Source organism: Psychrobacter sp. P2G3, assembly GCF_001593285.1.
In the GTDB taxonomy this organism is placed as follows: Bacteria; Pseudomonadota; Gammaproteobacteria; order Pseudomonadales; family Moraxellaceae; genus Psychrobacter.
In genome coordinates, this window is record NZ_CP012529.1 from 1 (window position 1) to 57671 (window position 57671).

49 protein-coding genes (1 of these 49 running past the window's edge) are annotated in these 57671 nt (G+C 42.0%); 19 read left to right on the forward strand and 30 right to left on the reverse strand.

Translation table 11 applies throughout. From position 1 onward, the window contains the following. The first annotated feature begins 18 nt into the window (after positions 1-18). The 5 genes from dnaA (at position 19) to AK823_RS00025 (ending at position 8292) form a co-directional block, all read left to right on the forward strand. Positions 19-1464: a chromosomal replication initiator protein DnaA gene (gene dnaA / locus AK823_RS00005; RefSeq protein WP_068329983.1), complete on the forward strand. Its 1446-nt coding sequence runs from the start codon at positions 19-21 to the stop codon at positions 1462-1464. 149 nt (positions 1465-1613) lie between these two features. Further along, on the forward strand, positions 1614-2789 hold the full coding sequence (dnaN, locus tag AK823_RS00010) for a DNA polymerase III subunit beta (RefSeq protein ID WP_068033534.1): 1176 nt from the start codon (positions 1614-1616) through the stop codon (positions 2787-2789). A 172-nt stretch (positions 2790-2961) separates the two neighbouring features. Further along, entirely contained in the window at positions 2962-4188 is a 1227-nt protein-coding gene (gene recF / locus AK823_RS00015) for a DNA replication and repair protein RecF (RefSeq protein WP_068325268.1), read from the forward strand. Between the two features lie 571 nt (positions 4189-4759). Beyond that, positions 4760-7387: a DNA topoisomerase (ATP-hydrolyzing) subunit B gene (gene gyrB / locus AK823_RS00020; protein WP_082785580.1), complete on the forward strand. Its 2628-nt coding sequence runs from the start codon at positions 4760-4762 to the stop codon at positions 7385-7387. Positions 7388-7665: 278 nt separating this feature from the next. After that, entirely contained in the window at positions 7666-8292 is a 627-nt protein-coding gene (locus AK823_RS00025) for a manganese efflux pump (RefSeq protein WP_068325270.1), read from the forward strand. 97 nt (positions 8293-8389) lie between these two features. Here AK823_RS00025 and rlmF read toward each other — a convergent pair whose 3' ends face one another. Beyond that, positions 8390-9448, reverse strand: a complete 1059-nt coding sequence (rlmF, locus tag AK823_RS00030; RefSeq protein ID WP_068325272.1) for a 23S rRNA (adenine(1618)-N(6))-methyltransferase RlmF — start codon at positions 9446-9448, stop codon at positions 8390-8392. Between the two features lie 29 nt (positions 9449-9477). Continuing rightward, a complete protein-coding gene (locus AK823_RS00035; protein WP_068325275.1) occupies positions 9478-10251 on the reverse strand; it encodes a LysE family transporter in 774 nt (257 codons plus the stop codon). 340 nt (positions 10252-10591) lie between these two features. Between AK823_RS00035 and AK823_RS00040 the strand changes: the two genes are divergently transcribed. Both AK823_RS00040 and AK823_RS00045 read left to right on the forward strand, forming a co-directional pair. Further along, on the forward strand, positions 10592-11395 hold the full coding sequence (locus AK823_RS00040; RefSeq protein ID WP_068325277.1) for a crotonase/enoyl-CoA hydratase family protein: 804 nt from the start codon (positions 10592-10594) through the stop codon (positions 11393-11395). Between the two features lie 96 nt (positions 11396-11491). Then, on the forward strand, positions 11492-12439 hold the full coding sequence (locus AK823_RS00045; protein WP_068325279.1) for an AEC family transporter: 948 nt from the start codon (positions 11492-11494) through the stop codon (positions 12437-12439). 227 nt (positions 12440-12666) lie between these two features. On the opposite strand, the gene AK823_RS00050 is transcribed toward AK823_RS00045, so the two are convergent. Further along, entirely contained in the window at positions 12667-14079 is a 1413-nt protein-coding gene (locus AK823_RS00050) for a YadA-like family protein (RefSeq protein WP_068325281.1), read from the reverse strand. Positions 14080-14653: 574 nt separating this feature from the next. Continuing rightward, the gene (locus AK823_RS00055) at positions 14654-15478 is read right to left on the reverse strand and encodes a hypothetical protein (protein WP_228138878.1); all 825 of its coding nucleotides are present in this window, start codon (positions 15476-15478) and stop codon (positions 14654-14656) included. Between the two features lie 519 nt (positions 15479-15997). On the opposite strand from AK823_RS00055, the gene AK823_RS00060 reads away from it, so the two are divergent. Beyond that, positions 15998-17170 (forward strand): MalY/PatB family protein, encoded by a 1173-nt coding sequence (locus AK823_RS00060; protein WP_068325283.1) that lies wholly within the window; start codon positions 15998-16000, stop codon positions 17168-17170. 190 nt (positions 17171-17360) lie between these two features. Here AK823_RS00060 and AK823_RS00065 read toward each other — a convergent pair whose 3' ends face one another. Beyond that, positions 17361-19250 (reverse strand): BCCT family transporter, encoded by a 1890-nt coding sequence (locus AK823_RS00065; RefSeq protein ID WP_228138879.1) that lies wholly within the window; start codon positions 19248-19250, stop codon positions 17361-17363. A 31-nt stretch (positions 19251-19281) separates the two neighbouring features. Then, complete coding sequence (locus tag AK823_RS00070; RefSeq protein WP_082785581.1) at positions 19282-19815, reverse strand: cupin domain-containing protein; 534 nt, start codon at positions 19813-19815, stop codon at positions 19282-19284. A gap of 281 nt (positions 19816-20096) precedes the next feature. Between AK823_RS00070 and guaA the strand changes: the two genes are divergently transcribed. After that, a complete protein-coding gene (guaA, locus tag AK823_RS00075) occupies positions 20097-21716 on the forward strand; it encodes a glutamine-hydrolyzing GMP synthase (RefSeq protein ID WP_068325287.1) in 1620 nt (539 codons plus the stop codon). 628 nt (positions 21717-22344) lie between these two features. Next, positions 22345-22995 (forward strand): IS1595 family transposase, encoded by a 651-nt coding sequence (locus tag AK823_RS00080; RefSeq protein ID WP_068325289.1) that lies wholly within the window; start codon positions 22345-22347, stop codon positions 22993-22995. Positions 22996-22999: 4 nt separating this feature from the next. Here the strand turns inward: AK823_RS00080 and AK823_RS00085 are convergent, their stop codons facing one another. From AK823_RS00085 to AK823_RS00120, 8 genes are all read right to left on the reverse strand, one after another. Continuing rightward, positions 23000-23362 (reverse strand): hypothetical protein, encoded by a 363-nt coding sequence (locus AK823_RS00085; protein ID WP_068325291.1) that lies wholly within the window; start codon positions 23360-23362, stop codon positions 23000-23002. A 95-nt stretch (positions 23363-23457) separates the two neighbouring features. Beyond that, positions 23458-23988: a hypothetical protein gene (locus AK823_RS00090; RefSeq protein WP_149031828.1), complete on the reverse strand. Its 531-nt coding sequence runs from the start codon at positions 23986-23988 to the stop codon at positions 23458-23460. Positions 23989-24173: 185 nt separating this feature from the next. Then, positions 24174-25175: a YhdH/YhfP family quinone oxidoreductase gene (locus AK823_RS00095; protein ID WP_068325295.1), complete on the reverse strand. Its 1002-nt coding sequence runs from the start codon at positions 25173-25175 to the stop codon at positions 24174-24176. A gap of 226 nt (positions 25176-25401) precedes the next feature. Next, the gene (locus AK823_RS00100) at positions 25402-26379 is read right to left on the reverse strand and encodes a zinc-binding dehydrogenase (protein ID WP_068325297.1); all 978 of its coding nucleotides are present in this window, start codon (positions 26377-26379) and stop codon (positions 25402-25404) included. 171 nt (positions 26380-26550) lie between these two features. Further along, entirely contained in the window at positions 26551-27186 is a 636-nt protein-coding gene (locus AK823_RS00105) for a GDYXXLXY domain-containing protein (protein ID WP_068325299.1), read from the reverse strand. Further along, positions 27183-28298, reverse strand: coding sequence for a DUF4401 domain-containing protein (locus AK823_RS00110; protein ID WP_068325301.1), 1116 nt, complete (start codon positions 28296-28298; stop codon positions 27183-27185). The genes AK823_RS00105 and AK823_RS00110 overlap by 4 nt, the downstream gene beginning before the upstream one ends. Further along, a complete protein-coding gene (locus tag AK823_RS00115) occupies positions 28291-29430 on the reverse strand; it encodes a DUF2157 domain-containing protein (RefSeq protein ID WP_068325303.1) in 1140 nt (379 codons plus the stop codon). Before AK823_RS00115 ends, AK823_RS00110 begins: the two co-directional genes overlap by 8 nt. Before the next feature lie 91 nt (positions 29431-29521). Continuing rightward, positions 29522-29776, reverse strand: a complete 255-nt coding sequence (locus tag AK823_RS00120) for a DUF2798 domain-containing protein (protein WP_068033581.1) — start codon at positions 29774-29776, stop codon at positions 29522-29524. Between the two features lie 282 nt (positions 29777-30058). Between AK823_RS00120 and AK823_RS00125 the strand changes: the two genes are divergently transcribed. Then, a complete protein-coding gene (locus AK823_RS00125) occupies positions 30059-30799 on the forward strand; it encodes an aspartate/glutamate racemase family protein (RefSeq protein ID WP_068325305.1) in 741 nt (246 codons plus the stop codon). Positions 30800-30910: 111 nt separating this feature from the next. On the opposite strand, the gene AK823_RS00130 is transcribed toward AK823_RS00125, so the two are convergent. Next, complete coding sequence (locus AK823_RS00130; protein ID WP_068325307.1) at positions 30911-32479, reverse strand: MATE family efflux transporter; 1569 nt, start codon at positions 32477-32479, stop codon at positions 30911-30913. Positions 32480-32738: 259 nt separating this feature from the next. On the opposite strand from AK823_RS00130, the gene AK823_RS00135 reads away from it, so the two are divergent. Then, entirely contained in the window at positions 32739-33686 is a 948-nt protein-coding gene (locus AK823_RS00135; RefSeq protein WP_068033589.1) for an alpha/beta hydrolase, read from the forward strand. An 80-nt stretch (positions 33687-33766) separates the two neighbouring features. Here the strand turns inward: AK823_RS00135 and AK823_RS00140 are convergent, their stop codons facing one another. Next, positions 33767-34810, reverse strand: coding sequence for a nitronate monooxygenase (locus AK823_RS00140; RefSeq protein ID WP_068033591.1), 1044 nt, complete (start codon positions 34808-34810; stop codon positions 33767-33769). Between the two features lie 202 nt (positions 34811-35012). On the opposite strand from AK823_RS00140, the gene AK823_RS00145 reads away from it, so the two are divergent. Next, on the forward strand, positions 35013-36203 hold the full coding sequence (locus AK823_RS00145) for a hypothetical protein (RefSeq protein ID WP_068325309.1): 1191 nt from the start codon (positions 35013-35015) through the stop codon (positions 36201-36203). Further along, entirely contained in the window at positions 36193-38271 is a 2079-nt protein-coding gene (locus AK823_RS00150; RefSeq protein WP_068325311.1) for a helix-turn-helix domain-containing protein, read from the forward strand. The genes AK823_RS00145 and AK823_RS00150 overlap by 11 nt, the downstream gene beginning before the upstream one ends. Before the next feature lie 69 nt (positions 38272-38340). On the opposite strand, the gene AK823_RS00155 is transcribed toward AK823_RS00150, so the two are convergent. The 4 genes from AK823_RS00155 to AK823_RS00170 form a co-directional block, all read right to left on the reverse strand. After that, the gene (locus AK823_RS00155) at positions 38341-38718 is read right to left on the reverse strand and encodes a DsrE family protein (RefSeq protein ID WP_068325313.1); all 378 of its coding nucleotides are present in this window, start codon (positions 38716-38718) and stop codon (positions 38341-38343) included. A gap of 168 nt (positions 38719-38886) precedes the next feature. Next, positions 38887-39429 (reverse strand): acyl-CoA thioesterase, encoded by a 543-nt coding sequence (locus AK823_RS00160; protein WP_068325316.1) that lies wholly within the window; start codon positions 39427-39429, stop codon positions 38887-38889. A 48-nt stretch (positions 39430-39477) separates the two neighbouring features. Next, entirely contained in the window at positions 39478-40647 is a 1170-nt protein-coding gene (locus AK823_RS00165; protein WP_068325317.1) for an alpha/beta fold hydrolase, read from the reverse strand. 111 nt (positions 40648-40758) lie between these two features. Beyond that, positions 40759-41355 carry a YigZ family protein gene (locus tag AK823_RS00170; protein WP_068325319.1) on the reverse strand — a complete coding sequence of 199 codons (597 nt, stop codon included), beginning with the start codon at positions 41353-41355 and terminating at the stop codon, positions 40759-40761. A 281-nt stretch (positions 41356-41636) separates the two neighbouring features. Between AK823_RS00170 and AK823_RS00175 the strand changes: the two genes are divergently transcribed. Further along, positions 41637-42341 (forward strand): 16S rRNA pseudouridine(516) synthase, encoded by a 705-nt coding sequence (locus AK823_RS00175; RefSeq protein WP_068033601.1) that lies wholly within the window; start codon positions 41637-41639, stop codon positions 42339-42341. A 453-nt stretch (positions 42342-42794) separates the two neighbouring features. Continuing rightward, positions 42795-43871 carry a thioredoxin fold domain-containing protein gene (locus AK823_RS00180; protein ID WP_068325321.1) on the forward strand — a complete coding sequence of 359 codons (1077 nt, stop codon included), beginning with the start codon at positions 42795-42797 and terminating at the stop codon, positions 43869-43871. A gap of 167 nt (positions 43872-44038) precedes the next feature. Here the strand turns inward: AK823_RS00180 and AK823_RS00185 are convergent, their stop codons facing one another. Then, on the reverse strand, positions 44039-44698 hold the full coding sequence (locus AK823_RS00185) for a DUF2939 domain-containing protein (protein WP_068325323.1): 660 nt from the start codon (positions 44696-44698) through the stop codon (positions 44039-44041). Between the two features lie 502 nt (positions 44699-45200). Between AK823_RS00185 and dnaJ the strand changes: the two genes are divergently transcribed. The 3 genes from dnaJ to AK823_RS00200 all read left to right on the forward strand — a co-directional run bounded on the left by dnaJ (position 45201) and on the right by AK823_RS00200 (position 48335). Then, a complete protein-coding gene (gene dnaJ, locus AK823_RS00190; RefSeq protein ID WP_068325325.1) occupies positions 45201-46337 on the forward strand; it encodes a molecular chaperone DnaJ in 1137 nt (378 codons plus the stop codon). A gap of 183 nt (positions 46338-46520) precedes the next feature. Continuing rightward, on the forward strand, positions 46521-47351 hold the full coding sequence (gene dapB / locus AK823_RS00195; protein ID WP_068033609.1) for a 4-hydroxy-tetrahydrodipicolinate reductase: 831 nt from the start codon (positions 46521-46523) through the stop codon (positions 47349-47351). A 72-nt stretch (positions 47352-47423) separates the two neighbouring features. Next, positions 47424-48335, forward strand: coding sequence for a type II and III secretion system protein (locus tag AK823_RS00200; protein WP_228138880.1), 912 nt, complete (start codon positions 47424-47426; stop codon positions 48333-48335). Positions 48336-48464: 129 nt separating this feature from the next. Here AK823_RS00200 and AK823_RS00205 read toward each other — a convergent pair whose 3' ends face one another. The 9 genes from AK823_RS00205 to erpA all read right to left on the reverse strand — a co-directional run. After that, positions 48465-49640, reverse strand: a complete 1176-nt coding sequence (locus tag AK823_RS00205; protein WP_068329996.1) for a type III PLP-dependent enzyme — start codon at positions 49638-49640, stop codon at positions 48465-48467. Between the two features lie 94 nt (positions 49641-49734). Further along, positions 49735-50289: a peptide deformylase gene (gene def / locus AK823_RS00210; RefSeq protein ID WP_068033610.1), complete on the reverse strand. Its 555-nt coding sequence runs from the start codon at positions 50287-50289 to the stop codon at positions 49735-49737. 220 nt (positions 50290-50509) lie between these two features. Beyond that, positions 50510-50764, reverse strand: a complete 255-nt coding sequence (locus AK823_RS00215) for a GlsB/YeaQ/YmgE family stress response membrane protein (RefSeq protein ID WP_068033613.1) — start codon at positions 50762-50764, stop codon at positions 50510-50512. Between the two features lie 411 nt (positions 50765-51175). Further along, positions 51176-52708 carry a UDP-N-acetylmuramate:L-alanyl-gamma-D-glutamyl-meso-diaminopimelate ligase gene (mpl, locus tag AK823_RS00220; RefSeq protein ID WP_068325327.1) on the reverse strand — a complete coding sequence of 511 codons (1533 nt, stop codon included), beginning with the start codon at positions 52706-52708 and terminating at the stop codon, positions 51176-51178. Between the two features lie 268 nt (positions 52709-52976). Then, complete coding sequence (locus tag AK823_RS00225) at positions 52977-53612, reverse strand: copper resistance protein NlpE N-terminal domain-containing protein (protein ID WP_227514088.1); 636 nt, start codon at positions 53610-53612, stop codon at positions 52977-52979. Between the two features lie 611 nt (positions 53613-54223). Then, positions 54224-54745, reverse strand: a complete 522-nt coding sequence (locus tag AK823_RS00230; protein WP_068325329.1) for a disulfide bond formation protein B — start codon at positions 54743-54745, stop codon at positions 54224-54226. Between the two features lie 66 nt (positions 54746-54811). Further along, positions 54812-56374 carry a glutamate--cysteine ligase gene (gshA, locus tag AK823_RS00235; protein ID WP_068325332.1) on the reverse strand — a complete coding sequence of 521 codons (1563 nt, stop codon included), beginning with the start codon at positions 56372-56374 and terminating at the stop codon, positions 54812-54814. A gap of 388 nt (positions 56375-56762) precedes the next feature. Beyond that, complete coding sequence (locus AK823_RS00240) at positions 56763-57119, reverse strand: hypothetical protein (protein ID WP_068325334.1); 357 nt, start codon at positions 57117-57119, stop codon at positions 56763-56765. 409 nt (positions 57120-57528) lie between these two features. Then, positions 57529-57671, reverse strand: partial view of an iron-sulfur cluster insertion protein ErpA gene (erpA, locus tag AK823_RS00245; protein ID WP_021813277.1) — the 3' portion only. It continues 238 nt past the right edge of the window; 143 of the gene's 381 nt are visible here — the last part of the coding sequence; its start codon lies off the right edge, out of view — the gene reads right to left on this strand; its stop codon occupies positions 57529-57531.

Below are 57671 nucleotides of genomic sequence, written 5' to 3' on the forward strand. Positions count from 1 at the left end.
ATGGGGTTCGTACTTTTCATGATAGATACAGCAGCTATTTGGGATAAATGCCTAAACGATTTACGTTATCACGTTAAAGATAATGTATTTACTATGTGGTTAAGACCACTATCAGCACATCAAGAAGCGCAGACACTTATTATTCTTGCCCCTAATGATTACTTTGTAACGTATATCAAAAAAAACCATTTGCATGATATTCAGCAGCTGGTAGCTAAGCATAGCCAAGGCAGTATTGAAGAAGTTATTGTGCGTGTTGATAACGCTGGCCGTGACATTGAAGATAATAATCAGCTTGAGTCAGGTTCCTTATTTGCAGAAGATAAGCCCTCCCCTACCCTTGCAGATCACAATTTTGAAACGACGCATAATAATATTGCTAGAGCAGATATTGATGCCAACACGCGTCATGCAGAATTGGTCGACTCAGCCGATGCTAAGTCATTAAGTTATCTTAACCCTGATTTTACCTTCGAAACCTTTGTCACCGGTAAGTCTAATAATTTAGCTTACAAGGCATGTTATGAGCTTAGTAAGCGCCAATCAAAGAATCGTCACAATCCTTTATTTATATACGGTCCTTCAGGATTGGGAAAAACGCATTTAATGCATTCTGTAGCACATCGCTATTTAAAAAATAATAGAAGTTTTTATTATTTCACTTCTGAAAAATTTATTAATCAATTAGTTTATTCATTAAGAAATAATAAAATAGAAGATTTTAAAAAGAAAATAAAAAAAGTAGATTTATTAATTGTAGATGATATTCACGTATTAGCTGGAAAGACTAAAAGCAGCAATGAGTTTTTGACTTTATTTGCTGATTTTACTAGTGGTGATAAGCAGTTAATTTTGGCTTCTGATCGTCACCCATCACAGATGACTGAATTCGACGAACGTTTTAGATCACGTTTTTCTTGGGGATTAACGGTAGCTGTTGATCCTCCAGAAATCGACACTCGCATGCAAATCTTACAAAAGAAAGCGGCATCTTATGGAATGGCACTTCCTAAAGAATGCGCGTTATTTATTGCTCAAAATGTCGTTTCAAATGTTAGGCGTTTGGAAGGTGCATTGAATCAGGTGTTTGCAAACGCTAATTTGACTGGAGCGCCGATTACTCTTGAGATGGTGCAATATGCGCTAAAAGATATCGTCGCTATGCGCGTACAAGCGGTCAATATGGACAATATTCGTAAAGTTGTCGCTGAGTACTATGATGTAACAGTTAAAGATATCATGGGGCGTAAACGTACTCGTAGTATTGCAAGACCCCGTCAAATAGCGATGGCATTAGCACGTGAGTTAACAGGTGATAGCTTTCCAGAGATTGGACAGTCATTTGGTGGGCGTGACCATACAACGGTGATGCATGCTTGTGATAAAGTTAATCAACTACGAGCAGCGGATCCTGCATTCGATAAGGACTATAAGACGCTAGCGCTGATGTTACAAGCGGCTTAGAGGAGCCTAGGATCACTATGTTTTAGTAGGGTGATATGGTTTATAATAGTCTCAGCATCTATCTACTATATGGATTATATTAGGTGGACAGTATCGAACCATTATCTATATCATTATAAAAAGAATCATTCAAATAAGAGTAACTAAGCATGCAATTATCGATTAATCGAGAGTCGTTACTAAAAGCTATTAACTTGATCGCCAAGGCTGCTGACAAGCGCCATAATATGGTTATCTTGGGTAATATTAAGCTGCAGTTGTCTGAATCTGAGCTTATTTTAACCGCCTCTGATTTAGAAGTAGAGCTGACATCGACATTGAAATTGCCGGTTGGTGCTTGTGTTGAAGCAGGTACAACGACTTTACCAGCTACTAAGTTAAGAGATATCTGTAAATCACTACCTAACCAAGCACAAGTTAACCTTGCCACTCAAGAAAACGAGCGCTGCTTGCTGACTAGTGGTAAGAGTCGCTTTACTTTAGGTACGTTGCCTAGCGAAGATTATCCAAGCTTGGGTAATCCAGAAAATATTACACCGTTGACCATCAGCCGTAGTCGTCTTACTGATCTGATTCATAAAACCCAGTTTGCGATGGCAATTCAGGATGTACGCTATTATCTAACGGGTATGCTATTTGATGTTTCACAGCAGCAACTAACTACGGTTGCTACCGATGGGCACAGACTAGCGTTGGCGCGTAGTGTCATCGATGTAAGTGCTGATCTTAATATGCAGGCTATCTTGCCACGTAAAGCAGTGATTGAGCTTGAGCGTTTGGCGTCTGAGCTTGGTAAGATGCTTGGCGATCAAGATAATCCGGTTACTTTAAGCTTCGGTCGTGAATTCTTGCAAGTTAGCCTACCATTTGGTGAAGTTGATAGTGCAGGACAGGTGAGTCAAAACTTAATGGTTACTTTTACCGCGCGTTTGATTGATGGCAAGTTCCCTGATTATCGCCGCGTTATGCCAAGTAATACCGATAAGCTGGCCTTATTCAATCAAGAAAAAATGACTGATGTGCTACGCCGTGTCGCGATTTTAAGTAACGAAAAATCACGTGGTGTAGTCTTTAATTTTGCCAGCGACGGTATGGTAGAAGTCCGTGCTAATAACGCTGAGCAAGATGAAGCCGTCGAGATGATACAAGCTAAGTATCAAGGTGAGCCGATGGAGCTGTCATTTAATGCAGCTTATCTACAAGATGTTTTAGGCGTGATCCAAGGTGATCTACAAATGCATATGAGCCAATCAAATGCCTCAGTGCTGGTCAATCAGCTTAATGATGAGTTCCATCAATATGTCATCATGCCAATGCGTATATAGCATTTTTGGTTTTTAAAAAGACGGTGAGTTAGGCTATAAAACTTTCTTCGCATAACGGTTTTTAGCAAGTTTCTACGTTTAAAGTCTAACTCTAAATCACTAAGAAAATTACTATTGAATTAAACTTTTGCCTGCTATTAAGCAAGTTATAAAATAGGCGGCTGTCGGTACTATGATTGAACGTCTACAAGTTTCACATCTGCGTAATTTAACTCAGGTCGATCTAGAGTGTGCTGCTTGCAACGTCATCATCGGTGCAAATGGTAGTGGCAAAACATCATTACTTGAAGCTATATTTTTACTTTCAAGAGGTAAAAGCTTTCGCCACCATCAGCCTAAACGTTATATTCAGCACCATCAGAATACTACCATCGTACATTCTAAGCTCAACGATAACAGTACATTAGCTATCCAGAAACAAGCCGATGCTACAACACTTCTACGTCTTAATCAAAACACCGTTTATAATCAAAGTATCTTAACTGAACAGCTACCAACGTTACTGATAGATCCATCCACGATGGATATGTTAGAGCAGGGTAGTGCTAGCCGTCGACAATTATTAGACTGGCTAGTGTTTCACATGAAACAGGGCTTTCATCCACAATGGGTTGCTTATCAACGACTATTAAAACAGCGCAATAGTTTGCTAAAAAAGACGCGTCATTTGACTCAAGTACAGCTTGCTGAGCTAAAGTCATGGGACAAAGGTCTTAGTAATCATGCCGCACTTATCCATCATTATCGTGAACGGATATTTACTGAATGGCAGCCTTATTTTGCTCAAAGTATCGCTCAGTTATTGCCTGCTTATGCTGATCAATTGAGCCTGAGTTATAACGCTGGCTATGATACTAATGTTGGGCTAGACGTACAGCTCAATGAGCGGCTAGAGCAGGATTTACAGTTAGGATATACTCGTATTGGTAACCACCGTGCCGATATTCACGTGCATTGGCGTTCTATCGATTCAGTAGAAAAGACAAGTTTCAGTGAAGATGAAGATGAAAATATAGGTAAAGTATCAAAAGTTGAAGCGAATCCTAAACTGCCTGTCTTAAAAGAGCAGGCAGCTAATGTGTTATCTCGCGGTGAAAAAAAGCTGTTGATTACTGCTTTGCGTTTGTCTCAGTTACCACTGTTGCTCGAAACTGAAAAAGGCGTCTCTTCATCTAACAGCGATTTTCAATCAAGAGTGACACCAGTAGTACTGCTAGATGATATTACTGCAGAGCTAGATAGCAGAGCAATAGAGATATTACTGTTGACTTTAGCGCAGCTACCATGTCAGGTGTTTATGACCAGTTTGATGGATGATATTTTACCCTTAGTGCATCAGTACTGGTCAGAACCTAAAGTGTTTCATGTGAAACAGGGTGAAATTACTCGTTTTAGGTAATGTCTTATTTTTTGAGTAGCGTATTATCTTTTTTAACCTGATTTTCGATAAACATCTTCACTTATCTATTTATTTTTCACTCACAATTATCTTCTTTTAAACCCTATCTACCTCCCAAACTGTTCGTTATTTATCCTACCGTCTTCTTATAATCATTATTATCTTCAGAGACCAAGTAGTAGTGATAAAACTCTCAGTAAACAGTGACTTAGAAGCAAAAAAATGCTAAAATGGGGCTTTATTTTTGTCCTATTCTCAGCAAGTTATTTTGTGAATTTATATAGATGTTTTTTATTATCTATAAGCTTTTAAGTGTTTGATAACTATACGTTTCGTTTTTTATCGAGCTTCAATAATGTTTAAAACAAAACGGAAGCTTTGACTTAAAACTGAGGTACTAGTTTTAAGTCTATATTACATGTTACAAAGCTTTAGCTAACAGTGTTTTAGCTAATAATATGCATTAAAGATTTCGACCGTAAAACGTTAAGTCTAAGATAACGTCATAAGGTGTCACCGTAGTGGTGAGCTGATGATATATGGCTGATTATGGCTAGATTAAGGAATGCACATGAGTGATTCATTACCTACCGATTACGAACAACTGACGTCAGATACTATGGTGTCAGATATTGTCATTGAGACTGTTGCCTCCGCTGTTGTTCCTGAAGGACTTCCATCTGATTATAGCTCCAAAGATATTCGTGTATTGCGCGGGTTAGAAGCGGTGCGCGTGCGTCCTGGTATGTATATCGGTGATACCGATGATGGCACAGGCTTGCATCATATGGTCTTTGAGGTAGTGGATAACTCTATCGATGAGGCACTTGCTGGTCATTGTGATCAGATTGATATTATCATTCATGAAGATGAGTCAGTGAGTGTTAGCGATAATGGTCGCGGCGTCCCTGTCGATATCCATCCAGAAGAAGGCGTATCGGCAGCACAGGTTATTATGACAGTACTGCATGCTGGCGGTAAGTTCGATGATAACAGCTATAAAGTCTCAGGCGGTCTACACGGTGTAGGTGTCTCCGTGGTTAACGCTTTGTCTAAAAAGCTTGAAATGAATATTTGGCGTGAAGGTTATCACTATCATCAGACTTATACCGATGGCGTGCCTGATGCTGACATTCAACAAATGGAAGCAACTGATAGAACGGGTACTCAGATCCGCTTTTATCCTAGTACCGATGTATTTACCGGTACCATCTTTGAATATGACATCTTAGCTAAGCGTTTACGTGAATTATCTTTTCTTAATTCGGGCGTGCGCATCGTCTTAACGGATGAGCGTATTGATAAGCGTCATGAGTTTGAACACAAAGGCGGATTGTCGGAGTTTGTCAGCTATATCAATGCGGGCAAAGACAGCGTCAATGAGATATTTCACTTTAACAGTGAGCAGGCCGACGGTATCAGTGTCGAAGTCGCGCTACAGTGGACAGATACTTATAACGAAAAAGTGCTTTGCTTTACTAACAACATTCCACAGCGTGATGGTGGTACCCATTTATCTGGTTTCCGCTCAGCGCTGACTCGTTGTTTGAACACTTATATGGATCGCGAAAACTTATTCAAAAAAGAAAAAGTGGTCGCGACCGGTGATGATGCACGTGAAGGTTTGACGGCAATTGTATCGGTTAAAGTGCCTGATCCCAAGTTCTCAAGTCAGACCAAAGATAAGCTGGTATCGAGCGAAGTTAAATCTGCTGTTGAATCAGCGATGCATGATAAGTTCAATGACTATCTGCAAGAGAACCCAAGTGCTGGTAAAGCGATTGCTGGTAAGATCATCGATGCAGCTCGTGCACGTGATGCAGCTCGTAAAGCACGTGAAATGACGCGTCGTAAGACTACTTTGGATATCGCAGGTCTGCCTGGTAAATTGGCTGACTGCCAAGAAAAAGATCCAGCCTTATCAGAACTTTATATTGTGGAGGGTGACTCTGCAGGTGGTTCAGCTAAGCAAGGTCGTAGCCGTAAGACCCAAGCAATTTTGCCATTAAAAGGTAAAATTTTAAACGTTGAGCGTGCACGTTTTGACAAGATGTTATCATCTGCTGAAGTAGGCAACCTAATCACTGCGCTTGGTTGCGGTATTGGCCCTGATGAGTATAACCCTGATAAAGTACGTTATCATAAAATTATCATCATGACCGATGCGGACGTCGATGGGTCGCACATTCGTACGTTGCTGTTGACCTTCTTCTTCCGTCAAACGCCTGAGCTGATTGAGCGTGGTTATATTTATATTGCTCAACCACCGTTATATAAAGTGAAAAAAGGTCGTCAAGAGTTATATCTCAAAGATGACGAAGCCTTAAAAGCCTATCTATTGTCATCGACGATTGATAATACTAAGCTACATATCAGTGCTGATGCGCCTGCCATTACTGGTCAAGCGTTAGAGACGCTACTGAATGACTATAACCAAACGCAGCTGATCAAAGCACGTTTGCAGATTCGTTTTCCAGCAGTGATTTTGGACGCCTTGACGCATACGCCAAAGCTTAGCACCGATATGACTTATGATAAGTCTGCTATGCAAACATGGAAAGAAGCCATGCAAACTCAGCTTGATCACTTCGGTAGTGATTTGAGCCCTGAGATTGAGTTGGTCAATATTCATGCACCGCAACCGAAAAATATGGATGCAGCGGCAGCAGATTTATTGGGTATGAAGCCAGTAGTAGAAGCTGAAGCAGGCGAAGCGTCTAATAATGAGGCGTTATCTACTAAAGCACAATGGTTGCCACGGATAACCGTCTATGTGCATCAGTTGGCACATCATTATCTGCTCGACTCTAGCTTTATTAACTCGGGCGAATATAGCAAGCTGCTACGCTTATCAAGCGAGTGGAATACTTTGTTAGAGGACAGCGCATTTATCCGTCGCGATAGTACTAGCGCTAGTAAGGACATTCCAATACGTGACTTTGATTATCTGTGGCAACAGATGATGTTAGATGCGCGTCGTGGTCTATCGGTTCAGCGCTATAAAGGGCTAGGTGAGATGAACGCCGATCAGCTTTGGGACACTACGATGGATCCTGAAAACCGTCGTATGCTACGTGTCACGATTGAAGATGCTATCGCTGCCGACCATATGTTCACTTGTTTAATGGGTGATCATGTTGAGCCGCGTCGTATCTTCATTGAAGAGAATGCGTTGACAGTCTCTAATTTAGATATTTAAATTGGCTATGAAAGTTGCTTAATAACTGTTAAATAATAAAAACCACCGCTTTGACACTCAAGGCGGTGGTTTTTTAATATTAGAGTTGTTTCACGTGAAACTTAATTAAGAATTGCGTTCTGCTGGAATAAATTTTTCTTGCTTGCTGTGCGCTTCGCACTCCAGAGGCTTCGCAAAATTTATTCCAGCAGCGCTGAATTCTTTTTAAATTTAATCGACTATAGACACTTTCCTAAAGTGTCCCAGTTATAAATTATTAGTATAAGCGAAAAAATAAAATGATCGAAGTCGTGTTACTTGCCGTTGCTCTAGCAATGGACGCATTCGCCGTCGCGATTGGGCTGGGTGCCAAGTCGCAAAAACAGAGTAAGCAATATTTATGGCGTTTAGCTATTTATGCTGCGTTATATTTTGGGATTGCGCAGGGAGTGATGCCACTTATCGGCTATTTATTAGGCGCGGCCCTCTTAGGTTGGCTGGCTGCTGCTGCACCTTGGATAGGAGGCATTATACTTATCGGTCTCGGTGGTAAAATGCTTTATGAGGTTTTTGCTGGCGATGGGGAAGATGCGGTAGATAGTGCGCTTCATCTAAAAGCCGATGCTAATAATGCAGTTACGACTATTGAGGCTATTAATAAGGGTCATCAAACTATCAATCAACGCACCATGTTTACGCTCGCGATTGCGACTAGCATTGATGCGATGGCAGCAGGCTTTACCCTTAATTTATTGGCGCTTAATGCGTGGTTAGCTTGTTTGATTATTGCGGTAGTAACCGCTGGATTTGGGTTGTTTGGTGTTTATCTGGGTTGGCGCTCAGGTACATGGCTAGAGGATAAAGCGGAAGCGTTGGGCGGCTTGGTGCTTATCGCAATTGGGCTAAAAGTTATGTTTTTCGCCTAAAAAAACATTTTATTTTCTCAATAAAAAGCACCTTTCTAGACTCCAGAGCGGTGCTTTTTTGGTTTCACGTGAAACTTTTCATTTATATGACCAGCGATTATTCTTCGTCAGTGTTAAAACGCCATGCTAATACACGGGTGTTTTTTTGCCCTTGACTCATCTCAATAATGCGCATTTGGGCGACATCGAGTTGTTTTAACAGTAGTTGCAAAGGTTTTACGTTTTCCGACTTGGAGACGAGGGTAGTAAACCAGCCAACATGCTCGGCGAAGTCTTGACTCTCTTTTGCCATCTTGGTCAAAAAGGCAATCTCACCGCCCTCACTCCACAGCTCTTTGTGCTGACCACCGAAGTTTAGGTTTTGCGCGGCATTACCAGTCTTCGTTGAGTGTCGGCTTATTTGCTCATTTTCATTCTTACCGCGATGTCTTTGTAAATTGTGCTGCTTGCGGGTATTGGCTTCCATCGCTTCCTCTAATGAGGCATGGAATGGGGGATTGCAAACGACCACATCAAAGTAATCTTGGCGACCGATAATATTCTTAAAAATACGTTTAGGCTCAGGTTGTAGTTTTACTTTAACCGCACCTTTTAACTTCGCATTGGCTTCGCAAATAAGCGCTGCGGTATTGACCGAAATAGGGTCGATATCGCTAGCCGTAAAACGCCAACCGTAGCTTTGGCTACCAATAATTGGATAAATGGCACTGGCACCCGTACCAATATCGAGGGCGTGGATTTCTTTACCAGTAGGTGGTGTATTGTCGTCATTAATGTGCGTGGTTTGAGCCAATAAGTCAGCGATGTAATGAATATAGTCGGCACGACCAGGAATAGGCGGACAGAGATAGCCTTCTGGAATGTCCCAAAACTTGACGCCATAATAATGAGCTAATAGCGCTTGGTTGAGCACACGTACAGCCTGATGGTCGGAAAAGTTAATCGTCGGCTCGCCATTAGGGTTGGTAATAGTATGCTTGGCAAGCTCTGGTAAAGCGCGGGTCAATACCGCAAAGTCATAACGACCTTGGTGCGGATTACGCGGGTGTAGCTTACCGAGTTTTTTCGCGGTCGCTGGAGATCTATTTCTGTGTTTACTGTTTGAAGGGGTGCTGGTCATAGTGTGGGGCTTTGATGTTTGAATATAACCGACCATTTTAGCAGATTTCGCGGGTAACTAATGTGTTATCGGCTGCGTAAAATAAGGTTTAATCCCAATACTATCATCGCTGTACCCAATATGCGGTCTATCCAATGCTCAAAACGCTGAAAGCGACGATGAATTGCAGGGATGGAGAGTAACATTACCACGGTGCTAAACCATGCCATCTGCAATACCATCATCCATACGCCATAAATGGCTAACTGCCATAGCGGTATGTCAGGTGATAATACAAGGGTAAATATCGCTACGAAATATACTGGTGCTTTTGGATTGAACACATTACAAAAAAAGCCACGACGCAAAATAGCGAAAGTTGAGTCGGTATTGGTAGAAGGTTCTTTCTTAGACAGGTTCTTAGACAAGTTTTTAGCAGTAGGGCTTTGTGTTAATAATTTTTCATTAGCATGTGGTTGTTCTTGCTCGGCAGACGCAGTGCGTGAAACGTCAATGCCTGCATTTTCTGAGTTTGCCGCATTTGTTGAGGCTGCTAAATCTGATGGCTTCTTAGGTTTGGCTTGAATACCTTGCCAACCAAGATAAATAAGATAACTACCACCCAACCATTTAATAGCGGTGAGTAATGGCTGCGAATGGGCGATTACTGTCGCTAGTCCTAGCACCGAATAGATAATATGTACGGCGAGACCTAAGGTAATACCCAAACTACAAATCAAACCAGTGCGGCGACCTTTTGCTAATGTCTGCTGTGAAACCAAAACAAAATCAGGGCCAGGGGAGGCAGCAGCGAGTAGATGGACGCTGGTGATAAGCAAAAAACCGTGCCAAAATTCCATAAAATGCTCTGAGTGAAGTCTTAATTTGGATAATAGTTGCACTTATCGCAAATCAGGTCAACTGATATTGATGGCAGCTATGAATAGCAATGCTAAAACGGTGCTTGCGTTGCAAGGGGTGTATGTCTATATTGAAAGTGAACGATGTTAAAAACACTCTACATAGATACAATCCAAAATGAATGTCTATATCTCCGTATAGCTGGAAGAAATTTTTTTGCTTGCTGTGCGCTTTGCCAGACAGAGGCTGCAAAAATTTCTTCCAGCCATACTTTATCTATTGTGGGTTAGTCTAACTATGTCACTGACCTTACAAGAGTAAACTTTAAAAGGAAATACCATGACTACGGAAAGTAATAACAGTACAGACAATCGCATCACTTATGAAACGGACGGCTATATCTGCTTAATCGGACTAAATCGTGCCGATAAGCGCAACGCCTTTGACAGTCATATGATTCAGCAATTATCTGAAGCACTTACCCATTACGATAATGACGATAACCTACGTTGTGCGCTGATATTCGCCCATGGTGAGCATTTTACCGCTGGTCTGGATCTGATGGAGTTACAAGATAAATGGGACAAAGGCGCGTTTGAATTTAGCGATGACGAGATTGACCCGTGGGGTATCACTGGTAAATTACGTACTAAGCCTGTCGTCGTCGCGGTACAAGGTACCTGCTTTACCGCTGGGATTGAGCTGATGCTAAACAGTGATGTGGTCATCGCTAGTGATAACTGCAACTTTGCACAGATGGAAGTGCAGCGCGGTATCATGCCATTTGGTGGGGCAACGGTACGTTTCATACAGGCAGCAGGCTGGCAAAAAGCCATGCCGTATCTACTCACAGGTAAGGCGTTCGACGCGCAAACCGCAGATAGACTTAATCTAGTCAGTGAAGTGGTGCCAAATGGCGAAGAATACGAGCGTGCAATGACTATCGCACAAGAGATTTGCAAAGCTGCACCACTGGGCGTACAAGGTCTACTGTCCTCAGCACAAGATGTTAGTCGTAGTGGAACTGCAGCCGCATTGGCTAATATTCATAGCTATTTGCCGCATTTATTCCACTCAGAAGATGCCCGTGAGGGTGCGATGGCGATGGTTGAGAGAAGGGATGCTGAGTTTAAAGGTCGCTAAAGAAGGACGTTAGATTTTGGGTTTGTATTCATTCTAAAATCGATTGTTTATAACAGTGCTCATCTGTATCAATGCCTACAAGGGGCAATCACTACTATGTTAGATATTATTAACATCACTGCCCCTATTTTTATCATCATCGCGCTTGGCTACTTATGTGTACGCTTCAAAGTCATTGACCCCAAGCATGCGAAAGGCATGGGTAGTCTGGTGATGAATATTGCGCTGCCAGCACTGATGTTTAACGCTATCGCTGGCACGCCTTTTCAAAAAGTTATCCTACCGCATTATCTGTTTACCTATGCTTTGGGCTCAGTCATGGCTTTTATGGTTGGCATAATGCTCACCAAAGCAGTCTGGCGACAAGACAACATTTCCGCCGCTTTAAACTCTGCTGCGCTCTCGTTTTCTAACAGTGCCTTTATCGGCTTTGCTGTCATCTCTATGGTTATTGGGTCTAGCAAGGCTGCCGCTTACTTGTCGATGAACGTTCTTATCGAAAGCCTATTAATCCTGCCGATGCTGTTTGTAATGGCTGAAATGAATCCTGCTTCAACTAAGTCTCTGGCAAGTGTCCTTTTAGGTATTGGCAAAAATTTCACTCATAATCCGCTTATCATCGCCATCGTGGTCAGTGTGATTTTCTCTATCTTTAGTATCCCTGTACCACAAGTTGTCGCCCAAACCACGCAAATGCTCACTGGCGCTGCGGCACCACTTGCCTTGTTTGTTATCGGTATGAGCCTTTATGGGCTGGAGCTGCAAGGAGATTTACCAAAAATCACCACTATCGGTTTAGGTAAGCTTATCCTACATCCACTGCTTGTGCTGCTGGCCATAACATTAATATCTGGCGGCTCGATACAAGATAAATATGTCGCTATGCTATTTGCCTCAGCACCGGTGTTTTCTACCATTGCTATCATTGGTCAGCATTATGGCTTGGTTGATCGCATGTCTGCTATCGTCATCGTCTCTACCGTGGGCTCATTCTTTAGTATGAGTGCGGTGCTTATTTATTGGCAGGTGACTGTCGGATTTTAGAGTCTAGGGCGTGATAGCGATAACTAAGAGGAGAGAACTGAATTTAAGGTGTTGAAGCTCTATACTTACAGCAGTAACTAAGTATTATTTAAAGAGTTTAAAGCTATAAGGTATACAGCTAATCCTAAATGAACCTGAGTACTAATTGAGCTTTTTTAGTTATCAAAAAACCCCGCAATAGCGAGGCCTTCTTAATTTTAGTTAATTTAACTAAGGTTAATCATATCCTACCAAGCAAAGGTAACCCCGCCACGTGCGCCGACTTTGCCCGTATCTAGCCCAACCCCAGCACCTGCTGAGATGGTCATGCTGTCACTGAGTCTTCCTGCGAAAGACGTACTTAGTGCTGAGCTGCTGTTATAATAACCCGTGCCAAACGACATAGCGTAGCGCTTACCTGAAGGAATGACTGGGGTTTCTAGAGACAGGGCCATAGCGATACCGTCTTCTGCCTCATCCAAACGATCTTCTTGACGATCGTATTGGCGGCGTAAATCGTTAAATTGTCTAGATGTTGCTAATGAGTCCACACTGACGCTAGTACCCAAAGTGCCGTTGGCATCGGTGGTGACGATATTGGTATTGCCTGATTGTGAGGTTGTACTTGCTTGCAGCTGACCTGCGCCGCCCAGCGCTATCTGGTTATCGCTTGCCGCGGAGGCTTGGTTACCGATAGCGATACTGTTTAAGCCGCCTGCGGTAGCTGCTTCACCGACTGCCGTAGAACGCACACCACTAGCATTGGCTAAATGACCAAAGGCCTGAGCTCGCTCGGCGCTAGCAGTTGATTGCCAACCTATCGCGGTAGCACCCGCTTGAGTTGCTTGGGCTTGCGCACCGACAGCCGTTGATGACGTGCCAGAGGCTGTTGTTTGCCGGACACCACTTCTGTCTCCGCCTATCGCAACGCCATCAAGACCTGAGGCTACTGAGTTGTTACCGATGGCAATCGCGTTGTCTGACTCGGCGCTGGCTGCTTCACCAACCGCAGTTGAGCGCAAACCAGTTGCTGATGCTAAGTGACCAAAGGCCTGAGCACGTTCAGCTGTTGCGCTTGATTGCCAGCCGATAGACGTTGCGCCAGGACCAGTAGCAACTGATTCACCACCAACTGCTGTGGTTGAGTTGCCCTGAGCACTGGCGCCAGCACCAATTGCCACAGCGTCATTACCATTGGCATTTGAACCGACACCGTCTTCGTCCAAAATTCCGTCATCATTTACGTCGTTGTTACCGCCAATAGCGATTGCACCATTGCCTGTGGCAGTTGCATCTTCACCGACGGCGACTGATTGAACACCGATTGCGGAGGTCTGGTGTCCTAGCGCTGTTGAGCGATTTCCTTGAGTGACAGCCTGCCAACCGATGGCAGTTGCACCAGGACCAGTAGCAGCTGATTCACCGCCCACAGCAGTGGTGGAATTGCCGGTTGCAGCCGAGTCTGTACCAACAGCAAGAGCATCTACGCCCGTTGCAGTAGCATTAACACCGCACTCTAGAGCAGTTGGATCGCCAGCATTTGCATTACAGTCTGCAGTTCCGTCAGCTGAGGCAGAAAATGATCCCAGTGTTGCCGCGGCAATTGCTAAGGCAAGGGTGCTGATTTTTAGCGTTGAGCATGGTAGAAAATCCGTTTTCATAATGCTATATCCTTTTAGAGAAGCCATCTTGGCTTAGTAGGTGGTTTGGGTAGGTAGTAACAGAAGTTGTACTACTCGCAGTATTGAATCACTCCGATAATAAAGATAAGAAGGTATATTCATATTTTTCCATATAGATTTATTGTTAATTTATAGCAATAACTCAACTAATGCTAGTTTTATATTTCAAAAAATATCTAAGTTAATCAATAGTTAACCAACGCTAAATAGTTTATGAAAATTTGGTTTCTATGTATAAGTAGAATGGCGATACTGTTAACTTGAATATAGGTAATAATGACATGATGACTATGAGGCAATGACAAAAATCTGTAGTCTGAAGTTATTTAATTAGAGTCTGTTGAACATTCATGGCTATTTTCTATCTTTGTTTTATTTATGAGTTGTTGAGAGGTCTACAGTTGAAAGATATAGTATTAAGTTTAGAAAGAAGTGTTTTTTGAAGGAAGTTCGTAATCAATTATTTCATGTTAAAAAACCCCGCAATAGCGAGGTCTAATTATTTTGTCTAGGGTTATTGGCTATAGCTTTGCCAATGTTAGCGATTAAAAGGTTAGCGAGCTGATTTATAGTAATCAACGAGCATAGTGCCTAAAGTGCCGTTATCATCGATAGTGACTATTCTGACGGTACCTGACTGTGACGCAGTACTTGATTGAACTTGTCCGGCATTGCCTAAGACGACTTGGTTGTTTTTAGTCGCCTTTGCTTCGTTACCGATAGCGATGCTGTTCATGCCGCCTGCCATAGATTCATTACCTATAGCGACCGAATTTGCACCTTGTGCTGCTGCGGCTTCACCGACTGCAGTAGAGCGTACACCACTAGCATTGGCTAGATGACCAAAAGCTTGCGCGCGTTCAGCGGTGGCTTTGGATTGCCAGCCAATAGACGTTGAGCCTAGACCTGCGGCGTTGGCTTCACCACCGACGGCAGTTGCTGAGTTCAGACCTGCATTGGCTTTATTACCGACAGCGACCGTGTCATTTGTGCCACCAGCCATGGCCGCTTCACCCACTGCGGTAGAACGTACACCACTAGCATTGGCTAGATGACCAAAAGCTTGCGCACGTTCAGCGGTGGCTTTGGATTGCCAACCGATAGACGTTGATCCTAGACCTGCAGCGTTGGCTTGACCACCAACAGCGGTTGCTGAATTAAGTCCTGCATTGGCTTGATTACCGATAGCAACGGTATCATTCGTACCGCCAGCAGTTGCGGTATTTCCAAGAGCGAGGGCAGTACTGCTAGTAGCATTTGCATTCATTGGTTGAGGCTCAGTGCTTGTTGCCATAGTCGTGCATGAAGCGACGCCTACGATTGCTAAAGTAAGGGCACTAATTTTGAGTGCTAAGTTTGGTAAAAAGTCCATTTTCATAATGCTAAATCCTTTTAGAAAAGCCATCTTGGCTTAGTAGGTGGTTTGGGTGGATGCTTATAGAGCATAATCCATGCAATATCAGCGCACTCTGGCATAAATAACTCAATTATATGTAGAATTCGCAATATTAATGTAACACTAATTTTTAACCATTATTCAAATAATGATAGTGTTATATTTTTAAAGGTTATTTAAGCTGATGAATGAACAGTTATAGTCTATAAACACGCTAGCTTATTAACTTATTAAATTAAGCAGCAAAAATATACTTATTGCGCAGTGATATTGTGAGTCAGGTATTGGTAGATGCTATGACCAGTGCCACCAATAAGCAGTAGCGTTACTTAAGAAAAATTGATTTTTCTTTACTCTACTAAAGATTGAAGTAACAGTAGTCGCAGTAATGATAAATCCTTGTATATATTACCTCTCGAATCATTATGCTATGAGTGGCTTAGAGCATAAAAACCACTGTAATATTTGGACTATAATAAATTAAAGCTACCGTAAAGGAGAATGCTGGTGTTATACAACTTTGATGAGATAATTGATAGGCGTGATACGGGGTCACTCAAATGGCATTATAGCGATGACACAATTCCGCTGTGGGTGGCGGATATGGACTTTAAAGCCGCCCAGCCTATCTTGGACACGATTGAACAAGTAGCGCAGCACGGCGTATTGGGTTATACCAAACCTACTGCGGCTTTGTATGAGTCAATTATTGAGTGGCATGGCAGTCGTTATGATTTGCGGCTGGATAAGCAAAATATTTTGTTTTCTCCGGGTGTTGTGCCAAGCTTGGCACTAATGATGAATATATTTACCGAAGTAGGTGCGGCGGTACTGGTCAATGATCCTATTTATACGCCTTTTATGACCAAGGTTGAGCAAAATAGTCGTAAGCTTGTGACCTCTGCACTAAAGGAAGTCGAAGGACAGTATCATTTAGATTTGGCTGATATCGAAGCTAAGATAGTCGAGCATGAGGTAAAGCTTTATTTGTTATGCAATCCGCACAATCCTGGCGGACGCGTGTGGACGAGGGATGAGCTTGAGGCGTTGCTGTCGATTTGTAAAAAGCACAATGTAGCGATTGTCAGTGATGAGATTCATCAAGATTTGACCTTGAGCGGTCATACGTTTACGCCTTTTTTAACGCTAGCAGAAGGTTACGCGCATAAAGTAGTCAGCCTGACCTCGATGACGAAAACATTTAACATCGCAGGTATTAAAGGCTCGATGATATTTGCTAAGGATGAAGCATTAATCAAAAAAATCAGTCAGCAGCAGCACTTAAATGACGAGTACGAGCTGAATTTGTTTGCCTATACCGTGATGCAAAGTGCTTATGAAGAGGGTGGTGAATGGTTGGAGCAGGCGTTTGCTTATATTGAAACCAATATTGACTTAACTCTGCGCTTTTTAGAGGAGCATCTTCCTGACATCAAGGTCATGCGCCCAGAAGCCTCGTATTTGATATGGCTAGATTGCTCGGCGTACGCGCAAGATGATCAAACGCTTTATGATACCTTGAGAGACGCTGAGGTTGAGCTGAGTGCAGGGATTAAATATGGCGCGGAAGGGCATCTTAAAATGCGCCTCAATGTGGCGTGCCCTAAAGCGCTGCTAATTGAGGGGTTGAATCGTATTCATGCGGCTTTTAGTGATGTCGTTAAAGAGTCATAAAGCTAGCAAAAAATTCGTTCCACTGGCACTATTTCTGTTTTTGCCTTTGTTTCCAGCTCCGTTTCTAGCTCCTTTTTAAAGTAGATTTACTATTACAGATAGAAACAGTAAAAAGGCTGGACTACGTTGGTAGCCCAGCCTTTTAATTTGATATTTTAGAAAAAGCTCAAATACAGTCAATTTTCATAAGCTACTTCTCACTTCCATTGTTTTCAGTATCCTCGCGCATTTGCTCCCATTCCTCATGCTGATGCATGATTGAGCCTTCAAGTGATACTGAGGTTTCGCCTACTTCCCACGGCGCATTATCGGGCAGCTCTTCGATATGAATGGTTTTTATATTGTAATCAGGCTGATAAGCGAGATCATAACGCGCAGCTTTAATTACCGAGACCATCATCATGGAGAGAATGATAATGAGCGGCGCACCAGCGATGATAGAAGCGGTCTGCAAGGTTTGCAGGTCTCCTAAGAACATCAAAATAGCGGGCAACAAACACAACGTGAATGCCCAAAATAGGCGATTCCAACGGTGCGGCTCATCGTCTACTTCTACTTGCACGACGGACGCCAAGATATAAGAGATGGAGTCAAAAGTCGTGGCGGTAAAGATAGTGGCTAAAAAGGTAAAGACGGCGATGACTACATAAGACATCGGTAGGCTATTCAAGATAGCAAAGATGGCCGCAGTGGGCGACTCATTGTTTAGGACAGCAACCACATCTACTGTGCCAGTCAGTTGTAGATAGAGACCATAATTACCTAAGATAATCATAAACATCGCACAGCCAAGCGAGCCATAGAACATCGACCCCAAGACCATATTACGTATCGTACGGCCTCTAGAGATTTTGGCAATGAACAGGCCGATAGTTGGTGCAAATACCAACCACCACGCCCAATAGAAAACGGTCCAGTCTTGCGGGAAGGTGGTGTGCTCAAAGCCGAACTGTTGGAAGTCTTTAAAGGGTTCTATATAAGTCATCATACGCGGCATTTCGGTGAGAGAACGCCCGATGGCTTCTAAACCAGTATTTAAAATAAAGACGGTCGGCCCGACAATCAGAATGAATAATAAGAAGACGACGGCCAAATAAAAGTTGATATTGGAGAGTTTTTGAATCCCGCCTTTTAACCCCTGATACGCACTATAAGCAAAAATCATAGTGGTAATTAACAACACTACAATCTGCATAGTGATGTTACGTGGTAAGCCAAATAAATTGTAGAGGCCTTCGTTGATAAGCGGAGAGGCAAGACCTAGCGTCGTCGCACCACCGCCAACCATACCAAAGACAAATAATACATCGAGCATTTTAGCCCAATTGCTGCCAGCTAGCTTTTCGCCTAATAACGGCATAAGCGTTTGGCTAACTTTAAGTACCGGCGTCTGACGCACATAATAAAAGTAAGCGATAGGAACGGCAGGTACTAAATAGATGGCCCAAGCGACAGGCCCCCAGTGAAAGATACCGTAGGTGGTCGCCCAGCGAATGGCATCCGGCGTGCCGCCTGCTATATTAAAAGGAGGGCTTTGATAATAATACGCCCACTCAATCAGACCCCAGTACAGAATACTGGCCCCAATACCACCGCAGAACAACATCGACGCCCAAGAGGCATCGGAGAACTCAGCGGTTTCTTCTGGACGACCTAGTTTGATCTTACCGATATCAGAAATCACAATATAAATGACGAATAACATGGCAAGGACGCCAAAGGCTAGGTAGGCAAAACCAAAGTTATCAGTTACAAAAGTTCGAGCGATGCCCACCCAAGCTTTGCCTTGCTCGGGAAAAAGTATTAAGGGTATGGCGATACCAAAGAGTATCGCTAACACCATAAAAAAAGTGAATTTATCGATACGAGTATCTGGTACATGGTCGGGTCGCCATTGCGGAATGGACATACCCACATCAAAGGTACCTAGATGAGGAGGTTTATGATGTTTTGATCGCGCTCTGACATAGTCTGGAAGATACTCTTTTGAAAGATTGCTCGTGCTTTTATCAGATTTTCGACTATGTTTTTTACTACCAGCCTGCGTACTATCAGGCTGTTTACTACCAGAGTTACTCATTGTGTTTTCTCTTTATATTGGATGTTAAATTTTATACCTCACCTAGATTTTCTAAGTCCACAAATTCCTTTTTACCGTGGATAGTATACATTTTGCGATTGATGTCTGGATAATTGCAAATATCAATCGGCGGTCTGTTGCCACCCATAAGATAGACTGCGTCTGTATCGCTATCATTAAGCATAGAATGCGCGTCGCCATGCGCTGGGAAACCTACGAAATCGCCGGCAGTTAACTGATAACTGTCATCTCCATAACGCAGTGAAAGCTGGCCAGATAGCACATAAACGAACTCGTCTGACTCTTCATGATAGTGATGCTGCGTGGTCTCATCACCCGGCTCAACGCGTACAAGGTGTAAGCCAAATTTGGTCAGACCAGTGATGTCGCTCAATGAAACCGTATGCCGAATGGCCTGCTCATTGAACTGGTGAATATGCTTGGTCTCAGGTGTATTTTCGATATCAGACTTGCTTAGGACATAGTTTTGAGTGTCTTTCGGCAGCTCGTGGGATTGCTCTTTGGTTGGCCTTTTCAATGGCCCTTTCAATGACTTAGTCATCATCTATCTCCGTTACTTTTATTTTGCGCTAGGCCTATATTAGCTATAAATGCATGGTTTTATTTACTTAATTATGTATAAAAGATGATTAGCGGGCTTTTATTCTTCTAATTATTGACCTTACCGCGTCTTCTTTTGTCGCTTTTACTCTCGTCAAATTCGAATAACTGGCAATAACTACTAATAATCGTCAATAACTGCGAATAATTAATCATCTAATAGCCATTAATGTGCTCAAACTTGTTAAAATAGGCCACTAATTTTTTCTTGATGGACATTGATTTATGACCACTGCCGCTGCCACTCCTGCACTACCTACTATCAAAGAAGACCGCATCCTCATTCTCGATTTTGGCTCACAGTACAGCCAGCTTATCGCTCGCCGTGTGCGCGATTCTGGGGTATTTTGTGAGATGTTCCCTTACGATATCGACGCTCAGCGCATCCATGACTTTGGCGCAAAAGGTATTATCTTATCGGGTGGCCCTGAGAGCGTACATGCTGAGAACAGCCCGCGTATCAATGATGCGGTGTTTGATTTAGGCGTGCCAGTACTAGGCATTTGCTACGGTATGCAAGCGATGGCAGATCGTTTCGGCGGGCAGGTCCATGCCAGTGATATCCATGAGTTTGGCGCGGCAACGATTGACGTTAATGGGCATTCGCAGCTGACTGAAGGCATTGAAGACAGCAGCACGGAAGGGAAGTCAGCCAAGCTGAATGTATGGATGAGTCATGGCGATAAAGTGATTGAAGCGCCAGCAGGCTTCGATATTGTTGCTAGCACCCCAAGCTGTCCGATTGCGATTATGGCTGATGATACGCGCCATTATTATGGTCTCCAGTTCCATCCTGAAGTGACTCATACCTTACAAGGTGAGGCATTACTTGGTCGTTTTGTACATCAGATTTGTGATTGTGCTGGTGACTGGACACCCGATAATATTATCGATATGCGTATTGAGCAATTGCAAAAGCAAATCGGTGATAAGCAAGTATTGCTTGGTCTATCAGGCGGCGTAGATAGTTCAGTCGTAGCAGCGCTATTGCATAAAGCCATCGGTGATCAGCTGACTTGTGTGTTTGTCGATACCGGTCTCTTGCGTCTGCACGAAGGCGATCAAGTGATGCAAATTTTCGCGGAAAACATGGGTGTCAAAGTCATCCGTGTCGATGCCGAAGATTTATTCTTAAATGCGCTGGCAGGCGAGTCTGACCCAGAAGCCAAGCGTAAAATCATTGGCAAGACCTTTATCGATGTCTTCGCTGATAGCGCCCGTCAAGTGAGCGAGCAAAGCGATGGTAAAGTCATCGAATTCTTAGCGCAAGGCACGATTTATCCAGACGTGATTGAATCTGCTAAGTCGCATCAAGGCAAAGCACACGTCATTAAGAGTCATCATAATGTTGGCGGTTTGCCGGATGACTTGGCGTTTGAATTGGTTGAGCCATTACGTGACTTGTTTAAAGATGAAGTCCGTAAACTGGGTATTACCCTTGGTCTACCTGCCAAAATGATTAATCGTCATCCGTTCCCAGGACCGGGTTTGGGCGTGCGTATCTTAGGCGAAGTCACTAAAGAATTTGCTGATATCTTACGTCAAGCTGATGCAATATTTATGCAAGAGCTCGAGCGTTCAGGCTGGTATGAGAAGACCGCGCAAGCATTTGCGGTATTCCAACCGATTAAATCGGTCGGCGTGGTCGGTGATGGCCGCCGCTATGCATGGGTGATTGCGCTACGTGCGGTTGAGACGGTAGACTTCATGACGGCACGCTTTGCCCATCTGCCGTATGATTTGATTGAGACCGTATCGAATCGCATCATGAATGAGATCGCCGAAGTCTCACGCGTGACTTATGATGTGTCGAGTAAGCCGCCTGCTACTATTGAGTGGGAGTAGGTTTTAGCTTAATCTCTAACATTAGATAGCAGAAAGCACTCAACTTGGTTGGGTGTTTTTTTGTCTTAATGTTTTTCCCTTTTAGAACGGAGATTTATTATTATTTCGTTGTATTGAATCCTGTATATATCTAAATATAGTATACATAGCATTAACTGTAGCTGTTGCTTCAGGTGTTTCTAGTAGTTCGTTTACATAAGCAAGACTAGCCTTGTTTCTTAAGGTAGAAAAAGCATCAATTGAACTAGCAAAGGAATGTAAAACTCTAGTAACTTCATCAGATCTATTACCCGAAGGTTGTAAAGCAGGATGAAGTTACTAGAGTTCTTTAAATGCTTTAGATACTGTAGGATCATTCGGTAGAGTAATATTATTATCTGTACAAAGTTGTACTAAGTAACCGTGAAGCGCAGTATGAGCACGGTCTATTGCACTCGATGAGTCTACATTACCTATTAAAGCCTTTGCATTACCTAAAGCTTTCATTACTGTAGTCGAGACGGATTCACTCAATTCTGGAGTAGCAACACTCCCTGCATTCTGAATTAATTGATCTCCAACAATTTCATATTGGACATTATTGTTTTTGGGGCTGTCCTAGATAAGTAAAATAATCTAGGATAGTCATATGAGAAAGAGTAGATTAAGTTGGTACAAACAAACTAAGCTTATCGAACTATTTGTTGCCGGTTCTACCGCAAGAACAGCAGCAAGCTTAGTGGGTGTTAATAAAACAACAGCCAGCTATTACTTTCACAGGCTAAGACTACTGATTTATGAAAATAGTCAGGAACCTGGCCTTCTAGAAGGCGAAATAGAAGTTGATGAGAGCTACTTTGGCGGCAGACGCAAAGGCAAACGTGGTCGCGGTGCTGGTAACAAAGTTCCTGTTTTTGGACTGCTTAAGCGCAATGGTAGCGTCTATGCTTGTATCATCCCTAATGCCAGAGCTGATACCTTAATCCCTATTATAAGAGAGAAAGTAAAGCCTGATAGTATCGTTTACACAGACTCCTTTAGAAGTTACAACGCACTTGATGTCAGTGAGTTTACCCATTACCGCATTAACCATTCAAAAGAGTTTGTACAAGACAGTAATCATATTAACGGAATAGAGAACTTTTGGAGTCAAGCAAAGCGTCATATGCGTAAATATAATGGCATCCCAAAAGAGCATTTCCATCTGTTTTTAAAGGAATGTGAGTGGCGTTTTAACTACAGTGATCCGAAACGTCAATTACGTCAGCTAAAACAATGGGTTAAAAAGGAACTGAACTAGTTATCTAGGACAGCCCCTTGTTTTTTAATATCTGATTGATATATTGTACTGTTGGTACATTAGCATTTTTATGTTTGAGTTCTTCTAAAGCCTCATACATAGCGGCTATAAAGTTAGGTGCATCTTTAGCTGCATTGTAAGCTTGAGTAGACATATCGGATTCTGCCCAGTCTAAAGAAGAACTTGGTGCATAATAATCGTTAGAAACTTTGCAAAAATGTCGTTTAAAAATTTCCATTATCTGGTGTTGCCCTATCGGACCTGATACTTTCCTAATCAACGAGACAAAGTCATCTACAGTATTGCTGTTTAAAGACTCAGTTGTGCCCATAGAAAATCTAAGCTCACTCAACATTTGAAGTGGCATGAAATACTCCAGTTTTTTAATAAGTTCGAATTAAGAGAAAATATTATACTGTCAAATATTCTAGTAATTATAATTATATCGCTGATATTCTTTAGTTAAATGAAAATACCTAATAATCCAATCAATAACGAAACAGCTATAGCTACTATCGCCAAAATCATCGTCTGACGGTGGCGTATTTCTTCCGAATTTTTAAAGTTATTATTTACTAATTCTTTTAATTCTTCACTAGGGAGAATAAAATTACCTAGCTTTTCAAGTAAAAAGCTTGATATGGGTTGATCTATTTTAACTAAAGCATTGTTATACTGCTGACCACTACATTTTTCTATTTCGTTTTGCTTACCAATAAAAGAAATTATTCCTAAATCCATGAGATTCATTAGTAAATTAACCAGTACTATTACGCGAACAGTTTCCTTTCTACGTTCTACGATATTATCTGACTTTATAGACAAAAATACTTCCTGAGTACCACTATTAACATAAATATTGCTATAATGCTCATCTCCAAAAAAGTAATTTTCAAGAAAAACGTCAAACAAAATCATACCTTCAAGTTTTAGTGTGTTCGAGCTAATTAACTGGTTCAAAATATTTTCTTCTTCCTTACTAAAGTTTCTCATATTGATGTTAAGCCTAAAGTTGAAGTATTGTTCAAAGCTAATTTCTGAAGATAATAGCATTATCTGGAAAGGACTAACCTTAAAGAATTTTAGTGACATTTATGATGTTGAGTTCTAAAAAAAAGCAGCACCCCAAAAGAAGCACTGCCGTTGATATACTAAACTTGAGTTTCCAAACTAAAAACCTAACCCTTCACATTCACCACATAACGCCCAACCGTCTTACTCGCCATAAAGCGATCTAAGTACTCAGGTGTTTGCTCTAACGTAATCTCTTCAGCATAACTCTCAAGGTCAGGCAGTTTCATATCGGTTGAAACACGCTCCCAAATGGCCTTTTTATCGTCCAGTGGAATATAGACCGAATCGATACCGAGTAGGGACACTGCTCTGGTGATAAAAGGTATGACCGTCATAGAAAACTCAGGTGACGCCGCCAAACCACAAGAAGTAACCGCGCCGCCAGCTTTGGTTTGTTTGAGTAAATTGGCTAGATAATCACCGCCTATCGTATCGATGGCGTTTGCCCACAGCTCGCGACCGGCAGGTTTGTTACCGACTTCATTGATGGTGTCACGATGACGTACTTCACTTGCGCCAAGCTCTTTTAAATAATCGCTTTGCTCAGGCTTACCAGAGAAGGCAATGACCTCATAGCCCAATTGACTCAAAATCGCGATACTGATACTACCGACACCGCCGGTTGCCCCAGTGACGGCGACTGGGCCATCACTTGGTTTTGCGCCCATTTTCTCTAACTTTTGAATACTCAAAGCAGCCGTTAAGCCGCCCGTACCGTAAATCATGGCTTCTTTTAGCGTTAAAGATTCTGGACAGGCTACCGCCCAATCGGCAGGGATAGAGATCATTTGGCTTAAGCCGCCATCCGTATCCATGCCCAAATCATAACCGAATACGACGACCTCTTGCCCTTCTTTAAAAGTGCCAGACTTGTCGCTAACCACGACGCCTGCCGCATCAATACCAGGAGTATGCGGATAGTTTCTAGTGATTCTCTTATTGCCCGAGGCTGACATCGCATCTTTGAAATTTAATGATGAATAATGCACTTCGATTAACAAATCATTCTCAGGTAAATCACTGACGTTGCGTTGTTGAATACTTTTTTTAAATTCACCGTTGCTGGTTTCTTCGACGACTAAGGCTTTAAAAGTTTGGTTAGACATGGTGAAATTCCTTATGGATTGCTAGTGAGGTTTATCTTTATAGTCGCTTTTATATGGGCATAGATGTCTATATCTAATCTATAGTCAATACTAAATAAAGTAGATACGTTATATTTTGACGCGAGAATGGTATAAATTTTTCTTGCTTGCTGTGCCTACGCAGACAGAGGCTGCAAAAAATAAATACCAGTCTCACTGTATCTTTTTTTATATCGGACTCCCTTGATTAAGGCTTCAAAAGTACCTTGCCTTTTTTGCCTGACTGCAACTTACCATCGACCGCTTTAACAATGTCAGCCAGATCAAAAGTTGCTTCAACCGGTAGTTTTAACTTGCCATCAACCGCGCGTTCTATTAACTCATCAACCAAACGCTGCTTGTTTTCCACGCTCATTTCTTGACTAATCTTACTACCCCAAAAGCCTTTGATAGTGGCTTGTTTGAAGATAATATGCGTCGGGTTAAGCGTCATTGGCTGACCTGACATGATACCGAACGATGCTAAGGTGCCATAATGACCTAACAATGATAGTAAATCACCACTGGCCTCACCACCGACAGAGTCCACTGCAGCGCTGATGCTGTCATCGCCTACGATATTGCGGACTTGATCTTTCCAGTCTTCGTCTGAGTTATTGATATTATTTTTAATGCCGAGTGCTTCTAATTCTTCTAACGCATCGCTACTGCGTACGACGTTGATTGTATTGACACCGCGCGCAGCAGCCAGCATAGCGAGTGACTTACCAACTGCACCGTTGGCAGCATTATGGATAATCCATTGACCGCTCTCTACTTCTAAGAATTCAAGCAACATCAAGGCACTAAGCGGCATGGCAATCAATTGTGCAGCCAACTCATCTTCTAAGCTGTCCGGTACTGGGAATATCATGCTGGCAGGCGCGGTAAAGTATTCAGCCCACGTCGCTTGGACGCTAGCTGCCGCAACACGCTGACCGACTTTTAGGTCTTTGACGTCACTACCAACGGCATCGATGATACCCAAGGCCTCAGAACCACCGATCGCTGGCAGTTCAGGTTTAAAGCCGTATTTGCCGCGAATGGTTAATAGATCATGGTTATGAATGGAGGCGAGTATGGTTTTGACTCGCACTTCATCTGCTTTTGGCTCTGGAATAGGGTTATCACCTAAGCTAAGTACTTCAGTCGGTTTGCCAAAAGTGTCATAAGTTGCGCTACGCATAATAAATCCTTTATTTGTTTTTGATTAATTAAGTATGATTAAGTGTAATAGGTGCTCTTAATAGAAAGAGCTTAATCAGCCATCAACAGTAACAAGTCTGGCTCATAAATCGCAATATTACTTTCGTTAAGTAACGTTGTCGCTTGCTCGCCATAGTGAAATCCTAACCATCTAGTTTGGTGTCTCATTAACCTGCGCTTTATCAACTTCTGTGTTCTTTATTTCAATTGCCTTAAATTTCGCATCCACCATATTTGTTAATAGCGGCTCACCTTTGTCATTGATGCGGAACAGTCCATACTCTGCTGCTTCATAAGCCTCAGCATGACCTTCTTGAAAGAAAAAAGCATTGGTCGCAAGCTTTAGTGAACCATGGCGAATGCGGTAATGAATTGCCATTTCATTAGGCGTTAAATTGCTAGGTTTAGCGTCAGCTAAACGGATAAATTCACCAACTCTATTATCGTCTAAAGCCACGATGACATAGCCGTCACGTGAGGCAGTACCATATAAGTCTTCTTCTGTATGATTCTCTAACGCATTGAATACTTTACGCTCGATAGTATAGCTTAAGGTCATATAATCACCTTGCATAAAACCGCGTGGATCGACAGGGGCAAGCTCAAGTAAAACGGTGTCACCCGTGGCAAGATGGGTTTCGTATTTCGCTACATTAATAGTCATCATGAAGATAATAAAGAGCAATCCTAATAACGCAACGCTAATGCTAAAGGGGCGTTTTTGCCACCACGGCAAGGATTTTTCCAAAGGTTTTTGTACTACCAAATTATCGTTTATGTCATTCATAACCCCCGCTCCTTACTACCAGAAAAGTAGCGCTTAACCAGCAGCCAACGCATCATTAGCATACCGATTCCAATAATAAGCATAGAGACAGATTTGACCAGCAACGAAGTATCGAGCTGATAGTAATACCAAAATATATAACCCACCAATGCGCAGATACCAAGACCTAATAACACACGCTGACTATTGGCAGTCGCGATAATGATGATAAGGCTAGTCGCTAATAAGCCTGATACATAGACTGACATGATGCCTAAACTGATAATAGCGCTGGCGATCATAAGGCCTGCTGCTGATAGTAGTTTGATCTGATAGCGTCTAAGGATAAGGTGGGCCGCATAGAGACTGGCAAGTGTGAGCAGCCCTTGCGCTAGGAAGTAGTTATAGCTGGAGGTTTCATTACTATTTAGAAAACTATTGCCGTATTCAGCGGCGATAAAATAGATTGATATGCTGAGCAACATAATAGCGCTGGCATAGGCGACAGCTTTAGTAATAGAAAAAGCACTGGAGCGCCACTTAGTAGGTATGCGCTGCAACAAACTATAGCGTTGTAAATGATTGACGACAGTAATAAGTGCTAAGAGTCCTAAGCTAACTTCAGATATGGAATAAAAATTAAGTAGATAGACCATGCAGCCCAATGCTACGGTAGCGCTTAACAAGCGATAGAGAAAGTTTGGCATGACAATGGTCATTATTAGCTGAATCAATAAAAACAACCAAACACTGAATGGTTGCTCAAGCTCGTTACTGAGTAAAGCAAACATGATATATATCTGACCGACGATACTAATGGCAAACGCTAAACTGTTCATAAAAGTACTACGATAGCTATGTTTGCTTTTAAATAATGCCAGCCCCGCCGCACTTAATAATGTACCGATGATAAAAAGCGCAATAGCGCTATCTAACACCCCTGTTTGTTCCAATATTAAGGTTAAAAATCCAATGAAGAACAGACTGGCAAGTAAACCACTCAAACCAAAAAACAGATGGATAAACCATGGTGTATCATCGTAAGGTTCAGTTTTATTCTCAACAGAAGTGGCATTAATTAACCCACGTTGTTGCAATTGTACAAAGATAGCGTTCGAGTGATTGCTATTCATGACCGCCTCCTTTTAATGAGTGAGGCGCAGGATTTTTGCTGCCTAAATTTGCCACCTTACGCAGCCACATTATCGTCATAGAACTCATCCCGATTAGCAATAACGCTAAAACTAAAAAGCCACCAGCATCAAAATCATCTAGCACCAGCTTAGCTGTCCAAAACATCACTACAACGATGATAGAAAAACAAAGATAAGTCAGCATCAGCAAGTCAGTACGACGCTTACAAAACCGCCAATAGATAAATCCGCACCAGCTTGCCCATAACAGTAAAGATATGAGCGTGGTCAGAATACGAGTACTTTTAACATAACCATCGTCAAAGACCGTAACAATCGCTAGATGGGTTATAAAATAAGTATTGAGAAAACCGACAATATAGGTGCTCCAATGCAGCTTAGATTGGGTTTCGGTGTTGTCTCTAGAGTTGGCGAGTTCTAAGTCGTTTGTGCTAACAATGGCAGCGTGAGTAGCGGATTTATTAATAGAGATTTTATTAACAGGGAGTTTGTTTTTAGCATAGATTAGCCATAAGTTAAATGCTATAAAATTCACTAGCGCTAATATTGCTAACTGAAAAATACTTTGATAGGTGTAGTCGATAAATAGGAAATCTGCGATATCTAAATAGAGGATTAGAGAGGCATTAATTAACCCTAGCCATAATAGCCACAGCGCAGGCAAGCGTGCGATAAGAACCCACGGAATAATCAATAATGCCCAGCTAAAAAATAGCTGCCACGTATCTGCGCCCGTTTGATACACCTGTCCAAATAGTGCCAGCAGACTGCCTGTAATCACGCTAGCAATAAGCAGTAATAACTGTCTGATAAACGTAAACCTGCGCCTAAAAGAGAGTAGGACGTAGAGCGTGATGGTGATAACCAATGCGCCTTCGACTAGGGCAAATTTACCCATCTTGCCCATATGCAGCCAGTTATAGGCGATAAAAAACACTAGTGACAATACGAGTGCCACGACGCCGATAACTAATAGAGTCTTATCAAAAAAAGCCAGCCACGAGCGTTTGGTTGGAAATATTTCTAGATGAGTCGCTGCTGTATCTGCATGCTCTAGGGGAAGACTACCTTGGGTTAGCAAGTGCTCGATGGTACGCCGCGATTGAGTCATAGCGCTCTCTACATAAAAACAGTATGTAGTCTATCTTAGCTGTTTTTATCAGGTGAGAGTACGTTTAGTAGAGTTAAGAATGGGAGATAGCTCAATAAAACTCAATCCGACTAAGTACATGCTCCTGCACAAAGTATGCGCAGACGTACGCACTGGGCCACGCAAATACAAAGGCCAATCCCCACGAGTGCATTAGCTCTGTAAAGAAACCATCTATAAAGCCTACTTTGACCAATATCAACGCAGTCGAGATAATGAGCGACATCATCAGTGCCATAAGACCAGTAAAGATTAGCCGATAGTATTTGCGGCGAGTACGTATTCTAATAGTAGGTAGTTTTGCCATAATATTATCTAGTCCTACATGAAAAAGTCACGCTTGAATAATAATATCAGCATGACTTTGTCATTCAGTAAATGGTTGAGTAAAGCATTATTGTGAATTCTATTAGCGACATTTTATTAGCGGCTATAATATAGCGTGTAAAGCTATTGATAAAACAATTATTATCAATAATAAGCTTTGCTGTATCTTAACGATAATGACCACATACTTAAAAACACCTTATTTGAGGTGGTCAGTTTTGCTACGATAAACAAGCTCATAACAAACAACTAAGGCAATGACATGGCAGCTCAACAGCAACGTGATTCTCTACAAAAAACATTAGGCATCATTGGCGGTATGAGCTGGGAGAGTACCGAAAGCTATTATCGCTTGATTAATGAAGGTATAAAAGCTGAGTTGGGTAACCTGCATTCAGCGGATTTACTGATACATAGCGTCGACTTTGCGCCAATTAATAAGTTGCAAGCGCAAGGTGATTGGGATGAAATGGGCGCGATAATGGCAAGTAGTGCTAAGCGCTTGCAAGCAGCTGGCGCACAAGGGTTGCTTATCGCCACTAACACTATGCATAAGGTTGTCGATGACGTCCAAGCCGCGACTAATCTGCCGATTATCCATATCGCTGATGTCACGGCTGCTGCGATTAAGCAAAAAGGTCTGACCAAGATAGCGCTACTCGGTACGCAGTTTACGATGACGCAGGACTTTTACAAGCAGCGCCTTATTGATGCTGGCTTGCAAGTTTTGATACCAGATAAAGATGCGCAGCAAGAGATTCACAGAGTCATCAATGAGGAGCTATGCCAAGGGCAATTTCTTGATAGCTCACGTCAGTATTATAGCCAAGTGATTCAAGACTTAGCGAATGAAGGAGCAGAGGGTGTGATATTAGGCTGTACCGAAATTGGGCTACTTATCAAGCAAGAAGACAGCTCAATTCCGGTATTTGATACTACAGCGATTCATGCAGCGGCGGCGGTAGAATTTTTATTGGATAATGCAAAGTCGAGTCCAAGATAGAACTAGGTTAGGTATTCGTAGTAATAGGTAAATATTGTGAAAAAATTACTCGCCATACCAATGAGCAAAAGCCGCCAAGCCAAGTTAAGTTAAGATTGTATATAAACCAAGCTATGATCGTTTATTCTTTCTTATCATACGGTGTCTATGAAGTCGCCTCTGCAATCGTCGATGCAACCTTGCGATACGGCGTAAAGGTGACAGTTTCCACACAGTCGTTGGTACAATATCACGAAACGACGCACTGGTGCTCGAATGCGCGCGAAACTCCTCAGACCTTTGCGCGGCCTCTTCTGCGGTCAAGTGTTTACCTTTGCGCCATCCGCCATACAGATATAGTCCTGCGCCCATCACAGCAGTGGCTACCATGCCCGCTGGAAACGATAACCAAAGTGCATCGGTTCCGAGTAGGGGATAAAGCCCGAAAGCAAATCCAAGACGCACTGGGTACATGGAAATCACCATGACGATCAGCGGCCAAATTACATAGCCGTTAGCACGCATGGTGCCGAACAGCACTTGCGCGATCCCAAAAAACACAAAACCCCATGTCGCCATTAACTGAATATGCCGCCCAATCGGCACCGCTTCACTGTCACTACCAAGGAAAAGACTCAAAATAGTTTCATCAAAAATGCTCAGCACCCCGATGATCGCTCCCGTCAGTATCACGTTAAAAATAAGCCCCCAGCGTGTGATTCCTGCGACTCTACTCCATTGGTTAGCACCGATGTTCTGTGCAACCATCGCACTGGCCGCGGCACTTAACGCCATTGCAGGCATCTGCACGTAGGTCCAAAGCTGCTGAGTCGCGCTATAAGCCGCCGTCGTTTGTACCCCCTCGCGGTTGATCAGCGACAACATCGTCAATGCCGCCGAGGAGATGACGATCATCTGAGTGCCCATCGGCAACCCCTTCGAGAACATCGACTTCAAGATTTCTCGGTCTGCGCGCAAAAAGCGTAGCTCTGGCAACCTAAGTGTCAGCACAGAGCCACGCCAGTACAGGGTTACGACCATGCCAATAAGCGCTAGTGTGTTTGCGACGGCGGTTGCGAATGCCGAGCCAAATATACCCCATTCGGGAAAGGGTCCTAGACCCAAAATCAGCGTCGGCGTCAAAATCAGGTCAATAACGACTGATATAATGATAAACCAAAGCGGCGTCGTAGAATCGCCCGTTCCGCGCAGTGCCATCATCATTAGCGTAAAGGTCAGTGTGACGGGCATCGCAATGAAAATCATCCGCAGATAAGTCAGGGCAAGGCTCACCGCACTTGATGGCGTACCCAGCAGTTCAAGTAGCATTGGGGCAAATATCCACCCTATTGCCGATACCAATATACTTATCGGAATAATGCTACCCAGCGCCGTTCCCATGGTTTTCTTGACCATGGTGTCGTCACGGCGGCCCATTGCCTGACCAATCAAGATAGTAGAAGCCATGCCAAAACCGAAAACGAAGGATATCAGGATAAACATCAAGATGTTGCCGTTCGCCGTCGCTGCCAACGCCTCTTCACCTAAAAACCGACCCACCCAGACGGCATTGATCGATCCGTTTAACGACTGTAGGGCCGATGATCCAAGTGTTGGTAATGCAAACAGGAGCATCGTTTTGGCAATCGACCCTTCGGTGAGGTCGCGTTGTTTACCAATGGCGGTATTTGTTTTACTCAATGTTTATCCTTTTGCGCTAGACCTTTAATTTGGGGCTGATTAAACGAAAGCGCTTATCATAAACCAGAAAGCTTGTGCCGTCTTTATTAGAGCTGTAAACCCTTAACGAGCTTTATGATTATTTGACTATCATTTTTTATGTGATTGTCATACCGTTTAGACGGGAAAATAATTGCTATGATTGCTTAAACTTAAAATAAGCTTATCCTAGAATTATGCTTTTTAATTCATTCTGCCAGCTGCTAACAAGGAAGTCTCGATGCTATTAAAACACCTAAGCCTTGCCGTACTGTTCAGTCTTTCAGTCGTCGGTTGTACTACTGCGCCCAACACCTTGGCCGTAAATACCACGCAAAAGCTTATCCAGTATGAACGCTCAAAATCAGACCTAACGACTAAATCATTTATGCTATCCTCAGGCGATAAAATGGTCTATGCAGAAAACGGTAACGTCGCTGGCGAGCCTTTATTGCTGATTCATGGTTTTGGCGGTAATAAAGACAACTTTACCCGCATCGCTGATGAGTTAAGCGGCTATCATCTACTTATCCCAGACTTGCTAGGTTTTGGCGACTCTAGCAAACCAATGACGGCTGATTACCGCGCAGACACACAAGCCGCGCGCTTACATGAGCTCATGCAAGCCAAAGGTGTGGCTTCGAATATTCATGTCGGCGGTAATTCGATGGGCGGCGCTATCAGTGTCGCTTACGCCGCGAAGTATCCTAATGAGGTCAAAAGCTTATGGTTGGTCGATAGTGCAGGGTTTTGGTCAGCAGGCGTGCCTAAATCGCTTGAAAGCGCTACTCTTGAGAACAACCCTTTGCTGATTAATAGCAAAGAAGATTTTTACAATATGTATAACTTTGTCATGTACAAGCCGCCTTATATTCCAAAATCAGTCAAAGCGGTCTTTGCACAAGAGCGCCTTGCTAATAAAGCGTTAGAATCCAAAATACTAGAGCAAATCGTCACCGACAATGTCGAAGAACGCGCCAAAGTCATCGCTGAATATAACATTCCGACCTTGATCGTTTGGGGCGAAGAGGACAATGTTATTAAGCCTGAAACTGCCGAAATAATGATTGATATCATGCCACATGCGCAGGTTATCATGATGCCAGAAGTCGGTCATGTACCGATGATCGAAGCGGTAAAAGAAACGGCGAAGGATTATAAGGCGTTTAGGGAAAGGTTGAAGAAATAATTATTTGAGTTAAAAGGTTTGTTTAAAACTAAAAAAGAAACATCAGCTGGTCTGGTGTTTCTTTTTTTTGGCTATAGCAATTACAAATCCTTTACCAGTCGCTCTAGCAATTCAATCGTGCCTTCTTGTCTGACCAAGGCTACTCCTTGTCCTGCCCATAAAGACTGGTGTTCTGCATCAAGGTTCTTTTTCGCATGCGCACGTAAGTCTTTGGTCATGGCATTTAATTGTGGGTAGGGTGGTAGCTCATGTGCACTCTCAAATTGGCCAAAATTACGCAGATAATCATTTAATAAACCACGAGCCTGCTTACCTGAAAACAGTCTTGTTAAGCGTGTCTCAGTACTGCGCTTATCTTGACTGGCATCGAGTAGCGCCTGTTTATAAATGTCATTAATACTGCATTTATCTGTAGTCAAAAATGCAGTCCCTATTTGCGCCAGCTCAGCACCTGCTGTTTGAATTGCTTTGATGGCTTGCCCAGTCATAATCCCACCCGCAGCGATTAACGGAATATCGGTACAAGCGCGCGTTTGGCTAATCAAGGTCAATAATCCCATTGGATCGCTTGCGCTTTGTGGCAACCAACCACCGCGATGGCCACCAGCTTCTACCCCTTGTACGCATACTGCATCTGCGCCAATCTCTGCCCATGCTTTCGCTTCCAATGGATGATTGGCAGTACCGATGACGCGTGTACCTAGACTCTGTAAATGCTGAACTTGCTCAGCGCTAATAATGCCAAAGGTAAAACTAGCGACAGGGACAGGATTGTCATAGAGTACTTGTAGCTGATCTGCAAAACTTAGCGCTGGTCGTTCAGGTAACTCTATTTCAATATTTTGCTGTTGATAATACTGGCTTAGCCAAGAAGGCATCTCGCTGTCCAACGTACTAGAATCATGCTCAGACAATACCATCAGATTGATCATAAAAGGGCGGTCGGTGAGCGATTTAATAGTGTCAATTTGCTTATCCAAAACATCTGGCGCCGTCGTGCCAGACCCCAATGATCCCAATCCACCGAAGTTACTGACCGTCACCGCCAGCTCAGGTGTGGTCGCTCCTGCCATCGGTGCTTGCACGATAGGGTAGGTTAAATTAAGGGTATTCAGTAAGGTCATGACGGGCTTCCTTTTTATTTTATTAGGCGTTTTACATGACTTACTTTAACAAAGCTGGACGGCTTGCATGTTAGATAATGTGTATTTAGTTGCTGAATGGAAAAGGTGAGTTTTGACTACAAGGTTGTAGCTAAGATATTTGACTACAGTTTTGTAGTTAAGTATTATGACTATAAATTTGTAGTCAACTAAGGATAAAAAGATGAGCACAGGGAATATAGTGACAGGTGATAATTATTTTCCAAGACCTACCGATGAAAAAAAGCTATGGAGACATCTGTCAGATGGTGCTCATGTTCTATTGCTTGCACCTAGACGAGTAGGAAAATCTTCAATGATTACTCATATTAAAGATCAACCTAAATCAGGTTATGCAGTTATATATGTTTTCGTACAAGCTTGTGATAATGAGCAGAGCTTTTATCAAAAAATGCTACGTGAAATCTATCGTTCCGACCATATTAAAAAATCCGAAAAGATAAAGAGTAAGCTCTCAGAGTGGGCAAAAGGTATTAATTTTAGCTTGTCAGTTAGTCCAACGAACATCGAAGCTGGGTTAGGTAAAGAAAAGGGTGAGACCAAAATAATTACTCATGAAATGATTCGAGATGTACTGTATGAGAGCCTGAAATTGAGTGAAGAGACCATCATTATTGCAATTGATGAATTCCCTGATGTACTTGAGAAAATATCTGATGAACATGGCAAAAGAGGTGTAGAGCAGTTTTTATCTGGTATTCGCGCACTGTGTCAAGACCCTGAGTTCAATGAAAAAGTTCAGTTTATCTTAACAGGCTCGATAGGTTTAGATACATTAGCAGAAAAATTGGCAGTTACTGACTTAATTAACATGTTGGTTAATATGAGTATTCGCCCTTTTAAAGACGATCGAGCAGTAGAATTTATAGACTTTTACATTAATAAGCATTGTTCAGAAGTTATTCTAGATATGGAGACTAAGCAAGCAATCATTGATGAGGTAGGTTGGAATATGCCCTACTATTTAGGGTTGGTATGTGAGCAGCTTATTGAAATATTTGATGAAGAAGAACGTCGAATCGAGCATAGCGATGTAAAGGTAGCTATCAACAGTTTGTTTAGTCCAGCAATGAAAACCGTCTTTTCTCATTGGCGTGATAGATTAAACCGTCTAGAAAAAATTGAACGCCATTATGCTCAACAAGTTTTAGATTTGGTAAGCAAAACAGATACTAGCGTGGTTCATGGAGAGTTATTTAACCTGTCGCAACATATTGACTTTAAAGATCAAGTGAATAGCAGATATGTCATTAACTGCCTTTTACACGATGGTTATCTTTATCAACCAGAAGACAGTACTTATCAATTTACTTCTCCTTTACTAAAACGTTGGTGGACTCGTTATGGAAAATAATAATATAAAAAGCCATTCAGTCTTACTTTATAACACGCAAAATATAGATGTTCAGCTATTAAAAGCAGGCTTTAGTATTCGCAAAAAAGAATACCAACGCATCTGGAAGGATATTCAAACGAGTAAAATGACTCATCCAGAGACCCATTATCTTATTCAAGGCGTAAGAGGCGCAGGTAAAACTACTTTATTATCTCGTCTTTCCTATGAAGTTGCAGAAGACAAGAAATTAAGCGAATGGTTGATACCTATTTTATTGAATGAAGAAGAGTACGGTATATTATCGCTATTTACTTTTTGGCTACGTATTGCTGAAAAGCTAGCAGAATATGATGCTCAGTTATATTCAGAGCTGTTTCAACAAGTCTTGCGCTTAGACGATGATGCGGTAGTTGCTTGGGAGCTTATACAACATTACTTAGATAAAAATAAGCAAAAAATTATCGTTTTTGTCGATAATCTAGGAGAGCTATTTAAGGATTTTGATAAAGTTGAGCATGCTCAACTGCGTGAAGTGTTGAGTCTTCATCCGCATATTCGTCTTATCGGTGGTTCAAGTCAATCACTAGAAGCACACTTCGATGTATCAGCCCCCTTCTATCAGTTCTTTAAACTAGTCAATTTGAAGTCGATCAACGAAACAGAAATGCACGAGCTGCTGCGCTCTTTGGCGACACAAACTGGTGAAGAAGCAGTCAAAACAATCGAAGAAATTATTACTGAGTACCCTGAACGTATTGAAGCGGTAAGGCGGTTAACTGACGGTGTACCTCGTACTATTGTATTGCTATTTCAAATTATTATGGAAGGAGCGAAAGAGAGTAGTTATGCTTATTTAGAGGAAACCATAGATAAGACTACACCTTTATATAAGCATCGAATGGATGACTTATCAAGACAGCAGAAGGCTATCGTACATGTAATAGCGATGAATTGGGATGCGATGAGTACTAAAGAGATTGCAGAACAAACACGTCTACCAAGTAAGACAGTATCAGCCCAATTGGTTAAGCTACAGCAGCAATGGATAGTCGATAAAATAGAAACTGACACCAAAAATCACTTATATATCGTAAAAGAGCGGTTTTTTAATATTTGGTATTTGATGCGTTATGGTAGTCAGACAGATAAGCGCCGTGTTTTATGGCTTACTAGATTTTTAGAGAGTTGGTATGATAAGAATGAGTTGAATATAAAGCTGGTTGAAATAGCTATACCTTATATAGATTTAAATGGTGCTGACGGTTTTAAGTTGCAAAGAACTAAAGAGGTATATATAAACGCTTTGCTAGCCAGTGAGCATATAGACGAAACTCTAAAGGCGGGCGTAAATATTTTCTTAAAACCATACTACAGCAACTTAATTAGATCTGAAGAATGGGAGGTTTATAAAGTTAATCTTGAAAACTGTTTTTTAAATATAGAACTTAAAAGATATAAGGATGCAAAACGTAATATTGAAGAAGTACTAAAATTAGATATTGGTTCTGCTCAAAATTTAATAATATTAGAAGTTGTTTATGAGTTTTTTAATGAAGATGAAGAGTTAAAGAACAAAGTAATTTCTAATATTCTTCAAGAATCAGCAAAGTCTTCAATGAGTCGTTTAATGCTATTAGTAAACATAGTTGATATGGATTATGAGAGTTCTAAGAATGTTGGTCGGATAATAGTTAATGAAACAACGTCAGAAGCAAAGCTTGATAGTGCTATATTTATGGCTTTTCAAGCATATATACAATTATGGTTCGACGAATTCAAAGATTTAGAAAGTAGTTTAGAGACACTAAGAAATAATAATCTTGTCTTTGAGGAAGGTGGAATGTTCCTAACTTTATTTGAAAATTTCCTAGTTCTTCTAATTCAGAAGAATCAGTTAGAAATAGCTTATGGACTTATGGACGAATTTATCCATCTAAAAGAGCAGTTTAAACCTATCTACTACGCCCTAGTGTCTCTACTCAAAGATGAACGCCGACAAGAATATCTGCGTATGGGTCCAGAGCTACAAGGAACAGTAGATGAGATATTACAAAAGGTCGAAGAGTATCGTGTTAAGTACGCTTAGATAAAATAAAGGTCATAACTTAGTCTCTAAAACTAAGTTATGACCTTTTTAGTTATTGAGATTTAAGCATCAATTCAACTGCAATGAACCTTTCGCATTCATCAGCAGCTCAACCACGTCATCACCACTGATGACGGTAAAGCGCTTATCAATGGCTGACTCTTCCACACCGCTGTGCTTCATACATGCACTGCAGACCAATACTTGTCCACCTTTTTCAATGAAGGCTTCTAGTAACTCGCCAGCAGGTTCAAATGGCGCGCCAATATCGACGTTATCTAATGCGTTCGGCAATGCCAAATGTACCGCGTCTACCATCAATATAACTGATGCAGAGTGGCCTTTTTTAAGCGCGACACCTGCCATGGTAAAGGCTAAAGTGATTTTGCTTGGGTTTGATTCACTATTGTCAAATAGCGTTCCAACGTAATCCGTATTATTAACCATTTTATTTTCCTTATTAGACTGTATTTAGTTAAATAATATTCAATTGAATATTCTACTCACTAATATCCTAACACTTATTATACGTATTTGTATAATGTAATGTTGTGGAATGGTAGTCTTAAGGTTAACTGGCTGTGACAGATTATCAAAAATAAATTTACAGTTAGCCTAACCTAAAGGCGGCCACGGACGGTCATTATCACTCTCAATCCACTCGGCTACATAGCCGGTCGGCGGCATATTCCAATCAGATTTACCCATCGCATCCAGCACTTCTTGAGTTTCAATCACGCGTCCTTTGCTAGTGACGCCTGTCCGTAGTAGAGCAGACGAGCAGGGCTTGCCTTTCACCCACATTGATTGTTCCACGTAGATCCAACGCTCATCAATAGCAGCCACGTGCGTCTTAATCGTAACCCTATCAAAGGCGCGAATGCGTTTGCGATATTGTACTGTGCTGCCAGCTACGACCAGACCCCAACGCCTATGCAGCAATTGTTTGCCAAGACCAGTACGAATGGCAAAGTCAGTACGTCCCAAATCGAATAACGTCAGCACGCGACCATTATTCATCTCTAAAAAATTATCAATGTCCGTCAAGCTACAGCGAATCTCAATCTCGCTGGTATCTGCTAAGTCTAGTTGATCGCCTTTTTTATTAGCGATGACAGCCTTAGTGATAGATTTAGCATAACGAAAAAATGGATACATGACAGACTCTCAATAGTTTAAGGATTAGGGTTATGGTTTATTAGATTATTATTCATTGGAAGCATTGTTAGGTGAAGCGTTTCCAGGTGAAACATTATCAAGTGAAATATCGTTAGACGGAATGCCAATTGAGTGAAAAAAGGCGCTAACGGTTTCAGGTATCCAATTGATATCGAATTTTGAGGTCTTGGTTTTTTTACCATTCTTTTTCGATTGCTTAGAGCTGGATTTCACGGTGTCAGCCTGTTTGCTAGCTGAGCGATAACGCAGGTAACCAATATGCCCACCATGGTCGGTATCAAGGATAGTGACGCTATCAGACACATCGCCTTGAGTGGCGGTAAAGCCAATAAAGGGATCGTCTTTGGCACTAATCAGCAGTAGCGGATGGGTGACATTTATTAAGTAGGGTAGAGCCGATGAGGAGTGGTAATAGTCGTTTTTGGAGCGATAGCCATGACGCGGCGCGGTAAAGATATTATCAAAGTCACTGATACGATTGACCGACTTGATAGAGGCAATTTCCTCTTCGCTTATGTCATTTGATAAAGCTTTTTTGATAATTGGATTGAGCAAATATGGCGTATAAATACGATGACTCAAGAAGCTATGCATACTTAGAGCAGCTGACGACATATCGACAGGAGCGGAGATGACCACGGCACCCTCGCATAGCGCTTCATCACCATATTCGCCCATATATTTTGCCAGCGCATTACCGCCTAGGGAGACGCCTACCGCATAGATATGAGCATATTGCTCACGTAAATTCTGCAGCATGTGATGCACCTCTTCAGTGTCACCGGCATTATAAAAGACGCGTCCGTTAGCTGGAATACCGCCACAACTGCGAAAGTGTGCCACTACAAAGTGCCAGCCATCGCGATGCATTTGATACGCCAATGCGCGCGCATAATGGCTATCACTACTGCCTTCCATTCCGTGGAATAGCACGACTAAAGGTGTTTGCTCAAGCGTACCATCGTCAGTTGCCTCTATTGGATGCGCATCGTAGAAGTCATAAGCAATGTCCGTCTCACACAACGAGTCTTGCTTGAGTGCTCGGCGATAATTTGGCACTTCTGGTGCAAAAAACTTAGGCAAAATACTTTGCAGGTGTGGATTAGTCAGCCAAAATGGTGGTTTAAAAGGAGTGGGTGCAAACGGTTTTGGGGTGTTTGAAGACTTTGCGCTCTTTGAAGGTTTTGAAGTTGTCATAAATTAATCTTATTAGGTCATTATTGTTAGACAGTGCTTTATCATACCGATAGGTCAGGTTAAATCCAATGACTTACAGTGAACGCATGATTACTCAAAATTGTTCATGTTCTATGGTTTATCCAGCACCCGTCCATCCATAGCAAGGCGCTCTTTTAAAGCTTCAATATCAGCTTCAGCAATAGTCACGGTTAACGTAACCTGCTTACTATAATTCACGTCATCAATACTGCCATTTAGACTTTCTACTACATAACGACATTGCGCTTCAGTAGCGAACTCCGCTAATATTTGTACTTGAGCCATTGGCACATAGGGGAGCAATATCATCTCATCGACAGCCGCTTGCGCAGAGCCTGCATAGGCACGAGTTAGGCCGCCAGCACCCAGTTTAATACCACCAAAATAACGCACCACAATAATAATAACGTTACCGATAGACTTGTGCTGTAGGACGTTTAGAATTGGCCGACCTGCTGTACCGTTAGGTTCGCCATCATCATCAAAGCCTGCGCTCGTTGTATTAGCAGGATCGCCAATGATGTACGCCCAGCAGTGATGACGCGCATCAGCATATTGTTCGCGCAGCTGTTCCACGTGAAACATTGCTTGTTCACGTGAAGTGACCGGATAGGCATAAGTAATGAATTCAGACTTTTTAATCTCCAGCCTAGCAGTGACGGCACGTTGTAAGGTTTGATAACTCATATTATTTTAATGTACGCCTTTTTATGAACAGCCTTAGTTTAGATAGGATATGTTAAACTTGCCTGATAAATACTATAGTCCTTATTCGATATAGTTTTCATTTATTTTACTAGATTCGATTAACTTTAAAGCTGATGCAGTGATGCTGGGATGAGTTTTATGCAGCCTCTGTCAGCGTAGACACAGCACGCAAGTAAAATTTATACCAGCATCACGTCCATGTTAGCGTATCGATTTTATTCCAAATTAACTATATAACAAAACTGATGGTAGCAAATAGCATGCGTTTAGATAAATTTATTAGTAAAGCCACCGAACTGTCGCGTAAAGAGTCCAAAAGAATCTTGCACGCAGGCGAAGTCACTGTAAACGATGAAGTCATTAAAGACCCTGGCGTACATGTCGATATCGTCAATGATGAAGTCCTATGGGCAGGCGAGTCGCTATCGGTTGCTGCTGGCAATCGTTATATTTTATTGCATAAGCCAGAAGGCTTTGAGTGTACGCTCAAAGTAAAAGAATATCCTATCGTTACCGAGCTAATTGCAGTGCCAGAATTGGGTAGCCTACGTATCGCTGGACGCCTCGATGTCGATACCACTGGTGCATTACTCATTAGTGATGATGGCGGCTGGCTACACCGTGTCACCAGTCCTAAGCATGAGCACGCAAAAGTCTATGAGCTGACTTTGGCTGAGCCAATGGATAGTGACGCGCAGGCCAATGCAGTGAAGGAAGTCAGTGAAGGCATCTTGCTCGATGGCGACCATGAAGAAACCAAACCTGCTATCCTTGAGTTTATCGACGAGACTCACGCACGTCTGACGTTGGAGCAAGGTAAATACCATCAAGTTAAACGCATGATGGGCTACTTCGGTAATAGAGTCACTGAGCTACATCGCGCTAGTATCGGTCATATCACTTTAGAAGGTTTGGATAAAGGTGACAGTCGCTTTTTAACAGAGGAAGAAGTCGCAAAATTCTAAGAGTGGCGACGCCTTAAGCTTACTTATTAGATTACTTCACCAAAGTTAACTTCGTAATATTTTCTAAAAAACCAATTATCTGAAACAGCCATTGGCAGCAGACACCATATCGGTGGACTGCTTGCTGATGTTGCCTGTCTCTTAAAGCTGAGTAGCAGTTTTGCAAAATAAAGCGCCTAGCTCTTATCAAGCTCTTATAAAAATCTGCCAATGTGCTACAGTCTCAGTAGCTTACTTAATCTACTTTTTTGCATAATGTTTCTGTTTTATGTTTTAAAAAATGTCTCTAATAATGTGGCTGTTTTAGATGATGTCGCTACATTAGATTATTCCAGCCCCTTTATCTCAAAATCTATTATTTTAGTAATTTTCATTCCATAACTTGCTTTAAGAACTCCGTTGATAAGAGCTTTATCTCAGTAATCTACTATTAATTTTGATAGGACAACGCTTGTGAAACAACCTGTATTTAAATTTGCCAGTCTCATTAGTGCCATATTGTTAGCGACGACCGCTTGCGCCGAGCCATCCGTTTCTAACTCCGTAAGCAAAAGTGCCAGTCAAAACACTAGCCAAAATGCACAGAATACGTCAACAGCTGGAGATGTTAGTGCAACTGTTGACAGTCAGCTACGCCAAGTTCTGACCCAAGCTGGTATCAAGACACAAATCACTTCTATTACGCCATCTAACTTACCCAATATGTATCAAGTTGATCTCGCTGGCCAACTGCCACTACATATTACTGCTGATGGCGAATACGTTATCCAAGGCGAGCTACAAAAGAACCCAAGCAAGCGTGTCGTGACTAAAACCCTAGCGCGTAGCAATAGTGCGCAAGCGGGTATGCCAGTAAGCGCTGCAGTCAAATCTGCTGTACTTGCCAATATGAGCGAGCTTAAAAACATGAGCGCCAAAACACCGTTCTTTTATACAGCTGTACCGGGCGTGCTTTGGGGTGCAACGTTAGAGGGTGTACCGTTTTTATTATCCGATGACGCGCAATATATTACAGATGGCGAGATATCAGTCATTGAAAACGGTCAGTTCATGGGGCTGGATGAAGAGTTTGAAAAACGTAAAAACCAGTCCGTATTTAAAACCTTAGATGAGAAACAATTAATAACCTATCCGGCAACTAGCGCTGAGAGAGCCGTTATCTATGTGGCCGACGACGTCAACTGTCCTTATTGTCGCAGACTGCATCAACAACTACCGATGCTCAATGCAAAAGGCGTGACAGTAAAAGTCATCGGCTATCCGATATATGAGCAGTCACCAGCGCAAATGCGTGGTATTTGGTGTCAAGCAGATGATAGCAGTCGTCGCAAGGCATTTGATAAAGCAATGTTAGCGGGTGAGATGACACCTGCATCAGCTAACTGTAGTACAGATCATGTGACACCGAATCGTGAAAAGGCGGCTGGACTGGCTGTCATGGCCACACCTGCTATTTACCGCGATGATGGAGTGCTATACCAAGCGAGTTTTGAGAGCCCTGAGTTTTTAGAGTTCTTGGGAGTAGAGTAGCTAGCTCTGTTATTCTTCTTAAAGTGAGAAAGCTGCATGAAACTCATTAATATAAATTAATCAGCCATAAAAACCGCCCTATGAACATAGCTCATAGGGCGGTTTTTTATGGTGTATTTTTAATTAAAATGTCTTGTTAATCGAAGCTTACGGCAGGACTATATCGTTTATGGCAAGACTACATCAACGATTTTCCACTCAATGAAGCCTTCACGTTGCATCTCTATAGTAATAGGATAGCCTTTGACTTGACCGCTAATGGTAAAGCAATTGATACCGCAATAGCTTAATTTTGGCTTGTCACTATCGGTCCCTTGGGTTGCTTGCTGCTCTAACTGGGCAGCTTGCTGACTCATCATTTGCTGAACTTGTTGTTTGACTACCGCATCGACATCACCGCGATGAATAATCAAATCTTGAATTAGGTTTTTGAGGTCGACTTGATTGCTGGATATTGCCCAAGCAGCCGCAAGCTCTTTGGTAGCCGTATTGGCCTGACCCTGAGTATTGATAAGTTTTTCGATATTTTCTGGAGTCACAGCACTATCTACCGCCTGCACGATAAAGCTATTAGCAGCTTTCGCAAGAGGCTCTCCACTAAGCTCTGCAACTAGCGGATATTGCTCCATCGTATTGGCAAACCTGCTGGTCAATTGGGTCTTCATACTCGGTCGTACTTGCTCGTAATTGATAGCAGCAGCGATAGTGGCACCGTCTTTGGCATCATAGGCCTTCTTAAGCTGATACGCACTGTAATAAGGCGAACCAGCATAAATAGCTACTGCAATGACCAACAATAACATCAGCAATGTCATTAGCTTTTTCATAATTTGGGTTACCTTATCGCGGACTTAATACAATCAATATGGCGATAAATACTAGCATGACTCTAATTAATAAAGGTATGAAAATGTTACGTAGATTTGCTGGGCTAGCAACGATTTATAATAGTTATTAGATTCCTTATTGATAGTAGCTATTTTAGATAGCATATTATCAAGCTACTCATTTCAGTCCATACCCATGTAAATTATCGCTAGGAGCTTTTCATATTTTTTATAAACTTTAATAGACTAATTAAGAATTTAATGATTTAGGAGCTTGATAAATCAATTTAAGGTCTCCATTAATAGCGCAAACTTATATTAATTGATTTGGTTAAACAGCATCTCGCCGTTTTAGCTCGCAATCTTCATATGCTTCTCGTATTTTCACGCTCATACACCCTATGTTTCATGTGAAACATCTGCGTGTTTTCAGTCGTAAAAATCAATGAGCTAAAAAATGAGATTGCCAGTTGGCGTTACTGTGATGACGAGAGGAGAGCCCATGAGTAAGCGCGATTTTTATGAAATATTAGGCGTTAGTAAGACTGCAGACAGTAAAGAGATCAAACGTTCATACCGCAAGCTGGCGATGAAATATCATCCCGACCGCAATTCTGACGACCCTGATGCTGAAGATAAATTCAAAGAAGCGTCAATGGCTTACGAAGTGCTTAGCGATGAAGATAAGCGCTCAGCCTATGACCGTATGGGCCATGCAGCCTTCGAAAATGGAATGGGCGGTGGCGGCTTTGGCGGTGCAGGCGCGGGCAACTTCCAAGATATCTTCGGTGATATCTTTGGTAACTTTGGTGATATCTTTGGTCAGTCGCGCGGTGGCGGCGGTGGACGTTCGCGTCGTGGTTCTGACTTACGTTATGTAATCGAGCTGACATTAGAGGAAGCAGTACGCGGTTGCAAAAAAGAGATTAGCTTTACCGCACCTGCGCCTTGTGATACTTGTGATGGTAAAGGCGCAAAAGACGCCTCTGATGTCGTTACTTGTCAGACCTGTCATGGTCAAGGTCAGGTTCGTATGCAGCAAGGCTTCTTTGCGGTGCAGCAATCTTGCCCGCATTGTGGCGGTACAGGTAAACAAATCAAAAACCCATGCCCTGATTGTCATGGCGACGGGGTAAAAGACAAGTCACGCACGCTAGAAGTTTCTATCCCAGCTGGGGTTGATGACGGCGATCGCGTACGTCTGGCTGGTGAAGGTGAAGCGGGCGGTGCAGGCGTGCAAAATGGCGATTTGTATGTTGAAGTACGCGTCAAGCAGCACAATGTCTTTACTCGTCAAGGTGCCGATCTGTATATGGATGTGCCTGTTAGCATCACCGATGCAGCACTGGGTAAAGAAGTCGAGATCCCAACCTTAGATGGCAAAGTAAAAATCAAAGTCGCAGAAGGTACGCAAAGTGGTAAGTTACTTCGTGTACGCGGAAAAGGTGTCACGCCAGTACGTACGACGATGAAAGGTGATTTGATTTGCCGTGTCGTTATTGAGACGCCAGTGAACTTAACTCGCGAACAAAAAGACTTGTTACGTCAGTTCCAAGATACACTCGATGGTGATAGCAAACATCAACAGTCGCCACATAAAAAGTCATTCTTTAAGAAAATTGGCGAATTGTTCGACTGATAGATTGTTCAACTGATAGTTTGACTTGATAATCGATTTGATTATTTTAGCCCAATAGTTTCACGTGAAACTATTGGGCTTTTTAGTGGCTGTATAAAAAATAATTCATGCTATGATATTTAGTATAGGCTATATATAACCTCAAAAATAACCGTATTAAATCATAAGACTTTAGGAAAAAATATGACTAAACAAGTAAGTACACAACTTATCAATGTCGGTGTTATCGGGGCTGGCGGTCGTATGGGGCGTATGCTAATCGAAGCAGTGCAGGACAATCCGCAAACGACATTAAGCGCCGCTATTGAGCGTCAAGGCTCAAGCCTAGTTGGTGCTGATGCGGGCGAAGTAGCGGCTATAGGACGTTTAAATATAAAAATTGTGGATGACCTAACTGCTGTAATTGATGACATAGACGTCCTAATCGACTTTAGCTTACCGGATGCCACTGAACAAAACATGCAAACTTGTGCTGAGCATAAGGTAGCGATGGTCATTGGCACTACCGGCTTTAGCACACAGCAAGAGCAAGTGCTGACCGAAGCCAGTAAGCATACTGCTATTGTTTACGCTGGTAACTATTCTACTGGTGTTAACTTGTCATTGAAGCTGTTGAATATGGCAGCAAAAGCATTCGGCACAGATGCGGATGTTGAAATTATTGAAGCGCATCATAAGCATAAGATTGACGCACCGTCGGGCACGGCTTATATGATGGCAGAGGCAGTCGCAGAAGCACGCGGACAGAATCTAAAAGACGTGGTCGTATATGGTCGTGAAGGCCAGACGGGTGCACGTGAAGCGGGCACAATCGGCATTCATGCTATTCGCGGCGGTGAAATAGTCGGTGATCATACTGTGATGTTTATCGCGGATGGTGAAGTCGTTGAAATTACCCATCGTGCACGCGCGCGCATGACCTTTGCCGCTGGAGCAGTACGTGCGGCTACTTGGATTATTCAGCAAAAAGCTGGGCAATATAATATGCAGGATGTGTTGGGTTTAAATGACTAGTTATCAGTAGCTATCATTAATGTTATAGGATAAATCAGATAGATAGGTGCTACGGATAATAAGGAGCTGAATGTGCGCATAAATAACGATAATTTAAAGTTCATTATCAATGATATTGTTCTTTACGCACGCAACATAATCCTTGCTCTAAGTTTGGGTATATTGCCAATAGTAGTGCAAGCAGCACCTTATCAAACCTACGTTATTCATACTTACGGCGGTGAAGCGTTACTGCCTGCTGTACGCCAGCAACTGGGTACCAGCCCTGATGGTGGAACGGTTGCGACCTATCAAGATAAATTGGTATTACGAACGACGGCTACCAATTATCAAGCGGTACAACAATTACTAACGCAGATTGATGGTCAACCGCAAGCACTGACGGTTGCGGTGCGTGTTGGTAACAATGCCACTAGCCAAAGCAGTATCCAGCAAGGTCGGGTTATTATTTCTAACCGCAGTATCCAAGGTGCAGCAATCATTAATCAGCGTGATAGTCAGCAGCAGAATAATAGTATGTATCAAGTACAGACACTGTCAGGTAGCGCGGCAAGCATCAGTACAGGCACGCTCTATTCGCTAACGCAAAGTTATCAGGCGAATATTTATCCTACCTACAATCGCCCAGCGGGGCAGATTGTTATTCAGCAACAAATGTTGTTACCAACCACTCAAGGCATTCAAGTCACTCCAAAATTATTACCAAATGGCCAAGTAGAAGTTAATCTGTCTCAAACTGAAGAGAAACTGGTAATTGCTAATAACTCTAATAATCAAAGCTTTCATAATCAGAACCAGAACATCTATAACGGAAGTAACGCTGTTAAACGTCAAGGTCTCAACAGCACTATTATTGTGCCACGTGGACAATGGGTTGACATCGGACAAATTACGCAAGACACTCAAAATCAAAGCTCAAGTTATGGCAGCAATCGTAGGAATATCAGCAGCACCAGTGCGCCTATTTCGCTTTTAATACAGTAATTTGTTTTAATTTTCAAATGACACAAAAAAGCGCGGTGCTGCTAACAACAGCACCGCGCTTTTACTTTATAACTTACTTATCTGCTAATTTATGTCGCTAGCTAACACAAGATGTAATCAACATAAGCTTTAATCAATATAGACCACTTCTAAAGGTGGAAAGCCATTAAACTCGATAGATGAGTAAGAGTTGGTATAAGCACCAGTGGTTAGCCAGTAGATTTTATCACCGATTTCTAACTCTTCTGGCAATTGATAACCTGCTTCTTCATACATGATATCGGTCGAATCACACGTTGGACCGGCCAGCACTACTGTTCCTTCACGGGTCGAGGTTTCCATTTTCGGTGTATAGACTGGATATTTAATCGCTTCACCTAAGGTTTCTATCAAACCTTGAAACAAGCCCACATCGGTGTACACCCAGCGGGTCAGATCAGTATCTGACTTACGTGAAATCAATACCACATCACTGACTAGGACGCCTGAACCACCAACCAACGAGCGCCCAGGCTCAAGAATAATCTCAGGCATATCTTCAACGCTATAATCATCGTTTAGATAGCTATTAATCTCTTCAGCATAAACCTGTACCGGATTCACTTCACTGATGTAGTTGGCCGGAAACCCGCCACCTAAATTAATCATTTGCAGCTTAATGCCTTCTTCGTTTTTCATCCAGTCAAACATATATTTGACTTTGGCAAGTGCATCATCCCACGCGGCTACGTCTTTTTGCTGGCTACCTACATGGAAGGAGATGCCATAGGGTACTAAGCCCAAATCACGCGCCTGAATCAATAAATCAATCGCCATATTAGGATGGCAACCGAACTTACGTGATAATGGCCATTCAGCAGTATCTGAACCTTGTACCAAGATACGCACAAACACTTTAGAGCCTGGCGCCTGCTGGGCGATGTTCTTTAAGTCAGCTTCTGAATCAGTAGCATAAAGCTGTACGCCTTTATCATAAGCATATTTGACGTGTTCAGCTTTTTTGATCGTATTACCGTAAGAGATACGCGACGCATCGACACCGCAGTCAAGGACACGATCGAGCTCGTAGACTGAGGCACAATCGAAGTTTGAGCCAAGCTCAGCCAATAAGTTAATCACTTCCACAGCAGGACTGGCTTTCATTGCATAATGAATCTTAGCAGTAGGAAATAAGTCAGCCATTTCAGCATATTTAGTTTTGATACGACTTAAATCAACTACTAATAAGGGTGTCTCACGACCTTCAGCAGCTTTAGTGAACTTTTTCCAGCCAGTAGAGTCAAAATATTGGTCAATTTTAATCATGGTCATGATAAGAAGCCCTTAATAGAAACAATAGATTACCTAGACTATAAACGCTAAATAGCCTGTGAATAAAAGTAACGTAAAAAATAAAAAATTAAGCGTTGGTTGGCTGTGTCTCTTTATCCGCTTGTTTCTCGCCTTGCTTTTCACGTATTTTGAGTACTTTACGAACTTTATCACGTGCGCGAGTCTGTTTTAATTTTGATAAATAATCTACAAAGATAACACCGTTAAGATGATCCATCTCATGTTGAATACAGACAGCCAATAGACCTTCAACTTCTCTATCGATGGCTTGACCATCTTGATCCATTGCTTCGATACGTACTTTATTAGGACGCTCAACTTTGTCGTAGACATCAGGAACAGACAGACAGCCTTCTTCATACGGCTGTTTTTCTTCTACCAGCGGTGTTACTTTTGGATTAATAAACACCATAGGGGTGTCTTTATTTTCAGACAAGTCCATAACAATCAGCTGAATATGCTGGTCAACTTGTGAAGCTGCCAACCCAATTCCGTCCGCATCGTACATGGTCTCGATCATGTCAGTGATTAAGGTTTTAATCTCATCGTTAACTTCTTTGACTGGCTTAGCAATCGTACGCAAGCGCGGATCAGGATAGCTTAAAATAGGGAGTAATGCCATGACGGAGCACCTCGATAATAGCGGGTAGAATGGGCGGTTTATTATAAGTTAAATGAGGGCAAAAGTAACAATAATCAATGCATAACCGTGCAAATTCGTAGACTACGGTGTCACATTTTGCTTATCTAGGACACTTCCAAGAAATATATCGCACCAAGACTAAAAATAAAAAAAGACCTTACATGATGTAAAGTCTTCTTTCTCGAGATATATAAAATGACTATATGCGGCGTTTGTTCATAATCATCTCATATAGGAACAATAATATAATTGCACCAATTACTGAGAATAATAGACCAGTGAATCCACCATCGGCGTTAATACCGATGAGACTAGCGACAAAACCACCAAGCATCGCACCAACGATACCTAATACGATAGTCATAATCCAGCCCATAGGGTCATTACCAGGCTTAATAGCGCGCGCCAATAAACCTGCGACCAAACCTACAATAATCATCCAAATAAAGCTCATTGTTATTCTCCTAATTTATTACAATTGATAAAATCTTTCTATTAATATTATTGCTTAAGATGTTTCTCTTAAGGTCTTTCTAATGTTGATAGCAATATTGTAAACACTCATAGTGGTGAAAAGTAAGCATAAAGTGTTACCAGTGTAGGGGCTATGTGAGGAAAAACGACAAATTGCTATCTTGCAGAAGAAATTGGTAAATGAAAGGTTACAAAGGTAATCAGAGTGATAATGAAGAGACGTTATTCAGTATTTTACTCCTGGTTAGAAAATGTACAGCTCTGAGTTGACGTTAGGCACTAAGCATAAAATAGCGCTATCCCTTATGAAAAGAGTAGCGCTATTTTATTTAACAAGTTATGTGCACGGCATCAATAATCTACGCGAATAGTAGATAAGAAATGATACACTTTAAGTTTGGTCGGTCAATTCGCGTAGTGCTGTCAATAAGCGTTCATGAATACCTTCAAAGCCACCATTAGACATAATAATGACTGCATCGCCTGCTCGTGCGTGCGTCGTAATATGATCAATAATAGCTTCTACACTGCATACAACTTGCTGTTTGCCATTATGCTCAACACGATCAATGACTTCTTTCAATCCCCACTCAAGACCAGCTGGATCATACCAAAGTGTATGATCTGCTAGTACCGCTGATTGGGCTAGACTATCTTGATGGATGCCCATTTTCATAGTATTGCTACGTGGCTCAATAATCGCCCATAAACGTCTGCCAGCCAGCTTCTTTTTGGCACCATCTAAAGTGGTCATAATCGCAGTAGGATGATGAGCAAAATCATCGAAGACTAAGATGTTATTAATATCACCGATTAGCTCCATTCGACGCTTGATACCGGCAAAATCTGACAGGGCAGCACATGCGGTAGTGATATCTACCCCAACATTGTAAGCTGCTGCTACTGCAACCAGAGCGTTATTGACATTGTGCATGCCGCTCATGGTCCAATCGACGATGGCAGTCGCTGATGGGTCTGCCTTAAAGCTTACTTTGAACTGACTACCATCCTCTGTAATCAATGCGGCTTGCCAGTCGCAAGTAGTCGCCTCGTGCTTCATACTTTCTGTATCAGCCTCTTGTCTGTTCGTCAACTTCTCGTCTGTCACTGCGGTACGCCAAACAGGAGTCCATACCCCTTTAGCTAGCGTGTCTTCTAAACTAGTAGTTGCTGTTGGCATAATGATTTTGCCAGTGCTTGGAATCATGCGCACCATATGATGGAACTGAGTCTGAATAGCGTTTAGGTCAGCAAAAATATCAGCATGATCGAACTCAAGATTGTTTAAAATAGCAGTGCGCGGACGATAATGGACGAACTTTGAGCGTTTATCGAAAAATGCAGAATCATACTCATCAGCTTCTATCACAAAATAACCCGATGTTGATGATGTTGTGCCGTCATTCGTTGTAGAGTTTGGTTTTTCGTTACGTGTAACGTCTGCACCTAAATAACTGCTATGTGCAAACACGCTTTGCAAACGCTCATCCTTAGTATCCACTAATGGCACACCGCCAATCAAAAACCCAGTATCAATATCAGCGTAGTGTAATATCCATGCCAACATAGTCGTCGTCGTTGTCTTGCCATGAGTACCGGCCACTGCTAATACATGACGCGACTGCAAAACCTCTTCAGAGAGGAACTGCGGCCCTGAGGTATATCTCATACCTTGATTAAGCATATACTCAATGACATCCATACCGCGCTTCATGGCGTTGCCCACCACTACCAAATCAGGCGTTGGTTGCAAATGCTGCACAAGATAACCTTCTTGAATTATGACACCAGCGCTTTCAAGCTGAGTGGACATAGGAGGATAAACACTAGCATCTGAGCCTGTGACCTTATGTCCAAGCTCTCGCGCTAATAAGGCTAACGAGCCCATAAAAGTGCCACAAATACCAAGAATATGAATGTGCATAGATGTTCCACGCTATGATAAATAAGAAGTTGAATGAAGTAATACAGACGAGAACGAAAAGGTTAGTGAATAGAAAGTAGCAAATGTTTAACGGCTACCAACATTCTTATTTACGCTATCAGCGCTCATTGTAAAGTAAACACTAATAGATAACCAATAAAAAACGCCTAACAAGGTAGGCGTAAACAATATACTTAAAGGACTTTAATAGAAGTTATTTCTCATGCATTTATAAAAATAAAATTGGGCTTATATCATACATTATTGGTTATTTACGCGATAAGGTAAGGTCAGCATTTAAGGTATTGTCATCATTCATCATTACAAGATGATTGTCTTGGATAGTATAACTTTCAATACTTTCGTTCTGATAGACAATGGTAATCATTGTATTGTCTTGACGATAAACACCCGACTCAACGAGTGGTACTTTAGGTGTCTTTGGATTCTCATAAATGCTGGTCTTTAGTACTGAACCATCAGCAAACAAGTTTAGCGTAACTGAAACACTGTCACAAAAAGGGCAGGGCAAAATTCCCACATAATCACCGATTAGCGTTGCCTGTAACTCACTACCTGCGCTGAGGTCTGAAATCATCGGCGCGCGGCGGGTCTGTAAGTTATCATCAGGCTTGGCTGCTGCAATCAACGACTCACCTTCACTAGCGACATCGTCTGCTACAGCAAGGCTATCATCATTCATCTGTGCAGAATCATATTGGTTATTATGCACTTTACTATCAGTCAACGATTGCTTCATAGTTGGATTATGAGCAACAGACGTCGTGGTTGATTGACTGTCACAACTAATCAGAATAATACTAAAAGTCAGCGTCAATAACAGACTACCAAAGCGCTTGATAGGAGAGGTTTTAGCAGGGATAGTAGGTGCGAAGTATTTCATCATTATACCAAAAACAAGCAAGCGTCTTGTAAACAAAAATAGGGCTTATAAAGCATTAACAAATATCCATACTAATAGTAGCGTTAATACAGAAGGAGAACGTTGTAAAAACGTCAACGCCTTTCAATACTTACATTTATCATTCTTTGCATCTTAATACCAATTAACCAACCACTTATCCAAAGTAAATACTACTTTTAGAGAAAACTTAATTAATAATAATTAGATACAAAGAATGAACGGCTATATAAAGAGGATGAACGGTGCACACCATAACAAACGATCATTGCTCTTATGTAGAGTTTTTGTTATAGACGAGTAAGTTTAGATGAGAGTGATTTTTAATCAAATAATTGATATAAATTAGACCTAACAAAAGATAGGTTTTAGCTCAAAAAGAGAATAGATGATACAAAGGTGGTATATAAAGTTTAAGATATAACAGAGGTGTAAATGAGAGATATTTAGCAGCTACTTAAAATAAATAACTGCTAATAAGTTAGAAGATTATAGGTCAAAAGATATAAGCAAAATTATAATAAAACGCATGTCATAAACAGTGCGTCGTTGCGGGCAACTATTTAAGTATTTATAAATTTTATCTAGCATTATTAACGATTGGTTAAAACAGGACGCAAAATACGCCAAAATATTAGTCCATGTATCAGGAGCAATACACTAAAGAATATCAATGACTGCTCAGGAATGCTAAGGCCCAAAAACCGCCAAGAAACGGAGGCACATTCTCCAGAGCCTGCAAAGACTTCTTTAAACACTTGTAAAATAGGTAAAGTATCGAGCCAATAGTCTAAGCCTGGGCCACATGAAGGTACTTGATCAGCAGGTAAATGCTGAAGCCAAACATGACGCGCCGCCACGACTGTTGCCCAGCCAATGCCCGCCAAACTACCAACCCACAGTAATATTTTAAGAGCGATTGACTTGGGGTTCACTAACGCAGCGATTAAGGCGAATCCGCCCATTACCATTAATCCGATACGCTGAAATATACATAGTGGACAAGGCATTAATCCCATATAACGCTGTAAAAAGAATATTGCATAACTCATGCCGAGCACGGTCATAATAACCAACAACACTTGTAAACTACGATAATTGGTCAGTCTTTGCATCAGGTACGTACTCTTATGGAATGGTTTATCTATAAAGGTTAAATATCAACAGTCGTTAGCCATTTGCTAGCGGTACTGCTGTAAAAACTCCATAAAGTCTTCAGTCTCAGCTTCTTCGATTTCAGCTTGTTGTAACACTGATTTTTCGGCAAGTACTTCATATTTAGCTTGTGCGTTAGGACTTAGAGTTTGCTGCAGTAAAGAGTCACGATGCTGCTGTGCTAAAGTGAAGCCTAGCTGCCACATGCTACCCAAACGCTCACTATCAGCGTTGACCTGAGCTGAGATAGTCGATTCAGAGTGACCAGCTTTGCCTTGCATAAGCGCTAATGCGGCACGATAGTCGTTGCCACCATAATGAGCATCAAAGAGGGCTGCTAACGGTAACATGTTGTTTAAATGCTCAAGCATCCAGCTTTCTAATGGTACTTCTACACCATCATTGACGATATGGAGGTTGTCACGGCGACCTTCGTTGACCACGCGTTCAATGTTAATTGCTAGCTCATCTTCTTCATCAGGCATTAAATCAGGTGACTCGTTAAGCAGACAATATAATGCCATGATTTCTAAGAAGCAAGCACTAGACAGGCGAATACCGACATCGCTATAAGGGTCAAGATCAATCGCGCGGAATTCAACATAAGCGATACCACGACGCTCTAAAGCCTCAGTCGGTGTCTCACCACGGTTAGCGATTTGTTTTGGACGAATAGGACTATAATATTCATTTTCTATTTGTAGAATATGATCATTAATCTGAATTGGATTGCCATCAGCATCGTTTAAGCCCAATTTTTTGAAGCTCTCATGCGGTGTTTGGATGGCACGGCGCAGCCCCGAAATGTATTCAGGTAAATCATTGTAGCGAATATCGAGATGCTCTTGCACACTATTGGTATAGCCAAGTTTGCCCATACGTAAGCTGGTTGCGGTAGGCTTATAGTAAGTTGAATTATTTTGTAGAATCAAGTCATGCTCACGTCCTGCCAAAAAACAAGGACAAACATTTGGACTTGCACCTAGCAGATAAAGAACAATGCTGGTTAGGCGTTTAAAATTACGGATCAGGCCTAGATATTTATCGTTTTTGAACTCTGTCAGCGTTTGATTACTTGCTTCGGGCGTTTGTGCCTGCCAGTTTTCAAATAGTCCATCACCGAATGACAAGTTATAATGCAAGCCAGCAATGGTCTGCATACGGCGACCATAACGCACACCAAGACCACTACGATATAACGTTTTAAGTTGGCCAGTGTTAGAGCTACCATAATCTGCCAAAGGAATATCTTCATCATCAGACGAGAGCATGCATGGCATAGATAATGGCCACATTAGCTCGTCTTTAGCCAATGCTTGATAAACTAGCACATGTAATTGGCGCAACATTGAGAGCGTGTCTTTGGGTGTATCTTTGGGATCAGTGATGAGCTCAAGTAGGCTTTCTGAATAATCTGTAGTAATAAAAGGATGTGTCAGCTTTGACCCAAGCTTTTCTGGATGTGGTGTTTGGGTCAAATAACCATCAGTTTTGATTCGCAGACCTTCTTTTTCGATACCACGGAGCATTCCAATTAAATGCTGACTGCTCATCCAGCTTGGAACTTGAAATTTGGCAAAATCACTCATAATATGTCATCTATTGTTATTCATTATTTTATACCAAAACACAGCCAGTACTAAGGGCTAGTGCTTGCGAATATTCAGTGTACAGAGATAAGTCAGTTTAGCCCATAGCGCCATTAAAAACCAAGCACAATTACAAATTCAGTGGCTTTTGTTCAAGGCTGGCTTAACGTTTTATATCTCGTAGTTTAGAGTAATAGGATAAATTATCAGTTTGCAGACGGTCGTCTTTTCACCTGTTATTTGTTACTGTCTGGCAGCCACACTTGTCAATGCCTAGTATGAATTAATCCTTACAATGCAAAAAGCATCTACCTGATAGATAGATGCTTTTGGCGTTCGCTTTCTATCTAAATATAGACTAAAAGCTGCCTGCTCATTCTAAATAAACTTATGAAAACTCAAGCTCAGTCTCAAAACTCTTTAAGTTATGGCGTGCCATAGCAAGGTTAGACTTTCGACGATCAAGTACAAGGTATAAGAACAAGTCACTATTGCGCACTAGTGGACGTAGCAAATGATACTGACTACTAAGGGTAATTAGAATATCTTCAATGTTTTCGTTTAAACCCAACGCCTCAGCAACGTTACGTTTAGAGCGTAAAACTTCAGTGTTACCAGCGGCGGCAATCTCAAGATTAATTCCTGTACCTAGAGTTGCAAGCGCTAGACCAGACTCGCTATCAACTAGTGCTGCTGCGATAAAACCATCAATTTCATTTAGTGTATCAAGTGATAACTTAGCCATACTGCTTTTCCTTAGCTGTGAGAAAATAATAATCAGTAACGAGCAAAGTGATGACAGTCAATTGTGGTCTTTTGCGATGTCGGTAGATGATGACCACCTAACGTCATTACAAAATATATAACAGACAAATGACTGCACACGCTACTGTATTTTGATAAATATGTTTTGAACAAATGGTGTAGATAGATTGTAAATATTATTATTCATTAACAATGCTACATCACCATTTGAGCACATCTCCACAGTAATTCAATGAGAAGGCGACTAAGCGTATGTCTAAGTATCTCATCGGTATAAAGCTGTATTGTTAGTGTACAAATGTAAACTAATATATATTGCTAACTATTTTGATCTATTAATAGTTAGTCACGCTACAGAAATTTAAAATATTAACTACATAACGCTTAGGTCAAATAGAAAATGACGAACCGCAACCACAGGTAGTAGTCGCATTTGGATTGGTCACGATAAAGCGCGCGCCCTCTAACCCTTCGGTATAATCAACAGTAGAGCCTTGTAAGTACTGATAACTAAGCGAATCTACAACTAAAG

What these genes read in the sequence shown, in the direction of transcription:
- AK823_RS00070 (WP_082785581.1), bottom strand. Translation starts at nt 19,815, where the DNA reads ATGATGACTAAGTCATTGAAAGGGCCATTGAAAAGGCCAACCAAAGAG.
- AK823_RS00080 (WP_068325289.1), top strand. Translation starts at nt 22,345, where the DNA reads ATGAGAAAGAGTAGATTAAGTTGGTACAAACAAACTAAGCTTATCGAA.
- gyrB (WP_082785580.1), top strand. Translation starts at nt 4,760, where the DNA reads ATGAGTGATTCATTACCTACCGATTACGAACAACTGACGTCAGATACT.
- AK823_RS00175 (WP_068033601.1), top strand. Translation starts at nt 41,637, where the DNA reads ATGCGTTTAGATAAATTTATTAGTAAAGCCACCGAACTGTCGCGTAAA.
- AK823_RS00225 (WP_227514088.1), bottom strand. Translation starts at nt 53,612, where the DNA reads ATGAAATACTTCGCACCTACTATCCCTGCTAAAACCTCTCCTATCAAG.
- AK823_RS00105 (WP_068325299.1), bottom strand. Translation starts at nt 27,186, where the DNA reads ATGAATGACATAAACGATAATTTGGTAGTACAAAAACCTTTGGAAAAA.
- AK823_RS00240 (WP_068325334.1), bottom strand. Translation starts at nt 57,119, where the DNA reads ATGGCTAAGTTATCACTTGATACACTAAATGAAATTGATGGTTTTATC.
- AK823_RS00055 (WP_228138878.1), bottom strand. Translation starts at nt 15,478, where the DNA reads ATGAAAATGGACTTTTTACCAAACTTAGCACTCAAAATTAGTGCCCTT.
- AK823_RS00120 (WP_068033581.1), bottom strand. Translation starts at nt 29,776, where the DNA reads ATGGCAAAACTACCTACTATTAGAATACGTACTCGCCGCAAATACTAT.
- AK823_RS00230 (WP_068325329.1), bottom strand. Translation starts at nt 54,745, where the DNA reads ATGCAAAGACTGACCAATTATCGTAGTTTACAAGTGTTGTTGGTTATT.
- AK823_RS00160 (WP_068325316.1), bottom strand. Translation starts at nt 39,429, where the DNA reads ATGTATCCATTTTTTCGTTATGCTAAATCTATCACTAAGGCTGTCATC.
- mpl (WP_068325327.1), bottom strand. Translation starts at nt 52,708, where the DNA reads ATGCACATTCATATTCTTGGTATTTGTGGCACTTTTATGGGCTCGTTA.
- AK823_RS00110 (WP_068325301.1), bottom strand. Translation starts at nt 28,298, where the DNA reads ATGAATAGCAATCACTCGAACGCTATCTTTGTACAATTGCAACAACGT.
- def (WP_068033610.1), bottom strand. Translation starts at nt 50,289, where the DNA reads ATGGCATTACTCCCTATTTTAAGCTATCCTGATCCGCGCTTGCGTACG.
- AK823_RS00090 (WP_149031828.1), bottom strand. Translation starts at nt 23,988, where the DNA reads ATGAGAAACTTTAGTAAGGAAGAAGAAAATATTTTGAACCAGTTAATT.
- dapB (WP_068033609.1), top strand. Translation starts at nt 46,521, where the DNA reads ATGACTAAACAAGTAAGTACACAACTTATCAATGTCGGTGTTATCGGG.
- gshA (WP_068325332.1), bottom strand. Translation starts at nt 56,374, where the DNA reads ATGAGTGATTTTGCCAAATTTCAAGTTCCAAGCTGGATGAGCAGTCAG.
- AK823_RS00025 (WP_068325270.1), top strand. Translation starts at nt 7,666, where the DNA reads ATGATCGAAGTCGTGTTACTTGCCGTTGCTCTAGCAATGGACGCATTC.
- AK823_RS00035 (WP_068325275.1), bottom strand. Translation starts at nt 10,251, where the DNA reads ATGGAATTTTGGCACGGTTTTTTGCTTATCACCAGCGTCCATCTACTC.
- AK823_RS00140 (WP_068033591.1), bottom strand. Translation starts at nt 34,810, where the DNA reads ATGACCTTACTGAATACCCTTAATTTAACCTACCCTATCGTGCAAGCA.
- AK823_RS00135 (WP_068033589.1), top strand. Translation starts at nt 32,739, where the DNA reads ATGCTATTAAAACACCTAAGCCTTGCCGTACTGTTCAGTCTTTCAGTC.
- AK823_RS00145 (WP_068325309.1), top strand. Translation starts at nt 35,013, where the DNA reads ATGAGCACAGGGAATATAGTGACAGGTGATAATTATTTTCCAAGACCT.
- rlmF (WP_068325272.1), bottom strand. Translation starts at nt 9,448, where the DNA reads ATGGTCGGTTATATTCAAACATCAAAGCCCCACACTATGACCAGCACC.
- AK823_RS00170 (WP_068325319.1), bottom strand. Translation starts at nt 41,355, where the DNA reads ATGAGTTATCAAACCTTACAACGTGCCGTCACTGCTAGGCTGGAGATT.
- AK823_RS00115 (WP_068325303.1), bottom strand. Translation starts at nt 29,430, where the DNA reads ATGACTCAATCGCGGCGTACCATCGAGCACTTGCTAACCCAAGGTAGT.
- AK823_RS00150 (WP_068325311.1), top strand. Translation starts at nt 36,193, where the DNA reads ATGGAAAATAATAATATAAAAAGCCATTCAGTCTTACTTTATAACACG.
- AK823_RS00185 (WP_068325323.1), bottom strand. Translation starts at nt 44,698, where the DNA reads ATGAAAAAGCTAATGACATTGCTGATGTTATTGTTGGTCATTGCAGTA.
- recF (WP_068325268.1), top strand. Translation starts at nt 2,962, where the DNA reads ATGATTGAACGTCTACAAGTTTCACATCTGCGTAATTTAACTCAGGTC.
- AK823_RS00065 (WP_228138879.1), bottom strand. Translation starts at nt 19,250, where the DNA reads ATGAGTAACTCTGGTAGTAAACAGCCTGATAGTACGCAGGCTGGTAGT.
- AK823_RS00125 (WP_068325305.1), top strand. Translation starts at nt 30,059, where the DNA reads ATGGCAGCTCAACAGCAACGTGATTCTCTACAAAAAACATTAGGCATC.
- AK823_RS00155 (WP_068325313.1), bottom strand. Translation starts at nt 38,718, where the DNA reads ATGGTTAATAATACGGATTACGTTGGAACGCTATTTGACAATAGTGAA.
- AK823_RS00040 (WP_068325277.1), top strand. Translation starts at nt 10,592, where the DNA reads ATGACTACGGAAAGTAATAACAGTACAGACAATCGCATCACTTATGAA.
- AK823_RS00045 (WP_068325279.1), top strand. Translation starts at nt 11,492, where the DNA reads ATGTTAGATATTATTAACATCACTGCCCCTATTTTTATCATCATCGCG.
- guaA (WP_068325287.1), top strand. Translation starts at nt 20,097, where the DNA reads ATGACCACTGCCGCTGCCACTCCTGCACTACCTACTATCAAAGAAGAC.
- AK823_RS00100 (WP_068325297.1), bottom strand. Translation starts at nt 26,379, where the DNA reads ATGCGTAGCGCAACTTATGACACTTTTGGCAAACCGACTGAAGTACTT.
- AK823_RS00165 (WP_068325317.1), bottom strand. Translation starts at nt 40,647, where the DNA reads ATGACAACTTCAAAACCTTCAAAGAGCGCAAAGTCTTCAAACACCCCA.
- dnaJ (WP_068325325.1), top strand. Translation starts at nt 45,201, where the DNA reads ATGAGTAAGCGCGATTTTTATGAAATATTAGGCGTTAGTAAGACTGCA.
- dnaA (WP_068329983.1), top strand. Translation starts at nt 19, where the DNA reads ATGATAGATACAGCAGCTATTTGGGATAAATGCCTAAACGATTTACGT.
- AK823_RS00215 (WP_068033613.1), bottom strand. Translation starts at nt 50,764, where the DNA reads ATGAGCTTTATTTGGATGATTATTGTAGGTTTGGTCGCAGGTTTATTG.
- AK823_RS00095 (WP_068325295.1), bottom strand. Translation starts at nt 25,175, where the DNA reads ATGTCTAACCAAACTTTTAAAGCCTTAGTCGTCGAAGAAACCAGCAAC.
- AK823_RS00205 (WP_068329996.1), bottom strand. Translation starts at nt 49,640, where the DNA reads ATGATTAAAATTGACCAATATTTTGACTCTACTGGCTGGAAAAAGTTC.
- dnaN (WP_068033534.1), top strand. Translation starts at nt 1,614, where the DNA reads ATGCAATTATCGATTAATCGAGAGTCGTTACTAAAAGCTATTAACTTG.
- AK823_RS00050 (WP_068325281.1), bottom strand. Translation starts at nt 14,079, where the DNA reads ATGAAAACGGATTTTCTACCATGCTCAACGCTAAAAATCAGCACCCTT.
- AK823_RS00085 (WP_068325291.1), bottom strand. Translation starts at nt 23,362, where the DNA reads ATGCCACTTCAAATGTTGAGTGAGCTTAGATTTTCTATGGGCACAACT.
- AK823_RS00060 (WP_068325283.1), top strand. Translation starts at nt 15,998, where the DNA reads ATGCTGGTGTTATACAACTTTGATGAGATAATTGATAGGCGTGATACG.